The organism is Dolichospermum sp. UHCC 0260, assembly GCF_009711985.1.
Classification (GTDB): Bacteria; Cyanobacteriota; Cyanobacteriia; order Cyanobacteriales; family Nostocaceae; genus Dolichospermum; species Dolichospermum lemmermannii.
Genome location: NZ_VIKZ01000006.1, coordinates 33,312 through 90,982 on the forward strand (window position 1 = coordinate 33,312; position 57,671 = coordinate 90,982).

General features: G+C 38.3%; 58 protein-coding genes, 1 tRNA gene and 1 pseudogene (1 of these 60 only partly in view). 24 read left to right on the forward strand and 36 right to left on the reverse strand.

Annotated features, from left to right (window positions below):
• Positions 1-38 precede the first annotated feature (38 nt).
• The 4 genes from FJR08_RS04050 to FJR08_RS04065 all read right to left on the reverse strand — a co-directional run bounded on the left by FJR08_RS04050 (position 39) and on the right by FJR08_RS04065 (position 5,994).
• On the reverse strand, positions 39-581 hold the full coding sequence (locus FJR08_RS04050) for a hypothetical protein (protein ID WP_168632242.1): 543 nt from the start codon (positions 579-581) through the stop codon (positions 39-41).
• Between the two features lie 184 nt (positions 582-765).
• Positions 766-1,077, reverse strand: a complete 312-nt coding sequence (locus FJR08_RS04055) for a HigA family addiction module antitoxin (RefSeq protein ID WP_168632243.1) — start codon at positions 1,075-1,077, stop codon at positions 766-768.
• Between the two features lie 106 nt (positions 1,078-1,183).
• Positions 1,184-1,828 carry a transposase gene (locus tag FJR08_RS04060; protein WP_168632244.1) on the reverse strand — a complete coding sequence of 215 codons (645 nt, stop codon included), beginning with the start codon at positions 1,826-1,828 and terminating at the stop codon, positions 1,184-1,186.
• A gap of 179 nt (positions 1,829-2,007) precedes the next feature.
• On the reverse strand, positions 2,008-5,994 hold the full coding sequence (locus FJR08_RS04065; protein ID WP_168632245.1) for a magnesium chelatase subunit H: 3,987 nt from the start codon (positions 5,992-5,994) through the stop codon (positions 2,008-2,010).
• A gap of 378 nt (positions 5,995-6,372) precedes the next feature.
• Here FJR08_RS04065 and FJR08_RS04070 point away from each other — a divergent pair, with 378 nt between their 5' ends.
• On the forward strand, positions 6,373-6,774 hold the full coding sequence (locus FJR08_RS04070) for a hypothetical protein (RefSeq protein WP_168632246.1): 402 nt from the start codon (positions 6,373-6,375) through the stop codon (positions 6,772-6,774).
• A 460-nt stretch (positions 6,775-7,234) separates the two neighbouring features.
• Positions 7,235-7,810, forward strand: coding sequence for a Uma2 family endonuclease (locus FJR08_RS04075; protein ID WP_168632247.1), 576 nt, complete (start codon positions 7,235-7,237; stop codon positions 7,808-7,810).
• 21 nt (positions 7,811-7,831) lie between these two features.
• Here FJR08_RS04075 and FJR08_RS04080 read toward each other — a convergent pair whose 3' ends face one another.
• The 3 genes from FJR08_RS04080 to FJR08_RS04090 all read right to left on the reverse strand — a co-directional run bounded on the left by FJR08_RS04080 (position 7,832) and on the right by FJR08_RS04090 (position 9,675).
• Entirely contained in the window at positions 7,832-8,665 is an 834-nt protein-coding gene (locus FJR08_RS04080; protein WP_168632248.1) for a hypothetical protein, read from the reverse strand.
• Between the two features lie 336 nt (positions 8,666-9,001).
• Positions 9,002-9,421, reverse strand: coding sequence for a type II toxin-antitoxin system VapC family toxin (locus FJR08_RS04085; RefSeq protein ID WP_039199932.1), 420 nt, complete (start codon positions 9,419-9,421; stop codon positions 9,002-9,004).
• Positions 9,400-9,675: a hypothetical protein gene (locus FJR08_RS04090; RefSeq protein WP_027402764.1), complete on the reverse strand. Its 276-nt coding sequence runs from the start codon at positions 9,673-9,675 to the stop codon at positions 9,400-9,402. The genes FJR08_RS04085 and FJR08_RS04090 overlap by 22 nt, the downstream gene beginning before the upstream one ends.
• Before the next feature lie 241 nt (positions 9,676-9,916).
• Here FJR08_RS04090 and FJR08_RS04095 point away from each other — a divergent pair, with 241 nt between their 5' ends.
• The 8 genes from FJR08_RS04095 to FJR08_RS04130 all read left to right on the forward strand — a co-directional run bounded on the left by FJR08_RS04095 (position 9,917) and on the right by FJR08_RS04130 (position 13,125).
• On the forward strand, positions 9,917-10,117 hold the full coding sequence (locus tag FJR08_RS04095) for a type II toxin-antitoxin system VapB family antitoxin (RefSeq protein ID WP_168632249.1): 201 nt from the start codon (positions 9,917-9,919) through the stop codon (positions 10,115-10,117).
• Positions 10,114-10,524, forward strand: coding sequence for a PIN domain-containing protein (locus FJR08_RS04100; protein ID WP_168632250.1), 411 nt, complete (start codon positions 10,114-10,116; stop codon positions 10,522-10,524). The genes FJR08_RS04095 and FJR08_RS04100 overlap by 4 nt, the downstream gene beginning before the upstream one ends.
• Before the next feature lie 216 nt (positions 10,525-10,740).
• A complete protein-coding gene (locus FJR08_RS04105) occupies positions 10,741-11,037 on the forward strand; it encodes a hypothetical protein (protein ID WP_168632251.1) in 297 nt (98 codons plus the stop codon).
• Between the two features lie 4 nt (positions 11,038-11,041).
• The gene (locus FJR08_RS04110; RefSeq protein WP_168632252.1) at positions 11,042-11,440 is read left to right on the forward strand and encodes a type II toxin-antitoxin system VapC family toxin; all 399 of its coding nucleotides are present in this window, start codon (positions 11,042-11,044) and stop codon (positions 11,438-11,440) included.
• A gap of 227 nt (positions 11,441-11,667) precedes the next feature.
• Complete coding sequence (locus FJR08_RS04115; RefSeq protein ID WP_174782976.1) at positions 11,668-11,904, forward strand: hypothetical protein; 237 nt, start codon at positions 11,668-11,670, stop codon at positions 11,902-11,904.
• Positions 11,904-12,188, forward strand: coding sequence for a type II toxin-antitoxin system mRNA interferase toxin, RelE/StbE family (locus FJR08_RS04120; protein ID WP_168632253.1), 285 nt, complete (start codon positions 11,904-11,906; stop codon positions 12,186-12,188). Before FJR08_RS04115 ends, FJR08_RS04120 begins: the two co-directional genes overlap by 1 nt.
• A 426-nt stretch (positions 12,189-12,614) precedes the next feature.
• Entirely contained in the window at positions 12,615-12,821 is a 207-nt protein-coding gene (locus tag FJR08_RS04125) for a hypothetical protein (RefSeq protein ID WP_371415538.1), read from the forward strand.
• A 4-nt stretch (positions 12,822-12,825) separates the two neighbouring features.
• Positions 12,826-13,125, forward strand: coding sequence for a hypothetical protein (locus FJR08_RS04130; protein ID WP_174782977.1), 300 nt, complete (start codon positions 12,826-12,828; stop codon positions 13,123-13,125).
• Positions 13,126-13,253: 128 nt separating this feature from the next.
• On the opposite strand, the gene FJR08_RS04135 is transcribed toward FJR08_RS04130, so the two are convergent.
• From FJR08_RS04135 to FJR08_RS04145, 3 genes are all read right to left on the reverse strand, one after another.
• Positions 13,254-14,195, reverse strand: a complete 942-nt coding sequence (locus FJR08_RS04135) for a LysR family transcriptional regulator (protein WP_168632254.1) — start codon at positions 14,193-14,195, stop codon at positions 13,254-13,256.
• A gap of 139 nt (positions 14,196-14,334) precedes the next feature.
• On the reverse strand, positions 14,335-15,117 hold the full coding sequence (locus tag FJR08_RS04140) for an RNA methyltransferase (protein WP_168632255.1): 783 nt from the start codon (positions 15,115-15,117) through the stop codon (positions 14,335-14,337).
• A 55-nt stretch (positions 15,118-15,172) separates the two neighbouring features.
• Positions 15,173-15,256 (reverse strand) — tRNA-Leu (locus FJR08_RS04145).
• A gap of 255 nt (positions 15,257-15,511) precedes the next feature.
• Here FJR08_RS04145 and murA point away from each other — a divergent pair.
• Positions 15,512-16,891 (forward strand): UDP-N-acetylglucosamine 1-carboxyvinyltransferase, encoded by a 1,380-nt coding sequence (gene murA / locus FJR08_RS04150; RefSeq protein WP_168632305.1) that lies wholly within the window; start codon positions 15,512-15,514, stop codon positions 16,889-16,891.
• Positions 16,892-17,324: 433 nt separating this feature from the next.
• Here murA and recN read toward each other — a convergent pair whose 3' ends face one another.
• From recN to FJR08_RS04180, 6 genes are all read right to left on the reverse strand, one after another.
• Complete coding sequence (gene recN, locus FJR08_RS04155; RefSeq protein WP_015078620.1) at positions 17,325-19,055, reverse strand: DNA repair protein RecN; 1,731 nt, start codon at positions 19,053-19,055, stop codon at positions 17,325-17,327.
• Between the two features lie 192 nt (positions 19,056-19,247).
• Positions 19,248-21,344 carry a WD40 repeat domain-containing protein gene (locus tag FJR08_RS04160; protein WP_168632256.1) on the reverse strand — a complete coding sequence of 699 codons (2,097 nt, stop codon included), beginning with the start codon at positions 21,342-21,344 and terminating at the stop codon, positions 19,248-19,250.
• 608 nt (positions 21,345-21,952) lie between these two features.
• On the reverse strand, positions 21,953-23,059 hold the full coding sequence (locus FJR08_RS04165; protein ID WP_015078618.1) for a Gfo/Idh/MocA family protein: 1,107 nt from the start codon (positions 23,057-23,059) through the stop codon (positions 21,953-21,955).
• A gap of 178 nt (positions 23,060-23,237) precedes the next feature.
• Positions 23,238-24,119 carry an ABC transporter permease gene (locus FJR08_RS04170; protein WP_174782979.1) on the reverse strand — a complete coding sequence of 294 codons (882 nt, stop codon included), beginning with the start codon at positions 24,117-24,119 and terminating at the stop codon, positions 23,238-23,240.
• 148 nt (positions 24,120-24,267) lie between these two features.
• Complete coding sequence (locus tag FJR08_RS04175) at positions 24,268-25,350, reverse strand: spermidine/putrescine ABC transporter substrate-binding protein (protein WP_168632258.1); 1,083 nt, start codon at positions 25,348-25,350, stop codon at positions 24,268-24,270.
• Positions 25,351-26,487: an ABC transporter ATP-binding protein gene (locus FJR08_RS04180; RefSeq protein ID WP_015078615.1), complete on the reverse strand. Its 1,137-nt coding sequence runs from the start codon at positions 26,485-26,487 to the stop codon at positions 25,351-25,353.
• Here FJR08_RS04180 and FJR08_RS23935 point away from each other — a divergent pair.
• Positions 26,479-26,613 (forward strand): hypothetical protein, encoded by a 135-nt coding sequence (locus FJR08_RS23935; RefSeq protein ID WP_256369707.1) that lies wholly within the window; start codon positions 26,479-26,481, stop codon positions 26,611-26,613. The two genes, FJR08_RS04180 and FJR08_RS23935, sit on opposite strands and share 9 nt — an antisense overlap.
• 26 nt (positions 26,614-26,639) lie before the next feature.
• Complete coding sequence (gene mrdA, locus FJR08_RS04185; protein ID WP_168632259.1) at positions 26,640-28,418, forward strand: penicillin-binding protein 2; 1,779 nt, start codon at positions 26,640-26,642, stop codon at positions 28,416-28,418.
• A 327-nt stretch (positions 28,419-28,745) separates the two neighbouring features.
• Here the strand turns inward: mrdA and FJR08_RS04190 are convergent, their stop codons facing one another.
• The gene (locus FJR08_RS04190) at positions 28,746-31,364 is read right to left on the reverse strand and encodes a M1 family metallopeptidase (protein ID WP_168632260.1); all 2,619 of its coding nucleotides are present in this window, start codon (positions 31,362-31,364) and stop codon (positions 28,746-28,748) included.
• Positions 31,365-31,977: 613 nt separating this feature from the next.
• Between FJR08_RS04190 and FJR08_RS04195 the strand changes: the two genes are divergently transcribed.
• From FJR08_RS04195 to FJR08_RS04205, 3 genes are all read left to right on the forward strand, one after another.
• A complete protein-coding gene (locus FJR08_RS04195) occupies positions 31,978-33,636 on the forward strand; it encodes a DUF3352 domain-containing protein (RefSeq protein WP_168632261.1) in 1,659 nt (552 codons plus the stop codon).
• A gap of 197 nt (positions 33,637-33,833) precedes the next feature.
• Positions 33,834-34,106 (forward strand): BrnT family toxin, encoded by a 273-nt coding sequence (locus FJR08_RS04200; RefSeq protein ID WP_168495787.1) that lies wholly within the window; start codon positions 33,834-33,836, stop codon positions 34,104-34,106.
• On the forward strand, positions 34,090-34,350 hold the full coding sequence (locus FJR08_RS04205; RefSeq protein ID WP_148761391.1) for a BrnA antitoxin family protein: 261 nt from the start codon (positions 34,090-34,092) through the stop codon (positions 34,348-34,350). Before FJR08_RS04200 ends, FJR08_RS04205 begins: the two co-directional genes overlap by 17 nt.
• Positions 34,351-34,440: 90 nt before the next feature.
• Here FJR08_RS04205 and FJR08_RS04210 read toward each other — a convergent pair whose 3' ends face one another.
• From FJR08_RS04210 to FJR08_RS04220, 3 genes are all read right to left on the reverse strand, one after another.
• Positions 34,441-35,655, reverse strand: a complete 1,215-nt coding sequence (locus FJR08_RS04210; protein WP_168632262.1) for a DUF790 family protein — start codon at positions 35,653-35,655, stop codon at positions 34,441-34,443.
• Positions 35,585-37,141 carry a DEAD/DEAH box helicase gene (locus tag FJR08_RS04215; protein ID WP_168632263.1) on the reverse strand — a complete coding sequence of 519 codons (1,557 nt, stop codon included), beginning with the start codon at positions 37,139-37,141 and terminating at the stop codon, positions 35,585-35,587. The genes FJR08_RS04210 and FJR08_RS04215 overlap by 71 nt, the downstream gene beginning before the upstream one ends.
• A 179-nt stretch (positions 37,142-37,320) precedes the next feature.
• Entirely contained in the window at positions 37,321-38,385 is a 1,065-nt protein-coding gene (locus FJR08_RS04220; RefSeq protein ID WP_168632264.1) for an NADH:flavin oxidoreductase/NADH oxidase, read from the reverse strand.
• 114 nt (positions 38,386-38,499) lie between these two features.
• Here FJR08_RS04220 and FJR08_RS04225 point away from each other — a divergent pair, with 114 nt between their 5' ends.
• Both FJR08_RS04225 and FJR08_RS24170 read left to right on the forward strand, forming a co-directional pair.
• Positions 38,500-38,712, forward strand: coding sequence for an adenylate/guanylate cyclase domain-containing protein (locus tag FJR08_RS04225; protein WP_168632306.1), 213 nt, complete (start codon positions 38,500-38,502; stop codon positions 38,710-38,712).
• A gap of 214 nt (positions 38,713-38,926) precedes the next feature.
• Positions 38,927-39,199 carry a hypothetical protein gene (locus FJR08_RS24170; RefSeq protein WP_371415539.1) on the forward strand — a complete coding sequence of 91 codons (273 nt, stop codon included), beginning with the start codon at positions 38,927-38,929 and terminating at the stop codon, positions 39,197-39,199.
• Positions 39,200-39,269: 70 nt separating this feature from the next.
• Here FJR08_RS24170 and FJR08_RS04230 read toward each other — a convergent pair whose 3' ends face one another.
• Positions 39,270-39,614, reverse strand: a complete 345-nt coding sequence (locus FJR08_RS04230) for a hypothetical protein (RefSeq protein ID WP_168632265.1) — start codon at positions 39,612-39,614, stop codon at positions 39,270-39,272.
• Positions 39,615-39,945: 331 nt separating this feature from the next.
• Between FJR08_RS04230 and FJR08_RS04235 the strand changes: the two genes are divergently transcribed.
• Positions 39,946-41,790 (forward strand): tetratricopeptide repeat protein, encoded by a 1,845-nt coding sequence (locus FJR08_RS04235; RefSeq protein WP_168632266.1) that lies wholly within the window; start codon positions 39,946-39,948, stop codon positions 41,788-41,790.
• A 51-nt stretch (positions 41,791-41,841) separates the two neighbouring features.
• On the opposite strand, the gene FJR08_RS04240 is transcribed toward FJR08_RS04235, so the two are convergent.
• The 5 genes from FJR08_RS04240 to FJR08_RS24175 form a co-directional block, all read right to left on the reverse strand.
• Positions 41,842-42,063 carry a type II toxin-antitoxin system HicA family toxin gene (locus tag FJR08_RS04240; RefSeq protein ID WP_168632267.1) on the reverse strand — a complete coding sequence of 74 codons (222 nt, stop codon included), beginning with the start codon at positions 42,061-42,063 and terminating at the stop codon, positions 41,842-41,844.
• Entirely contained in the window at positions 42,063-42,302 is a 240-nt protein-coding gene (locus FJR08_RS04245; protein ID WP_168632268.1) for a type II toxin-antitoxin system HicB family antitoxin, read from the reverse strand. The genes FJR08_RS04240 and FJR08_RS04245 overlap by 1 nt, the downstream gene beginning before the upstream one ends.
• Positions 42,303-42,487: 185 nt before the next feature.
• Positions 42,488-45,169, reverse strand: coding sequence for an RNA helicase (locus FJR08_RS04250; RefSeq protein ID WP_168632269.1), 2,682 nt, complete (start codon positions 45,167-45,169; stop codon positions 42,488-42,490).
• Positions 45,170-45,329: 160 nt separating this feature from the next.
• Entirely contained in the window at positions 45,330-45,764 is a 435-nt protein-coding gene (locus FJR08_RS04255; protein WP_015078603.1) for a DUF29 domain-containing protein, read from the reverse strand.
• Between the two features lie 37 nt (positions 45,765-45,801).
• Positions 45,802-47,682 (reverse strand): HEPN domain-containing protein, encoded by a 1,881-nt coding sequence (locus tag FJR08_RS24175; RefSeq protein ID WP_217357476.1) that lies wholly within the window; start codon positions 47,680-47,682, stop codon positions 45,802-45,804.
• A 232-nt stretch (positions 47,683-47,914) separates the two neighbouring features.
• Here FJR08_RS24175 and FJR08_RS04265 point away from each other — a divergent pair, with 232 nt between their 5' ends.
• Genes FJR08_RS04265 through FJR08_RS04275 form a run of 3 tightly spaced genes read left to right on the forward strand, consistent with a single transcriptional unit; the run spans position 47,915 to position 48,790 of the window.
• A complete protein-coding gene (locus FJR08_RS04265) occupies positions 47,915-48,157 on the forward strand; it encodes a DUF2281 domain-containing protein (protein WP_323294433.1) in 243 nt (80 codons plus the stop codon).
• 34 nt (positions 48,158-48,191) lie between these two features.
• A complete protein-coding gene (locus tag FJR08_RS04270; RefSeq protein WP_168632270.1) occupies positions 48,192-48,422 on the forward strand; it encodes a DUF433 domain-containing protein in 231 nt (76 codons plus the stop codon).
• Positions 48,419-48,790, forward strand: a complete 372-nt coding sequence (locus tag FJR08_RS04275; protein WP_168632271.1) for a DUF5615 family PIN-like protein — start codon at positions 48,419-48,421, stop codon at positions 48,788-48,790. The genes FJR08_RS04270 and FJR08_RS04275 overlap by 4 nt, the downstream gene beginning before the upstream one ends.
• A gap of 87 nt (positions 48,791-48,877) precedes the next feature.
• Here FJR08_RS04275 and FJR08_RS04280 read toward each other — a convergent pair.
• A pseudogene (locus FJR08_RS04280) lies at positions 48,878-49,099 on the reverse strand (pyrroline-5-carboxylate reductase family protein); the annotation flags it as partial.
• A 159-nt stretch (positions 49,100-49,258) separates the two neighbouring features.
• Here FJR08_RS04280 and FJR08_RS04285 point away from each other — a divergent pair.
• Both FJR08_RS04285 and FJR08_RS04290 read left to right on the forward strand, forming a co-directional pair.
• Positions 49,259-49,510: a hypothetical protein gene (locus FJR08_RS04285; protein ID WP_053540354.1), complete on the forward strand. Its 252-nt coding sequence runs from the start codon at positions 49,259-49,261 to the stop codon at positions 49,508-49,510.
• Positions 49,507-50,166: a Shedu immune nuclease family protein gene (locus FJR08_RS04290; RefSeq protein ID WP_168632272.1), complete on the forward strand. Its 660-nt coding sequence runs from the start codon at positions 49,507-49,509 to the stop codon at positions 50,164-50,166. Before FJR08_RS04285 ends, FJR08_RS04290 begins: the two co-directional genes overlap by 4 nt.
• Positions 50,167-50,231: 65 nt before the next feature.
• Here the strand turns inward: FJR08_RS04290 and FJR08_RS04295 are convergent, their stop codons facing one another.
• From FJR08_RS04295 to FJR08_RS04335, 9 genes are all read right to left on the reverse strand, one after another.
• Positions 50,232-50,462: a UPF0175 family protein gene (locus FJR08_RS04295; protein WP_256369708.1), complete on the reverse strand. Its 231-nt coding sequence runs from the start codon at positions 50,460-50,462 to the stop codon at positions 50,232-50,234.
• Between the two features lie 221 nt (positions 50,463-50,683).
• Positions 50,684-51,499 (reverse strand): pyrroline-5-carboxylate reductase, encoded by an 816-nt coding sequence (gene proC / locus FJR08_RS04300; RefSeq protein ID WP_015078593.1) that lies wholly within the window; start codon positions 51,497-51,499, stop codon positions 50,684-50,686.
• A gap of 57 nt (positions 51,500-51,556) precedes the next feature.
• The gene (locus tag FJR08_RS04305) at positions 51,557-52,159 is read right to left on the reverse strand and encodes a cell division protein SepF (protein ID WP_015078592.1); all 603 of its coding nucleotides are present in this window, start codon (positions 52,157-52,159) and stop codon (positions 51,557-51,559) included.
• 365 nt (positions 52,160-52,524) lie between these two features.
• The gene (locus FJR08_RS04310; protein ID WP_168632274.1) at positions 52,525-53,193 is read right to left on the reverse strand and encodes a YggS family pyridoxal phosphate-dependent enzyme; all 669 of its coding nucleotides are present in this window, start codon (positions 53,191-53,193) and stop codon (positions 52,525-52,527) included.
• Positions 53,190-53,468: a transcriptional coactivator PipX gene (gene pipX, locus FJR08_RS04315; protein ID WP_015078590.1), complete on the reverse strand. Its 279-nt coding sequence runs from the start codon at positions 53,466-53,468 to the stop codon at positions 53,190-53,192. Before pipX ends, FJR08_RS04310 begins: the two co-directional genes overlap by 4 nt.
• 555 nt (positions 53,469-54,023) lie before the next feature.
• Positions 54,024-54,398 carry a hypothetical protein gene (locus tag FJR08_RS04320; protein WP_015078589.1) on the reverse strand — a complete coding sequence of 125 codons (375 nt, stop codon included), beginning with the start codon at positions 54,396-54,398 and terminating at the stop codon, positions 54,024-54,026.
• 117 nt (positions 54,399-54,515) lie between these two features.
• On the reverse strand, positions 54,516-56,375 hold the full coding sequence (locus FJR08_RS04325) for a hypothetical protein (protein WP_168632275.1): 1,860 nt from the start codon (positions 56,373-56,375) through the stop codon (positions 54,516-54,518).
• 140 nt (positions 56,376-56,515) lie between these two features.
• Positions 56,516-56,821 carry a phosphopantetheine-binding protein gene (locus FJR08_RS04330; protein ID WP_168632276.1) on the reverse strand — a complete coding sequence of 102 codons (306 nt, stop codon included), beginning with the start codon at positions 56,819-56,821 and terminating at the stop codon, positions 56,516-56,518.
• Positions 56,822-57,671, reverse strand: the 3' portion of a protein-coding gene (locus FJR08_RS04335; protein WP_168632277.1) for a condensation domain-containing protein. It continues 479 nt past the right edge of the window; the window shows 850 of its 1,329 coding nt (coding positions 480-1,329); its start codon lies beyond the right edge, outside the window — the gene reads right to left on this strand; the stop codon is at positions 56,822-56,824.

Sequence of the window (57,671 nt, forward strand, 5' to 3'; positions counted from 1 at the left end):
TCCCAACATCGCAAACAGCGATACCTTTTGATGATATATTATACTCTGACTATTTCTTGAACTTCATTTAATGGTAATTCTAACATTTCGGCAACTTGTTCAGCCGTTAAACCTATTTTAACTAATTTAGGAATTGTTTGTAATTTTGTCTTTTTTTCAGTTTGTTCAATAATTATTTGATAATCATTTGCGTATAAATTGGTTTTATTGGTTTCTTGAACATCATCATCATCTATAATAGCAGATTCTTCCTTTGACGAATTACCATAAAAGTTAATATTACCTACTTGAATAGGATGTACAAGATGAGATTGTGTATTAGGAATTCCTAATCTTCTAATCGTGACAGAAAAATTTGATCTATTAATATCTTGTCCTAATGTCTTAGATAAAATTTGCCATAATTCATAAGCCTTATCTTTAACATGACCTTTAGTACAATTATAATCTTTAGCTATATCTGGATATTTTTGACCATTTAAAACACCTGTTAAGATAGAAAATTGTAAATTATCAAGATGTTTCCCAGTTTGATTAAAAACTAAATTATCTATATAATCTAATAAATCTTGAGATTCCATAATTGATCACCCTTTAAAGAACTGCTATTTCCGCCATTATAGTTAAAGCATTCATAGTCATACTCTCATGAAATATTAAGGCAATATTTTTAACTATCTCATCTCCCATTATATACCATTAATCTAATTTTTTAGGTTAGGTATTGGTATAATGTATTTAACAAATCTTAAATATTGCTAATTATTAAACCAAAGTCATAACTTGCTCATATTCTTCCTGATGACTTTGCAAAGCATCCCAAACATCAACCTTTTGCTGAAGATTTAACCACAATCTCGGTCTATTTCCCAACGCTTTACCCAAACGAATGGCAATATCTACAGTAATGGATTTTTCACCATTAATAATTTCCTGAATTGTTTGATGAGATACTCCTAAAACTTCTGCAAAATCGTTATAATTAACTTCTAAATCATCTAAAATATCTGCAATTACTTCACCTGGATGTATTGGTTTTGCTAATCTCTCATCAGTTATATTTTGCCAATTATTCATAACTAATACTCCTTTAATTTAATGTAGAGACGTTCCATGGAACGTCTCTACGTTATGTATATCACGTTTCGACATTATGGATATCACATCTTTATAAAATCTGATATCACATCCATAAACCTGATGAATTATTCTTGTCATAATCCCATTTAAGAGGATTATTAATAATATATTCCCTAATCTTATCCACAGATCCATCAGCACGAATAATTTTATCAAAAAATCGCTGTTGCCAAGCAAAATTAGAATAACCATTCATATTACACCAACGGGTAACAGCAGCTTTATATGACCTAATAATTACACTCAATGAACCTGCTTTTGGGGACATTTTCGATAAATTCCTGTAAACATCTGTTTCATCAAAATCATCATCCGATGTTGTAGAATTATCATTCCCATCCGATTTTGTAGAGACGTTCCATGGAACGTCTCTACATTGGGTAACGTCTTTACTTGGGGAAATTTCTTTAGATTCAGGATTATCAATTACAATGATTCCGTGTACATGATTGGGCATAATCACATACGCATCTATATATGTATGTTTAGAATGTTGAGGAATTTCAGCCCAAAATTTTTGTGCTATTTGACCAATTGTTGATAAATGAACTTGACCATTTACAACATCACCAAATAACCATTCACGTTCATAAGTGCATATCGTCACAAAATACCAACCATTTTGTGAATAATCACGATTTGGTAATCTGGTTGATTCAACTCTATATTTATTTTTGAATAATGTCATGGTTTTATTTATATATGTGAAAAATTACGATTAATAAAAATGTGGGTTATGTAATATGAATAAATGACCCACAATATAACGAACAAATTACAAAATGTAAAAACGTTTTACCCAAAATGTAGAGACGTTCCATGGAACGTCTCTACAACATCAAACGTCTCTACATTTATTATCAGAAATTATTCAATCCCTTCAATCCGATTTTCCACCTCCTGATACAACTCACGTAAACGATCTAAATTCTCCTCACTCGTCTCCCAATAACCGCGTCCATTCATTTCCAACAAAGTAGAAACAATCTTGCGGAAAGAATGAGGATTGAGATTCATGAGACGCTTTTGCATTTCCTCATCTTTGATGAAAGTCTCATTCGTGTCCTCATAAATCCAATTATCCACAGCACCAGCAGTCGCACTCCAACCAGTAGTATTAACCAACCGCTTAGAAAGTTCGCGCACACCTTCGTAACCGTGAGACAACATCCCCTCATACCATTTGGGATTTAACAACTTCGTCCGCGCATCTAAACGCACAGTTTCCGATAAAGTTCTCACCTGTGCATTCGCGGTAGTTGTATCTGCAATATAAGACGATGGTTTCTTACCATCTGCACGCAGACTTGCCACTAACTTAGTCGGATCTGAGTCAAAATAGTGGGAAACATCTGTTAAACTGATTTCCGAAGAATCGAGATTCTGGAAAGTTGCATCAGCAGTCTTCAAAGTAGTTTCAAAAATCTCCCTTGACTCATCCATAACCCCAGGATTATCAGAATTGAAAGAGAAAGATTTCCGTTTCAAATACATTTCCTGTAACTCAGCTTCACTATCCCAAGTGCTATTCTCCACCGCTAAGTTAATATTAGAAGAATAAGAACCAGAAGCATTAGAGAAAACGCGAGTTGCAGCTTGACGCAGATTTATTCCCATGTCCTCCGCTTGTTTCAAAGCGTGCTTGCGGACAAAGTTCATTTCCAAGGGTTCATCAGCTTCTGCTGCCATTTTCACACCTTGATCCAGCAAGTTCATTTGGTTAATGAACAAGTCGCGGAATACACCGGAACAATTGATCACTACATCAATTCTAGGACGACCCAATTCTTCCAAAGGTATCAATTCCAACTTGTTCACCCGTCCCAAAGCATCGGGAACTGGACGCACTCCCACCATCCACATAATTTGGGCGAGGGATTCGCCGTAGGTTTTGATGTTATCTGTACCCCAGAGGACACAGGCGATGGTTTCTGGCCAGTTGCCATCATTTTCTGACTTGTTTCGTTCTAGCAGCCTATCCACGACGATTTTCGCCGATTGGACTGCGGCAGATGTGGGGATAGATTGGGGATCTAGTGCGTGGATATTTTTACCTGTGGGTAATACGTCAGGATTACGGATAGGATCACCACCAGGACCGGGGAGAATATACTCACCTTCTAAACCTTGCAATAAGCCACCAAGTTCGTTATCTGCACAAACTTGTTTTAAGCAAAATTCCAAATATTCAAACAGGGGTTTTAACGCAGAATTATCAACTTTGGGATAACCTGATTTGTGCAAAGATTCTACCCAAGGTTCTTTTCTACCCATATTGAAGAAGTTCAACTTGGAAACCGCTATCACTCTACCTTCTGCGTCAATTTGTTCTTGAACTAAGGCTGTAACAGCCGCACGGGTAGCGAGGGTGATATCTTGTAATAGTTGCACATCTGCCAAAATTCCGGCATCATTGTTCTTGTAGATATCCTCAATGTTGCGACCGAGACTTTTGGCAATAATTCCCGGTAAACCTTGAATTTCTTCCTCTTGTCGATCTAAACTAGCTATATTGACCAGAGTAGCGATCGCTTCTTCGGCACTAGGAGGCTTACCAATCACGTGCAGTCCACAAGGTAACAAGCGCGATTCAATCTCCATCAACCGCCGATAAACGCTACCAACAATGTTATCCCGTTCTTCCGAGGACATATCCTTAGAATCGGTTTCTGGTAACTCAATATCCTTGTCTAAGTTGACAATGCGGCATTTATCCATGATGGAATTGACAATGGAAACGCCCCGGCCAGTGTCTTTCAAAGTTTGGTAAGAAGCAATTAACTCGCTGAGTTCTTTCAAACCCTTGTATAAACCAGCATTTTCCGCAGGTGGTGTCAGGTAAGAAATTGTTTCTGCATAACTACGACGTTTAGCAATTGTGGCTTCACTGGGGTTATTAGCTGCGTAATAATACAGGTTAGGAATTGAGCCAATTAGTTGATCTGGGTAACAATCACCAGACATTCCCATTTGCTTACCGGGCATAAATTCCAACGAGCCATGAGTACCAAAGTGTAACACAGCATCAGCGCCCCAAATCCGTTCTAGATAGGTGTAGTAAGCTGCAAAACCGTGGTGGGGACTTGCGGAACGGGAGAATAACAACCGCATGGGGTCGCCTTCATAACCAAATGTCGGCTGGACTCCAATGAAAACATTACCAAATTGTTTCCCATAAATCAACAGATTTTGTCCGTCGCTGTTGAGGTTTCCGGGAGGTGGTCCCCAGTTCTCTTCTAAGCGGTGGGAGTAGGGTGTCAGTGCTTCATATTCTGGCACAGACATTTTGTAAGCAACGTTGAGTTCGGGGCTGTTGTATTGTGCTTGTGCGTCGTGGATGACTTGTTCTAGCAATTCTTGGGCGTTTGCAGGAATGTCTTGCACGTCGTAACCGTTGTTTCTGAGTCCTTGTAAAACCTCGAAGATAGAACCGAATACGTCTAAATATGCGGCTGTACCCACGTTACCTTTGTCGGGAGGGAAGCTGAAAACGGTGATGGCAACTTTCTTGTCTAATTTGGGTTTGCGGCGCAGATTTGCCCATTTTAAGGCGCGTTGGGCAACTATTTCTACTCGGTCTTGTAAAGCGATCGCTTTCCCAGTTGCTCCATCTTTACCTGATAAGATAATCGGCTCAATTGCGCCGTCTAGTTCGGGTATAGCAATCTGTAAAGCCACTTGAATGGGATGTAACCCCAAATCGCTATCTAGCCATTCTTCGGTGGTTTGGAAGACCAAAGGCAAGGCAACCATGTAAGGACGATTTAACCTTTTTAATGCTTCAATGGCTTTAGGATGATCCTGTCTAGCGGGTCCACCCACCAAAGCGAAACCAGTTAAAGATACCACCGCATCTATTAACTGCATTTTTGTAATTGGTTCATAGAAGTAAGCTTCTATTGGTTTAGAGAAATCCAAACCACCAGCAAAAACAGGGAGAACTCTTGCCCCTAAAGATTCCAATTCCTGCACAATTGCCACATAATGGGCATCATCGCCGGTAACGAGGTGAGTCCGTTGTAAAACCAAACCTACACAGGGTGCAAGGGGGTCTTTCAGGTCTTGGGAAATGTCCTTGCGGGCAGAATACCAGTTCAGATATTCTCGCACATCCTCAAACATAGTCGGCGCTAAAGGATGCCAAATCCCCATGTCGGGATAAACAACTGGTGCTTCATACTTAGCAGCAGCAAAGCTTTCTTTTTCCGCGCCTTTCAATACGTATTTATCAGCCAGCATCAGCAAGAAGTTTTCCAGATTTTCGGCTGAACCACCTAGCCAATACTGAAAACTGAGCATGAAGTTTCTCGCGTCTTGTGCTTTTTCCATGGGGAGGAATTTCAGCACTTGGGGGAGAGTCCGCAATAACTTCAACATTCCGTCTTGGAAACCAGCGCCAGATTTTTCTTTGCGCTTTTTCATGAAGTTAGCGATCACGCTCTTGGATTGTCCTAACTGCGCCAAAGAGAAGCTACCCATTTTATTGAGGCGCATAACTTCGGGCATGGAGGGGAAGACAACGGATACATCTAGGTTATCACGATGGGGTTCGACTGCGGCAACTACTTTTTGTGCTAAGTCTTCTATAAAAATTAGAGAAGCAATGAATATATTAGCACTGGCTATATCGCGTTTCAACTCCTCATAGTTTTCAGAGTTGCGTAGTTCTTCAATCAAGTATCCACTGATTTCTATGGCTACGCTAGGATGATTAGCGTTAATTTCCCGTACCGCTTGCGATAATGCACTTTGGTATTGGGATTCTAGCACGACATAGACAACCTTGATTAATTTACGTCCCCGTAAATCGTCAGGTGCAATATGCCTAATAGTGGACTTGACTTGGGTAAACATTCAAATAAGCTCCTTTAAGGCGTGTTTTTGTGGAGTTCATCACGGTTGATATGGCCGTTTGTAACTGCAATTATTTTCGGCAATAAGAGTTTTTTAGCAGAAAACTCGGATTCTGTGGGGGTTTTGTCCTATATCTGACACAAAATGATATAGAAAACAACATATTTATTCATGAATCTTAACAAAGAATGCAGGTTCTCTCACTTGTTTTTAAATTTTGTTTACAATAGTTATGGTGTTATGTAACAAAACGTTAGTGCTGACAGTATTGTGATATTCTGGTTTTGAGTTGGGAGCGATCGAGTACCCTGTCGGAAACAAACTACGCGGTAGCGGCTCAACCTCACCTTTATACCTAACCAATAAAAGGTAGTTTTTATGATTCGTCAACTTTTGAGTATTTCCATGTTGGCTACAGTTCTTATGGTGGTAATGAATATACAAACTCCTGTTCAAGCCAAACCAAAAACTTACAAGTGTGAAAGTTATAAAACAATAGATGGTCAATGGCGATATCGTATTTCTCCTTCACTTCAGGGAAGTTTTGGCAATACTCCAAATAGTCAAAATTTTATGAATTGTTTTATTCCAGTTTCTAACAAAAAGTGTAGATACGATAACAATACTGGAGATGGCTGGCATGAATGCGGTAAATGTAAAAAAGCTCCAAATGATCCCTTCAATTTTTGTCTAAGAGAAGGCTACGGTGAAATCATTGAAGTTCCTAACAGAGGTCGTTATCGTGCCTTTCGGACAGGAACTAATATTGTTTTAGATTAGGATAATTTGAAGGTTAAGCATAATAAAACCTGTATTTCCGACTGGACAGCAAAGTCGGCACTCCAGTGCAATTAATATTCTCAAGTGCGATCGCTGTTTGAGGATGTTGGGGTGCGATTATGATTTTTTGTCAGAATCAGGATAACCAGGATTAAAGGATTCACAGGATGTTATTTAATAATTGTTGGTGAAAATTTGGGGATGATTTTGTTTATTCTGATATGGCTAACGCCACGCTACGCTATCAGACAATTACAACATTAACCACCAACAAACAAATGAGCAATTACATCCTGTACATCCTCAAATCCTGGACATCCTGATTCAGACAAAAAATCCGCGTTTATCTGCGTTCAACCCTTAATCAAGAAAAATAGGCGATCGCTTATATTATAGATTCAATGGTATATAATATGATATAGTTAAAATTACAGCCTTATTTTTCAATGAGGATATGACAATGAATGCTTTAACTGTCAATTTAGATTCAGTAATAAAAATGACTGATGAGCAGTTTTTTCAGTTATGTCAAAACAACCGCGAATTGAGATTTGAAAGAAATGCAAATGGAGAGTTAATAATTATGCCACCAACGGGAGGAGAAACGGGAAATCGTAATGGTAGATTAAATCAACAGTTATTTAACTGGACTGATGCTGATGGTACTGGCATTGCTTTTGATTCTTCTACTTGTTTTAAGTTACCAAATGGTGCAGATCGTTCTCCTGATGCTTCTTGGATTAAGTTAGAAAGATGGGATGCTTTAACTGATGAGGAAAAACAAAAGTTTCCTCCTATTTGTCCTGATTTTGTGATTGAGTTACTTTCTCCTAGTGATAGTTTGAAGACTACACAGGAAAAGATGAAGGAATATATAGATAATGGTGTACGTTTGGGTATATTAATTAATCGTAAATCTCGTCAAGTGGAGATTTATAGATCAGGTAAGGAGGTTGAGGTTTTGGATTCTCCTCCTACGGTTTCGGGGGAAGATGTTTTAAAGGGTTTTGTTTTGAATTTGGGGATGATTTGGTAAAATCATACAGTTATGAAATAGTTATGAAGTTGTTATTTTGTTATATATACAATTAACAATATCTTTTAAATAGACTGACTTTTCAGTGTCTAACTTTCCAACTTCCTCTTCTGATATCCATATATCAAATTCTTCATTAAAAGCCATCAATAGCTCCTGGGCATCACAACTATCACCATCACAAGTTCCCCACACCCATCTATAACGTCTCTCGTCTTCATAACGATAATTTGAAACTGGAATAAAAGTCTTAGCGTCACACAAGGTATGTGCAAATATTTTAGTTTCCAGAATTTTCATAAATAATTCTGTATTGAAAATTTTCTCCTCATCTAATTCATCAAAAGCATAATAATCGTAATGTTCACAACATAGTTTATGGATTATTATAAAAATATCTAGTTTGGTTGTATCAAAATTTAACTCTTTTGGTAAACTGTCAATAAAATTAGTAATTTTACGTTTTTTTTCTAATCTAATTTTTTCCTGATGAGCTTTTTCTTCTTCATCTTCATCTGTAATTCTGATTATTTCTTGATAAGCCTTTTCCTGTTCAGCTTTAATTTTCATCATTTTTCGATAAGCAATCATTTCTTGATGAGCTTTTTCTTCATCTTTTTTAAGTTGCTCTTTCATATCTTTAATTCTCTGATCAACTATATCTCTAGCAAAAGACATAGTAACTTTATATCCACTTTGATTATAAATCGCACTGACTATATCCCAAACAATTTCATCTTTATTAGCTTCAAGTCTTTGTAGATTTTCCTGAGATTTTTGTAAATTTTTATCTAAATATTTATTGATCGCAATTTTTAAAATATTGGACTCATAAACTTGTTCGGAATTATCCATGATAATAATTTTACCTCAAAAAATCAACAATATCTATTGTAAAACAACATAGTCAATAGCGATCGCTGTTTGGGGATAAGTTGGGAGAGCGATAGCGAAGCGCGACCTAGGAATCGCACTTTAGGAATAAGTTGGAATTGCGATAGCGAAGCGCGACCTAGGAATCGCTTAAAATTAGGGGGTTGTGAGCGATCGCGTTCGCGGTAGCGTCTCGTTCGCATAGCGTTCCGAAGGAATAGAGATAGCGCGACCTAGGAATCGCTGTTTGGGGATGTTGGGGTGCGATAGCGAAGCGCTCCGCAGGAATCGCGCTTATATATTAACTATATATTTCTTTCAAGGCAAAATCTCAAAACAATCACAATGCTGAGGTCGAAATAATCTAAAATCTCGCTGATCTAAAGTCAATATTCTTTTAATATCAAAACGTTCAGCTATAGCCATAACACTTGCATCTACAAAATCAATCCGACTATCTGCATATTCATCCAAAATTTCCGCAACACGCACCAAATCTTGATCTGTCAAAGCTACTAAAATAAATCTACTTGCAGATAGTCCTTTTAAGAAAGCGACTAATGTTGCTGAACCTGCATTACGTCCTACTAAATAAGCCACTTCTGCTAATACTGTTTGTGGCAATAAAATTTGTTTTTGTTGTGTGTATACTGGTGTTACACTATTGTGCATTGTGTCCAAACGATTCAACAATGCGACAACAAAGCCAGTATCAGCTACTGCTGGGGTTCTTTCCATGTCCAACCTGATTTCTCTGTCACTTCATTTTGAAGAATATCTTCGGAATTAATAGCTAAATCAGGTGTGGCTGCAAATAAGCCAATTAATGGATCAGATACAGCATCATTAACTGTTTCTAGTGATTGGATTTCCAGGTATGATCTGACAGCTTCACTAATAATTGATTCCGGTGATTGACCACGGTTACTAGCCAGATTGATCAGTTTTTCGAGTAAAGTCTGTTCTGGATTCCAGTTAAATGTAGATTTCACAAGATAATTTCTCTCTTATTAACCACAAATAATATTATAACAAATAAGTGCAATTTTATTAACTAATTATTTGCTTAGTGTCTTAATGAAGAAGCGCGACCTAGGAATCGCCGAAAATTAGGGTATTTGTGAGCGATAGCGAAGCGCTGCTGCAAGCAGTTCGTTTAAAATTAGGGGGTTGTGAGCGATCGCCTAGAGTGAGCTACCATTTATTTAGTCATTGTTAGGATCAGAATTGATTATGACTACATCTCTCAACATCAACGAAGCCTTACTAAATGAGGCGTTGGCACTTGACAATCAGGTGAACATTGATTCTTTAGTAGAAACAGCGCTGCGCGAATATATTCAACGTCGTAAGCGGCTCAAAGTATTAGACCTCTTTGGGACTATCGAGTATGACGAAGGCTATAACTATAAGCAGCAACGTCATCAAGCATGAGCATTATTGTTGATACTTCCGTTTGGTCACTGGCTCTACGTCGGAAAACACCACCTGATTCTTCCCCAGCAGTCACAATATTGCAGAATTTAATCACTAATGACCAAGTTGCTTTACTAGGCGCGATTCGCCAGGAAATTCTTTCTGGAATCCGCAATTTTGAACAGTTTACCCGTCTGCGAGATTACCTTCGAGCTTTCCCTGATTTAGAACTCATGCCAGAAGACTACGAACTTGCCTCTGAGTTTTTTAATACCTGCCGCAGTAAAGGCATTCAGGGTTCAAATACTGATTTTTTGATTTGTGCAGCTGCTCATCGTCGCAGCTACAGCATCCTCTCCACTGACAATGATTTTCAGAATTTTCTAGTACATATTCCTATTATTTTATTACCTGTTGAGGGTTAATGCGACCTAGTAATCGCCATTTAGGCATAAGTTGGGAGTGCGATAGCGAAGCGCGACCTAGGAATCACTGTTTAGGATGTTGGTGGGAGTTGTGAGCGTAAGCGTTGCACGACCTAGGAATCGCTGTTTGGGAATGAGTATTAAAAAATTAATTTATTGAACGATATAATATAAATAAGAATTAGATTTTTCCAAAGCACAAACAGAGTAAACATCATGCAAGAAAAATTAACCGACTATCAACAAGAACTAACAGAACGCATTTCTCATGTTGTAGATAAACTATTTCGTGGTAGTAGTTTCTACATGGTGAAATTAGATCAACATGAAATGACTGAAATGTTGATAGAATTATTTAGCAGATTTTCCCCAGAAGAAATGAGAGCAATTAAAGAACATGATTTAACCAGAAGAATTGATAAAATTCTTGTGTTAGAAGCTGTTGCTGGGACATTAAACGATTTAACACCAGAAGAAATAGCGATTTTTGATGCAGCAGTAGCAGGAAAATAAAACCGTGAATTATTTACTAGATTCAAATATCGTTAGTTACATTTTAAAAAAGAATGCCATTGTAGATAATAAACTCCGAGAAGTCAATATTCAGGGAAGAATGGTATTTATTAGCTGCATTACTTATTATGAAATCAAGAGAGGACTTTTATCTATTAATGCTGTCAAGCAATTGTCCGAATTTCATATCTTTTTTCAAAAATATCAAACATTGTTTTTAGATGATTTAGAAATTATTGAAAAATCCTGTGAAATTCATGCCAAATTAAAAGTCAAAGGTACTCCTATCCAAGATGCTGACATTTTAATAGCAGCTACAGCAATTGTCCGCGATTTAATTCTCGTTTCTAATGATTCTGATTTATTAAGAATTGAAGGACTTAAATTAGAAAATTGGTTGTGATAAAAATTTAGGAATAAGTTGGGAGAGCGATAGCGAACGCGAGTGCGTCCCGGAGGGAACTAGCGCTTCTGCAAGCAGTTCGCGTAAAATTGGGGTAGTGCGATAGTGAAGCGCGACCTAGGAATCGCTGTTGTGGGGATGTGTGGGAGTGCGATATTTTATTTTATTATTAGCAAAGCTACAAGAGAAATACTAAAATAAATAAAGTAATTCAGTTGAGAGCATTTATGCAACAAATTAACACATTTGAAGAAGTTCTCAATCTAGTGACTGATCTACCACTTGATCAACAAGAACTACTAATTAATATCCTACAACGTCGAATAGCTGATATGCGACGAAAAGAATTAGCAAATTCATCACAGGAAGCACTAGCTGAATTTAGAACTGGTAATCTTAAACCTCAAACCGCAATTGAAGCGATCGCTGAGTTGAGAACTTACTTAAATACTAATGAAACATAATGAGAAAACTGGTTCTTACTTCTCGCTTCAAGCGATCTTTGCGAAAATTCATCAGACATGATCAGAATTTACAAGCACGTATTGAGGAAACATTACAGCAAATGGAAACAGATTTATTTGCTTCTAACCTTGCTACTCATCAGTTAAAAGGTGAGTTTGATGGTTTACGTGCTTGTTCCTGTGGATATGACTGTCGGATTATTTTCTCTATGGAAAAAGATGATGAAACTGGTGAAGAAGTATTGGTTCTTTTAAATATAGGTTCTCATGATGATGTCTACTAAAAGAGATTGATCGCTGTTTAGGATGTTGGTTGGGAGAGAGATCGTTTAAAATTAGGGGGTTGTGTGCGATCGCGAAGCGCGACCTAGGAATCGCTGTTTGGGGATGTTGGGGTGCGATAGCGAACGCGAGTGCGTCCCGGAGGAAACTAGCGCTGCTGCAAGCAGTTCGTTTAAAATTAGGGATTTATGAGCGATAGCGTTCGCGGTAGTGTCCCGGAGGGAACTAGCGCGACCGAGGAATCGCTGTTTGGGGATGAATATTAAAAAATTAATTTATTGAACGATATAATATAAATAAGAATTAGATTTTTCCAAAGCACAAACAGAGTAAACATCATGCAAGAACAATTAACCGACTATCAACAAGAACTAACAGAACCCATTTCTCATGTTGTAGATAAACTATTTCGGGGTAGTAGTTTCTAGATGGTGAAATTAGATCAATATGAAATGACTGAAATGTTGATAAAATTATTTAGCAGATTTTCCCCAGAAGCAATGAGAGCAATTAAAGAACATGATTTAACCAGAAGGATTGGTAAAATCTTAACATTAGAAGCTGTTGCTGGGACATTAAACGATTTAACACCAGAAGAAATAGCGATTTTTGATGCAGCAGTAGCAAGAAAATAAAACCATGATTTTTTTACTTGATTCAAATATCGTTAGCTATGCGTTAAAGAAAAATACAACCATAAATAATAAATTGAGAGAGTTAAGCTTTCTTGGTTCAGAAATATTTATTAGTTGTATAACCTACTATGAAATTAAAAGAGGTTTGATATCTCTCAATGCTACTAAACAATTAGTAGATTTTCATGGATTTTGTAATGATTATCCTGTATTATTGTTAGATGATTTAGAAATTATTGAAAAATCCTGTGAAATTCATGCCAAATTAAATTTTAAAAACATCTTTTTTTTGACTGAGCTTTAAACGTTTCTTATCTGTTCCCTGTTCCCTTCTTTTGTTTTTTTTATACATCAATTTATCTGTATTTACGTTTAGATATTGGTGATTTTTAGATACATAGCCAAGTGATTATGTATCTACAGCAGCTTGATCTAAAGATTAGTTTCCACCAAATTATGATCTAAGATTAAACCACCTTGCTCAGTAATTCTTTTCGCTGCATCTAAAAGATACTCATAATAGGTATGAGCAATAATGGATAATTGCTTACCAGCAGGATAAACCATATACCAAGTGCGTTTAATGGGAAAGTGCTGGACATCTAAAATGCTAAATTCCGCAGTGTCCGTGAGTAAAGTATGACGGGATAATACGGATATACCTAGACCACCAGCGATCGCTTGCTTAATCGCTTCATTACTCCCCAATTCCAACTTCACCTTCACTTTTACCCCATGTTCCTCAAATAGACTTTGGACAGCGCTGCGAGTTCCTGAACCCGGTTCACGCATAATAAACGGTTCATCACCTAAACGTTCAATAGGAATATTTTTTTCCTTCGCTAAGGGATGATTAGCTGGTGCAAAAACTACTAAAGGATTTTCTAAAAATGGCTGAAAACTGACATCGAAATGATCGGGAATCTGACTCATAATATACAAGTCATCTAAATTACTCATCATCCGATCTAAAATCAGTTCATGATTTGTGACTTGGAGAGAAATATCAATCCCAGGGTAAAGCTGACAAAAAGGCCCCAACAATCTGGGAATAATATACTTTGCTGTGGTAATTGCTGCCAGCCTTAATTGTCCTTGCTTTAGTCCTTTTAAATCTGCAATCGTCATTTGAAACTTGTCCATAGTCTCAAAAATTTGCCGACAAGTAGCAAATAATTCCCGTCCTGCTTGTGTCAAATATAAACGCTTTCCTACCTGTTCAAATAATGGCAAACCTACGGATTTCGTCAACTGTTTAATTTGCATGGATATGGTAGGTTGAGTCAAAAACAACTCTTCCGCAGCGCGTGTAAAACTACCATGCCGGGCAGCAGCCTCGAACACCTTCAACTGGTGCAATGTCGCTTGGTTCAAGCCGATTCTCCTCTGATAACAATTTTTATATATAGTATAGTATTCTGTAACACTAATAAAATTTTGAGTGTTATTTATACAAAGTTCTCAAGTCCAATATTAAATCTCTCACATAAAAACAAAAATCTATAACTGAAGATTATCCAGAAATTTTCTGTCTTTGGGCTTCATATAACATTAAAGCAGCAGTGATTCCTACATTCAAGGATTCCACCCCAGGATTAAGAGGAATTTTTACTTGAATATCTGCCAACGCGGCTAAATCCGCTGATAATCCTGCCCCTTCGTTACCCAATAATATTAAACTAGGTTTACACCAATCTACCTGCCAATAAGTTAAATCGGCATGAGGTAAGGTAGCTACTACCTGCATTCCTGCTTGCTGACTTTGTTGAACTGTGGCTTTCAAATCTCCACTTACAGCCATATTCAAACGAAACCATTGCCCAGCAGAAGCGCGTAAAACCTTGGGATTATCTAAGTCTACACTATCTTCACTTAACCACAAACCTGATGCACTTGCCGCTGCGGCTGTGCGAATCATCGTCCCCAAATTACCAGGATCTTGGACAGTTTCCAAAGCCAGAACTAAACCAGTAAACGGAATTTGTCTTGCTTGTGCTTCTCGTTGAGCTATCGCCACTATACCATCAGGATTGACAGTTGTTGCCATTGCTGCTAAAACTTCTGGACTAACAATTTCAACACGATAGCATTGACCACAAATAATTTTCCACAATTGGGGATGGGTTTCCTGCCATTGAGGAGTACAACATACCGCATCTAAAGGATAGCTAACCGCACAAGCTTCTTCTAATAAATGCGTTCCTTCCAATAAAAAAAGCTGTTGCTTATTTCTCTCCTTGGTGGAGTGCAACTTGCGGATTTGTTTAACTAGGGAATTTTGTAAACTTGTTAACACAATCTTAGATTTGAAATTTCGGATTTGAGATCAATCCAAAATTGATATACTGATATGCGGAACCCGGGACTTGAACCCGGAAGCCCGTGAAGGCACTAGAACCTGAATCTAGCGCGTCTGCCAATTCCGCCAGTTCCGCTGGAATTGAATCTTATTTACAATTTATCATTATGTCCTAATCATTTTCATTTGTCAAGAAAAAATTTGCCAGAATAGACATCTAGCTAATCCCCATTTTTCCAATTAAGCTGACATACTGCATGATAGAATTTAACGACTTTATGGCATTTGACAACTTCAAGAAAAATCTTCCGGCTTTTAGCTAGATGATTGTCGAGATAGAATCAAAACCAACATCAAACATTTATAATTACTTACTTTTGGAGGTAGGCTTATTAATTCTTCTAGCAGCTTACCAGATGCCAAATCTTCACTAGAAGCAGACTCCTCAGTCTTGCAAATCAGTGGAGGGCATTCTTTGGGCGGTCATGTAAACATTAGCGGGGCTAAGAATTCCGCACTGGTAATCATGGCGGGAACGTTCCTCTGTTCTGGCGATTGTCGCATTCGCAACGTTCCTTTATTGGCGGATGTAGCGCGAATGGGACAAGTTCTATCAGCTTTAGGATTACGTTTAAATAGAGAAGGGGACATTTTAGATGTTGATGCGCGGGAAATTACCACATCTAAAGCCCCTTATGAACTCGTTACCCAACTGCGAGCCAGTTTTTTTGCCATTGGTCCAATTTTAGCCCGACTAGGAGTTGCACAAATGCCCTTGCCGGGTGGTTGTGCCATAGGGGCTAGACCGGTAGATTTGCACGTCAGAGGACTGCAAGCAATGGGCGCAGAGGTGCAAATTGAACATGGTATTTGTAATGCTTATGTTCCCGGAAATAATGGTAGGTTAAGAGGCGCGAAAATCTACTTAGATACTCCCAGTGTCGGTGCGACGGAAACCTTGATGATGGCTGCTACTTTAGCAGATGGAGAAACCATCCTTGATAATGCTGCCAGAGAGCCAGAAGTAGTTGATTTAGCTAACTTCTGCAACTCAATGGGAGCAAAAATTCAAGGTGCGGGAACAAGTACAATTACTATAGTTGGCGTACCTAAATTACACTCAACCGACTATACTATTATTCCTGATCGCATTGAAGCAGGGACTTTGTTAATCGCTGGAGCAATTACCCGCTCTGAAATTCTTCTATCCCCAATTGTACCGGATCATTTAATCCCAGTTATTGCTAAATTGCAAGAGATTGGCGTGTCAATTATTGAGGAAGGAAAAGATTGCTTACGGATTTTACCAGCGAAAACTCTCAAGGCTATAAATATTGATACCTTGCCTCATCCTGGGTTTCCCACGGATATGCAAGCACCTTTTATGGCTTTACTAGCTGTAGCAGAAGGTGACAGTATCATTAATGAATCAGTCTTTGAAAATCGCTTGCGTCATGCTTCCGAATTGAATCGTTTGGGTGCAGATATCCGTGTTAAAGGTAATACTGCTTTTGTGCGGGGAGTGCCAATGTTATCAGGCGCACCAGTTATAGGTACAGATTTAAGAGCTTCCGCAGCCTTAGTTATCGCCGGATTAGCAGCATCTGGAACAACAACAGTGCAAGGATTACACCATTTAGATCGGGGTTATGATCGTCTGGATCTGAAGTTGCAGCAATTAGGAGCAAAAATTATTCGTGTAAATGAAGCGTCAAAAGATGCAGATTTACTTGTTAATAACATTAATCCCCCAGCCTCAGTTTCTATCTAAGGTTTGAGTATTTTGTTGTTGTAAACTTAATGGCGATCGCTCTCCGTATTGTGCGAAGTGCGATCGCTTTTGGCTATTGATTAAATTTGACAAAGTTGCTAAAATCCTGGACATCCTGATCCGGCTTGCACCACACTAGTACCGCAGGGCGGAAGTCAAAAGTCAAAAGTCAAAAGTCAAAACTAATATACAGTAGGCTTTTTGGCGATTGAATATGGTTGCTTTATTTACGCCGCAGTGTGCTAGGCTATCAGAGGTTGTTTGAAAAGTATTATATCAAACCAGTAATCTCCAAAAACCTAACCCCCCTACCCCCCTTCCCTGCAAGGGAATGGGGGTTTTAAAGCCTCTCCCCTTGCAGGGGAGAGGTTTGGAGAGGGGTCAGTCTATACATTCAAAACTTTTCAAACACCCTCTCAGACAATTTCACCATCTATTTCCCCCTTTCCCGATGATTAGCAGCTTGTAATAATAAAGATTCAGCAAAAGAAATTGCCTCATTTGCCGATTTACCACCAGCTAACTGAGCCAATTCTTCCCGACGAGTAGTTAAATTATCCAAACTTGTCACCCTCACCACAGTCCGCTGTTCATCATTACTATTTCTGGCTTTATTAATAACTAATTTATCAACGCGAAAATGACGATCTGCCATTGCGGCAACTAGAGGCTGATGAGTTACACATAATACTTGATGTCCTTGACTAAGTTGGTGCAATTTTTCCGCTATAGCTTGGGCAACTCTACCAGAAACTCCCACATCAATTTCATCAAATATCATTGTTCCCACTTCATTTCCTTGATGGAAACAAGCTTTTAAAGCTAGTAAAAAACGGCTCATTTCTCCACCAGAAGCAATTTCTGTTAATGGTTGAATAGGTTCACCGGGGTTAGGACTAAACATAAAAGTAATTTTATCTGCACCTGTAGCTGCGGGAGAAATGGGGACAATTTCTACTTTAAATTTCACCTTATCCATCGCTAACGGCTTGAGTTCAGCTAATAACCGAGATTCTAAATTAGCCGCAGTTTGCCGCCGTAATTGGCTTAATTGGTGACTAATTTGTTGGAGTTCTTGTAAAGATAATTGTTCTTGTTGTTCTAAAGTTTCGATAGATTGTTCACTATTATTTAATTCAGCTAATTCAGTTTGAATACGTTCATAATAAGAAATAGCTTCCGTCAGAGTCGGTCCATATTTGCGACAAATTTGTTTTAATTCCCGTATCCGTTCATCCACCTCTTCCAACCGTTGCGGATCTGCTTCTAACCCTTCTCCATAAATACTAATTTGTCTCCCCACTTCCATTACCGCTGCAACGGCATCTCGCACCAATTCCAACAAAGATTGTAATTGAGAATCATACTCCACCATGTGAGTTAATGTCATCTCTCCATCGGCTAATAAATCAGCAGCAGTCCGAGTTTCCTGATCATCTTGATACAAAGCCTGATAAACTTTGTAACTCATTTGTTGTAAATCCACAACATGATTCAGGCGTTCCCGTTCTTGATTTAATTGTTCCATTTCCTGGGCATCATCAAGATTAGCAGCGCCCAATTCTTGGACTTGATATGTTAATAAATCCAATTGTTGCAGCCGTTCCCGTTCCGATGTCCGGCGTTTTTCCAGCGCTTGCCGGGCTTGTTGATATACAATGAAAGCAGCAGCGACATTTTGGCGTTTGTGCAACAAAGCATCACCACCATATAAATCTAACCAATCTCGAACTTGGGCAGATTGTCCCACTTGTACCGTTTGCCCTTGTGCCGTAATTTCTACCAAGTTATCCCGTAATCCTGCCATTAAGGGGCGATTCACCAGTACCCCATTCACCCGTGACCGACTGCGGATATTACTGGTAGTAGTGGCAATTTCTCGACTAATGATCACAGCATGATCATCGGTTAAATCAATTTCTTGTTCACTCAACCAAGCTGCTAGGGGCGGAGTAACGCTAAAAGTCGCCTCCACTATAGCGCGATTTGTGCCAGTTCTAATCACCCGACTAGAGACTTTACCACCTAAAACCGCATCAATAGCATCTAATATAATTGATTTTCCTGCGCCGGTTTCTCCCGTCAACACATTCAAACCCGCACCAAAATCCAATTCCAAATGATCAATTAAGGCGAAATTTTCAATTCTTAAATATAGCAGCATTTAAATAATCCTTACTATTGCAGATTTACCCGGTTTCAAATTATGTTTCGCGCAAAGGCACAAAGAAGCAAAGGCGCAAAGGTGAAGATTTTTAATTTTCCTTTTTTCTACTTCAATATGGCTATTAGCAACGCTCAAAACTTAGAGGTGTAAGGGTTTAGTTCAGGCTTTACCCTACCTGTAGAATCAAACTTAGGCTATGGGAAACATAGTAATGGTTGTATCTCCACTCCCAGCCGCTAATATTTTACCATCTGGACTAAAAGCAATTGAGTAAATTACAGAATCGGTACATTTTACGCTGGAAATTTCTTCTCCACTAGCGACTGACCATAATTTCACTGTTTTATCTTTACTAGCGCTCGCTAAAATTTGTCCATTGGGACTATATGCAACGGAACAAATATGATCAGAATGTCCTGATAAGGTTTTAATTTCTTGACTAGTTTCTAGATTCCAAAGTTTAATAGTTTTGTCTTGACTACCACTAATTAAAGTTTTTCCGTCGGGACTAAATGCTAGAGAAGTAATCCCTCCAAACCAATCAGAATGTCCTGTTAATGTTTTCACTTTATTTTCAGCTAATTGTAAAATCCTGATAGTTTTATCATTACCACCTGCACTACTAGCTAATAGTTTACCGTCGGGACTAAAAGTTACAGATAAAACATCATCGGTATGACTTTTGAAAGAGTAAACTTCTTTTCCTGTTTCTAATGACCACAGTTTAACTGTTTTGTCTTTACTCCCACTTGCTAAAATTTTTCCCAAGGGACTAAATGAGACAGCATTAACTCTTTCTTGATGTCCTGTAAAAGTGAAAATTTCTATTCCTAAATTTACATCCCACAATTTAATAGTTTTGTCATCACTTCCACTGACTAAGAATTTACCATCTGGACTAAAATCTAGGGAATTAATCCCTCTAGACCAAGAATATTCTCCATGTCCTGCAAAGGTGCGATGTTGCTGAGTTGCTAAATCCCACAATTTAATTATTGTATCATCACTACCACTTGCTAAAAATCTACCATCTGGACTAAAAGCGACAGAGAGAACTTTATGTTTATGTCCTTTGAGATTACTGAAAAATACTAATTTTCCTGTTTTGTCATCTGTTATAGATGTGGTAGGAATTACTTCTAGTGTTTCTTGATAATTATCTGATTCTTTTATACTTGATTCATTTCCTAACTGTGACGGGTTAAACCAAGTATTTAATTCCGTTAATACATCTAATGTTTTTAACGATTCGTTAATAGAATTTCCAATAGAATCTAAGTTATTAATTCTATTAATTTCTTCTCTTTCTTGACTTGCTGTTTCTGGTATTGGATTTGTTTGCGAATTTGATTTATTTTCAACCTGTAACGGTTGTACCAAAGCTGTAAATAAACTATCTAATTCTGTTAATCCATCTGTCAACCGTTGGTTAATAGAATCAAGGATATCATTATTTTTGGAAATTTCACTTTCTTGCTTTTCTTTAATTTCACCTATTGATTGGTTTTGTTCTAAAATTGTCTGATGTAATTTTTGTGTTGAATTATCAATTTCTGCAAATCGAGAATTAACAACTTCGATTTGTTGATGAATTTGGGTAAATTTCTGACTTTGATTATCCCGTAATTCTGCTAATTGTTGCTGACTGCTTTCATTGCCATTTTTGATAGAAGGTTCAATTTCTGCAAATCGAGAACTAAAGACTTGTAGCTGTTGATTAATTTGTGATAATTCAGTTTGCAATTCTGCAATATTTCTCAAATATTCATCTTTATCAACAGTAGAACCTAAACTTTCTAAAGAAATATCTAATTGCTGTACCCGATTATTGATAACTTGCATTTGTTGATGAACTGCATTAAATTCTGTACTTAATTTTTGCATTGATATTTGAATTTTCTGGTCAACAATCTGACTAATTTCCTGTTTGTACACTTCAAGTTTTCCCAAACGTTCATTAATAGCACTTTCAATAGTTTGGTCAATAATTTGGCTGAGTTGTTGTCTCCAAGCTTCGATTTGTTCCAAACGTTGATTAGAGGTATTCATGGTTTTTTCTACTTGGTGAAATTCTTCAGTGATATTTTGCAAACTTGTTTGTAATTGCTCAATTTGTGATTGGGAATAATTAAACTTAGGACGATTAACTAAATTTAAAGCTACACTTAAACTCAGGGGAATAACTGCATAAACCACCTGTTGCGTCGCTGTCGCTACTATTGTTCCTAATACTGATAACCCCAAACATACATACTCGCTAAATTCTAGCAACTGACGATTATTCATGTTAACTGGTATTACTTGTCAAGTCGTGATTACTATATCACAAAACATAGTCAATAAAATTCAGCAAATAAAACTTTATACTCTTTGCGCCTCTGCGTCTCTGCGTGCAAAAAGTTCTTTCCTTCCGCAACGCTAATTTTTAGATATGAAAACTTCCAGATTGTATATCTTGACAATAGCATAAAATTTCCAGATGTCAATACCCTAGTAAAATCCTTAGCTTATTGATTACATGAGATTCTAAGTAGAGAAAAGACACAAGAGCCGCTATGAATTACCAAAAATGGTATTAAAATCCATTATCAGGAACAAGCGGAAGGTGGGTTTTATTAAGGTAGCATTAGTATTATAATGTATCAGTTACACTAAGACATAAGACCAAGTTCTCATTAAGAGGGAACTAGTAGTCTGTCAATCCAAAAATGACGGGTAAAGGCAAGCAGGGGGAGAAGAGGAGGGAAAAACAGAAGTTTTTTCCGATCATTACCCGTCAAAATAAATTTGACGAACTACTAGCGCGACCTAGGACATAGGAATCGCTATTAATTTGGATAAAACTTAAAACTTATATACATCAATGGTTCTGGATATATAAAAGGGATATTTAATCACAAGGGGAGCGGTAGAACCAACTCTTCCAAACTTGGCACATTTACCCAACTTCCTGTTTCATGAGATTCATGGGATAAATCCATTAACAATTGCGAATAAACCCCTTCTTTTAAAGAAGGTGTAATTTCTTGATGATTAGTAATTCCTTTTACCCATTCATCAACAACACGAAGAAAAGCACAAATTCGCCCATCATGATAATGTTGAGGAAAGAGAAATTGTTGGGGAATTGCTATTTCTGTTAAAGATTCTCCCGGTTGAGAACCCCAAACCCGAAAACCATGAATATAGTCTTTTTGATTCTTGCTACCTAAAACTAATGTTCCCTTATCACCATAAACTTCTATCCAATGAGTTCTAGCTGCATGAACAACCGCACTAATAGCAACTTGGCAAGGTGTACCATTTGCCAATTCTAGAGATAATAAACAAGTATCATCAGTATCAACTGCTTGTAATTCTCCAGTTACTGGATTAACTCTTTCCGAAATAGCAGTAATTAAATGAGCGTTTAATTTGTGAACTGGACCAAATAACCAATTAATATAATCAAAAGCATGAGAACCTAAAGAACCTAAAGCACCACCACCTTTTTCTTGAGTAGAATACCAATTCCAAGGACGAGAAGTATCAGCGCGAGAAGAACCCAACCAATCAATTTTAATTAATCGGATATTCCCCACATAATTTTCAGCAAGAAGTTGAGCAAAAAATTGCCATTCTGGAACAAACCGAAATTCAAAATCTACAGTGGCAATTACACCTTGATTTTTGGCTAATTGATATAATTCTTGAGATTCATTGACATTTAAAGTTATAGGTTTTTCTAACAAAAGATGTTTACCAGCTTGCAAAACCTGTTTAGCCATTTCATAGTGTAAAAATGGCGGTGTGGAAATGCTGACAGCTTCAACTGTCGGTAAAGCTAGAATTTCGGCTAAATTATCGCTTGCATAAGGGATATTATGAGTTTCTGCAATAGTTTTTGCTTTATTGACATCTCGATGATAAACAGCGACAATCTTAGTATTATGATGTGCTTGAAATGCGGGAATATGGACTTTTTGACCAAATCCCGTGCCAATAACTGCTACCCCAATCATGTTTAGTCTTTGCTAAGTTTACTTAAAAGAATGCAGAATTTAGAATTTAGAATTTAGAATTACGTTTTGCAACGGGGATTTTACCCCGACGCAAAACCCGCTGCTTGTAGAAGCAGGGGACTTTAACCCCCAAAGGTAAGTTAAAAATAATTGTACCTTTGTGAAGATAGAAAATCAATTATTTAGTTTGATCAAATTTAATCACGAAAGCAATTGCAATACTCACCATCAAAATCAAGGTCATACTCAATGCTGAACCAAACCCCCAATTTTGACTAGCACCTAGAAACTGATTATAAACTAACCGCGCAGCAGTCATACTCGAAGCACCACCCAGTAATTCTGGGTCTATAAAATCTCCTAACCCAGTAATAAAAACTAGTAGCGAACCAGCCGCAATTCCTGGTAAAACTTGAGGTACAGTCACTTTCCAAAAGGTTTGCATGGGATTTGCACCCAAATCAGCAGCAGCTTCTAACAATTGTTTATCTAACTTTTCTAAGGAAGCATATAAAATTAATACCATGTAGGGTAACAGGCTGTAACTCATGCCAATTAATACCGCTAAGTTACTGTTCAAAATATTGATAGCGGGTAAACCAAAACTGGCTAATATACTATTTAATAATCCAGTGGGACGTAAAATTGTAATCCATGCGTAAGAACGCAATAAAGAAGAAGTCCATAAAGGTAAAACAAAAGCTAATACTAATAAAGTTTGCCACCGCTTCGGTGCTATTAAAGCAATCCAATAAGCAACGGGAAAACCTAAAATTAAAGTAATAATAGTAGTACCAAATGCCAAAAGAAGTGAGTTGAATATCACCTTTAAATAAATCGGTTCAAAAATGCGAAGATAGTTACCTAAACCGCTGGGATTTACTAAATCTCCTGGTCGAATATCCGGGACTAAACTTAACTCAAAAATTATTAATGTTGGCAAAACTAGCAACATTAATAACCAAATACCAGATGGTGCTAGTAAGCCCAAAGGAGATAACCAATTTTTCCCAGCAGGTTGTAATTTCTCTATTTTGTTCAGGTCGCTAGAAGATTCCATTTGCAAATTAGTGATTGTATAGCGGTATGCACTTGAATGAGATATTAATATTTACGGTAAAAGCCATAGGACAAAATATTTTCCTCCTTCTTTCTTTCCTCCTTTCCTCCTTCTTTCTCCTGACTCCTGACTCCTGACTCCTGACTCCTTAAGTTAGTAATTGAGTCCAATAACGTTCATAAATCTCTTCAAATTTTCCTAAAGGAGTTAGACGTTCACACTTTGCTAAAAGTGATTGAGGAGGAAATAAATTAGTATTCTCTTGAATTGCTTTTGGTAAATTTTCAAATCCTGCCCGATTAGGAGTAGAAATATATAAACGTTCGGAAATTTTCGCTGCTACTTCTGGTTGCAAAATTAAGTTAATCCAGGCATAAGCACCAGCTATATTCGGATTAGATTTGGGAATGACGATGGTATCAGTCCATAATGAAGAACCACTACGAGGAATTACAAATTTGAGTTTGGGATTTTCCTGGCAAATTTTGACGGCATCAGCAGAATAACACATAGCGACCGCTAAATCTCCCGCCAGAATTTTATTTTGCCAAGCATCTGTATCAAAAGCCGCAATAGCAGGTTTTAATATCTGCAATTTCTGATATGCTTGTCTAACCTCAGTTTCATTTTGGGAATTATAGGAATAACCTAACATCCGTAATGTTGCACCCATTACCTCTCGCACATCATTGAGTAAGGTAAAGCGTTTATTTAGTTGATCTTGATTTTGCCAAAGATATTCCCAATCTTCAGGGGCATTTGTGAGTTTTTCTGAATTATATAATAAACCCGTTGTTCCCCAATTAAAAGGAAGACTATAACGGTTATTCGGGTCATAAGTGGGATTATGAAATTGGGAAAATAAATTATCTAAGCCAATTAAACGGCTATGATCTATTTCTATTAATAACCCTTTTTCCGCCATCTTTTGTACCATATAGTCAGATGGGTAAATGATGCTATAAGTACCACCACCTCCAGCTTGCAACTTAGCCAACATCACATCATTGGATTCATATACATCTGCTATTACTTTCACACCTGTTTGGGTCGTGAAGGTAGTTATTAATTCTTTATCTGTATATTGAGTCCAGGTATAAATATATAGTTTGTCACTTTGATTAGAGCTAATATAGTTTGACCCCACATTAGCTAGTCGCCAACCACAACTACCTAAAGATAAGGTAGAAAATGCCGCCATCTTTTTGAGAAAATTCCGTCTGTTAGTCATCTAATTTACATCTTGACTAATAGCTAAACAGTCAAATTTTTCCCACCAAGCATAAATGGGTGTATTTCTATCTGGTAAGCTACCATAAGTATTGGGTTGTAAAACATTGAGGTTCACACCATTGATTAATTCCACAACATAATTAACATGAGTTCCTAAATACATGACATTAATTAGTCGTCCCTCGAAACAATTTGTGGGTATATTAGGTTGATAAAGGGAAAGTTGAATTTTTTCAGGACGCACACTAACAACAACACTTTGAGCTATTTTTAGAGGAGTTTGTTCATTACGACCAACAATTATGGTTAATCCGGTTTTAGTAGAAATTGTCACAGATTCTGCATCTACTTCCACAATTTCACCGCTAAATAGATTAGTATCACCAATAAAGTCAGCCACAAAAGGTGTTTGCGGACTTTCGTAAATTTGGCTAGGAGTACCAATTTGTTCTATTTTGCCTTGATTCATCACCGCAATGCGATCAGATAAGCATAGTGCTTCTTCCTGATCATGTGTCACCATCACAAAAGTTAACCCTAAATCCTTGTGAAGATTAGATAACTCAACCTGCATCTCCTTGCGAAGTTTTAAGTCTAATGCTCCCAAAGGTTCATCGAGGAGAATAACTGCGGGACGATTAACCAAAGCCCTTGCTAAGGCTACCCGCTGTTGTTGACCACCGGAGAGTTGACTAGGAACACGCGATCGCAAACTTTCCATTTTTACTAGTTTCAAAGCATCTGTAACGCGACTAGCAATTTCCGATTTGGATATTTTTTTTAATCGCAATCCAAAAGCAATGTTTTCCCACACATTCAAGTGATTAAATAAAGCATAACTTTGAAATACAGTATTCACAGGTCGCAGATAAGGAGGAACATCAGTCATTAACTGACCTTGAATGAGTAACTTCCCAGCATCCACCCTTTCAAATCCAGCAATTAAGCGGAGTGTCGTTGTTTTTCCACAACCAGATGGACCTAAAATACTAAAGAACTCTCCCTGCCTAACATCCAAATCCACTCCGTGGACTGCGGGTTCTTGGTTGAAAAACTTAAATACATTACGCAATTCAACATCAAGTGGCTGTAATGTTTTTGAACCTCTTTGATTCTGTATCGCAGTTTGAGCCATAATCTTGTCAGTTGTCAGTTGTCAGTAGGGGCGAAGCATTTGGAAGATAAATTATCGGTCATTGCCAAAAATAGTTCTCCAAATGCTTCGCCCGTACAGTTGTTCGTTGTCAGTTCCAGTCCCTAGTCCCCACTCCCCACTCCCCAATTCCTATGGCTATCTTATCATCATTATTTAGTATAAAAAAAAATACACGCACAGTTGGACGTGGTGTCCAATCCACATTTGTAATTTTATTCACATTATTAATGTTATCTGGTATCGGCGCTAGATTAATATATTTACAAATTATCGAAGGAAAAAACCACCGCATCCGCGCAGAATCTAATCGGATTCGGATTATTTCCAAACAACCAGAAAGAGGTAATATTTTTGACCGAAATGGTAAATTATTAGCCAGCACCCGTTATCCCCGATCTGTATATTTGTGGCCAATGGCACATACCAAACCCTCCTGGCCGGTAGTTGGTCCACGTCTAGCCAAAATTCTCGACACCTCCCCAGAAGAGATCGAGAAAACACTTGAACAATCTGCTGTTAATCATTCTTCACTAATTCGCATCGCTCGCAATTTAAACGAAGCACAGGTAACAGCCTTAAAAGAGTATGAAAATGAACTACCAGGAGTAGAAATAAATACTGAAGCGGTGCGTTATTATCCTCATGGTCAAGAGTTGGCTCATATACTTGGCTACACCCGTGAAGTTACCGCTAAACAGTTGGAAAAAAAGAAAGCTGAAGGCTACAGATTAGGAGATGTCATGGGTCAAATGGGAGTAGAAAAAGCGTATGAAAAATTGTTAAGAGGTGAATGGGGAGGGCAGCAAATAGAAGTAGATGGTAGCGGTAGACCTCTACGAATATTGGGAAGCAAACAAGCGAAAGCTGGTAATGATCTGCACTTGACCATAGATTTAGATATACAAATGGCAGCAGAAAAAGCTTTAGGTAAACGCAATGGCGCAATAGTCGCCATTGACCCTAAAAATGGGGCTATCTTAGCCATGGTATCTCATCCCACCTTTGACCCCAATATCTTTTCTAAACAAAAACTTTCTCAAAAAGATTGGGAAACTGTCCAAGGTTCTGAACATCCTTTAGTCAATCGTGCCATTAGTGTCTTTCCTCCAGCCAGTACCTTTAAAATCGTCACCACAACCGCTGCACTAGAATCAGGTAAATTTTCTCCTGATACGGTATTACAAACCTACGGTTCTTTAACTATTGGTGGGACTACCTTTGGTGAATGGAATCATGCTGGTTTTGGACCATTGGGTTTTGTAGGAGCGATGCAGTGGAGTAGCGATACCTTCTTTTATCAAATTGGTAAGCGAGTCGGTGGACCAACATTGATCGAATGGACTCGTAAATATGGATTTGGTCAAAAAACCGGCTTTGAATTTACTACAGAAGAGTCCAAGGGTTTAGTTCCCGATGAAAATTGGAAACAGAAAACATGGAAGATACCTTGGAGTGTCGGTGACACTGTGAATATGTCCATTGGCCAAGGGGCTTTACAAGCTACACCTTTACAAGTCGCAGTCATGTTTGCTGTCCCGGCTAATGGTGGTTATCGCGTCCAACCCCATGTGTTGAAAGATAATGAAGAAGCTAGAAGCTGGAGAGAATCATTAAATCTCAAGCCCACAACTGTCAAAATTTTGCGTGAAGGATTACGAAAGGTGGTTAGTGAAGGTACAGGTAAGGTCTTAAATGTCCCCTCTCTTCCCCCGGTAGCCGGTAAGAGTGGGACGGCTGAAGCTTGGAAGAAAAGAGTTAAAGAAAATCACGCTTGGTTTGGGGCTTATGCACCTGCGGATAAGCCAGAAATTTTAGTGGTGGCCTTTGCTGAACATTCCGGTGGTGGTGGTGGTAGTGTTGCAGCACCCATGATTTTAGAAGTAATGGAAAAACATTTTGCTCGAAAATAGGTGATTGTTAAAAACACAAAAAAATACCCTGAAATTATCTCCAGGGTACATATACGTTTTTCAGGCATTAATGAATTTAAGACTACTCAACCTCAAAAAATATTTCTACTACCTAAAGTAGAGTTATCAGAAAATAGGCTGAAAACCCCGGAATTGACACCTAAAAATCCAAAAAGTTTTTAGGCATCCTTGATGATTAGCGGGCAAGATGCCCGCACTACCAAAAACTCGTCAAAATAAATTTGACAGACTAAGTAGGTGAACGGAAAAAACCGTAGACGCGGAGCGGCTTCTCGAAGAGTAATATGTAACGAAAAGTAAAGTTGCTCAAAACCTCTTATCTGTTTCCCGTTCCCCGTTCCCCGTTGCCTCTGAATTTGATTTTGCTTCCAAATTTTCCAGCCGGCTTTTCAATTCCTGATTTTGCTGTTTAATTTGATTAAGTTCCTCACGTAATTGCTTCAAGGTTTTGTCTGTGCCAATATTCTTTTGCACTTTACTCACTTCCTCTTCAGCATAGCGACGAACACGGCCATCTGCGGTTTGATTGGCTAAAGATTGCAAAATACCAATGGCTTTGGGAGTTTCCATTTGTCCCAAGGCTGTTAAAACCGCTACCTGAGTTAAAAAGAAAGTCTCTCTAGCAATTTCCGCTAATCGGTCTAAAATTCGTTCGATATTAGCGGGAGTTTGACCAGTGGAAATTTTGCCAACAGCGCGAATTGCACCAAGACGTAATGGTTGCGGTATCCCAGCTTTCGTGTATTCCAGTAATAAACTTAAAGCTGCTTCTGAGGATTTGAATTCAGCTAAACCAGCCACAGCCCCACTGCGGACAACTTCATTCCAACCAGCCCGTTCTTCTAAAACAGATTTGAGTAACTTGATTACCTTGTCTTCATGGGGTTTATCTTCCAAATGTGCCGCTGCTATAGCCGCAATAGTCCGACAAGCCGCAGCTTCTACATAGTAGCTGGCATCCCCATGTTGGACAACACTCTTTACAGCTTTATAACTATTATGAGTTTTAATTCGCGCTAAAGAACTAATCACAGCCTGCCGCACAAAGGGACTAGGATCATCTAATCCAGCTACTAAACCATCAAAAGCTTGATCTAATTGAATTTCTGCCAATTCCTTAGCAACTTCGACCCGCACACCCCAAAAAGGCTCATTTTTCAAAGCTGAGGATAGGGCTAAAGTCGCTTCCAATCCGCCTTTTTTCGCTAAAGCTTCCGCAGCATAAATGCGAGAAATGGGATGAGGATCAAATTCTAATTGGGCTTTTAATTCGGAAATTGGAAATTCTAACTTGACTGTTTTTAAGTAATTATTGCCCACATCAAAGCTAATAAAATCAGGCTTTTGTGTTAGTGGAAAGTAAAAACTTTGTTCTTTTTCATGTACCCGAACTGTAAAAGTTGTGAGTTGGGAATTTTCTTTATATCCAAAACCAATGGGAATCCTGAGATTAAATAAATCCTTACTATCGGCTGTGGCTTGGGTTTGGGTGACTGTCACCTTCGCTAAATTTGCGTCACCATCCCAGGCATAAGCTACTTTAAAATCAGGATGACCACCACGATAGACATATTGATCAAACAGGAAAGCCAAATTTCGTCCTGTGGCTTTTTCAATTGCTCTTAATAAGTCTATGGTTTCGACAGTGTTGTGGGCGTTGTCTTGAACAAATGTTTGGACTGCTTGCCAAAATAATTCATCGCCCAATTCTGCCCGAATCATGTGATAAACACAAGATCCTTTTTCATAAATGTGGCGGTCATAAAGTTCAATTGCTTCCCGGTAAACATGAGTTACCATGGGTCTGCGGTAGCGACTGCTATCTTCACTTAAATAACTACACGCTTCCTTTAACCGATAATATGCGGCTTCTTGGTCGCCATATTCCCGTTGGGTCCACATTACCTCTGAATAGGAAGCCATGCCTTCCTTAATCCAAGCATGGGACCAATGTTTAATTACCACCAAATCCCCAAACCATTGGTGTGCAAGTTCGTGGACAACTAAACTTTCGGTATTACGATTATCTAATATTGCTCGTTCGTCTAGTAAACATCGGTCACTTAATAGAGTTGTGGAAGTATTTTCCATGCCTCCAAAAATAAAGTCATCTACGCAAACTTGAGCATATTTGGGGAAAGCGTAAGGATAACCATACTTTTCACTGAGAAATTCAATCATTTGGGGAGTTTTGCCCATGCTGCGTTGAGCATCTGCTTCTCGTCCCTTTTCGACGTAGTAGGTAACGGGTTTATCATGCCACTCGTCCCGAATTTCCGCAAAATCACCAACGGCTAAGGTCATCAAGTAGGTAGGATGAACTTGTTGTTGTGACCAATGGTAGGTTTTGTATTTTGCCTCCTCTACGGTGTCAATTAGTTCACCGTTGGAGATAGCTACTAAGGGATTGGGAACACGAACGCGAATTTCTGAAGTTGATAATTGTCCAGGGTAGTCGAAACAGGGAAACCAGTAGCGAGAATCTTCGTCTTCTCCTTGTGTCCAGACTTGGGTCGGTTTGTGGGGGTAGTGTTTGTTTGGTTGAATAAAGTAAATGCCCCGTTGGGGTTTTTCGGCGGCGTAGGCGATCGCAATTAACAAGCGATGACCAATTTCAGTGGGTTGTGACAGGTAGATACCAAGTTTTTCGCCATCATATTCAAATTTTTGCTCAACTGCGTTTACTTGTACAGCGGTGATCTTCAGATTTACCGCATCCAAAGTCAATCTATCAATCCCATTCCGCACTGGTAATAGGCGAATACTACAAGTTCCGTAGCAACTTTGGTTAGGGATATCCAAACTCAGATCCAGAAAAATATGTTCTACCTGTCCAGGTCGGTCAGGGTTATAGTGTGGTTTTGCCCCTGGTAACTCAAAACGTTTGTGTCCGGTTTTTTCGGTATCAAAATAAAACTGCAACATTTATTATTTCTAGCCTTCTAATTCTAAAAGATTTAATGGGATGTAAATCATACAAGTAAAGAAGTGTAGCGTAGTATGACATTTTTTGATCAGCAAACTCTTCCCTACCTTGATTCAAGAGAATCTTGATCCGTGATCATTTGTTATTGAGTACAAATACTACTAATTTTCCATATAGATTAGTTTTAGAATAACTTGGAGATGAGAAATTGACTATTGTTTTCACAGGAATAAGATATCATTTGCGGATTCAGCCTTAACCATAATGGAGTATTATTTAGACCCAATTACAACTTTTTGGTGAGCATAAACCGTTAATTATATCAGTAATTACCGTAAAATTAGCGGAAATTAGGGATAAAAAAAGGATTTAAACATCAAAATCTCTGGGAATTATGTTTTTTCACCACTTGATTGTAAACTGTCTCTAACCGCGAGGTATTTTCACCCTTTTATACTCAATATGCGATATTTACTGATATCAACTCAGTTGACAAAATCCCCAAAATATACTTGTTTTTCATGGGTTCTCCATTAGATAAAATCCTCTGTCTACCAATGATCATTGCGTAGATTCTGCAATAAAATTTACAACAACAAGGAGCATTTACCAATGTCTGAAAAGAAATCATCATTTTTAATCCCTATAATCGGTACTGCTGTAATTATAGCAGGAGGCATAGCAGCTTATATGTATCTAAAGGGTGGTGGTGATAGTTCTAGTCCTTTAGGTAGTGCTAAATTAGTACCTGCAACTGCTCTAATGGCAACTTATATTGACACTAATCCTGAATCCTGGCATAAGTTACAGCAGTTTGGTACACCGGAAGCGCAGAAATTACTGGCCAAAGAATTCCAGAGTTTCAACCAACAAATGTTGAATGATCATAAAATTTCTTACGAAGCAGATATCAAACCTTGGGTTGGTGGGGTGATGATTGCGGTACTACCACCAGATGCAAAAAAAGTATCCGAGAATAACTTTCCCACCTCCGAAGCCCCAAATTATTTGTTAGTGGTAGGGATTAAAGATAAAATAGCTGCTTTGAAATTTGCCAATAAGTTGAAAGACCAAAAAAACGTCAAAATTCAGGAATCGGACTACAAAGGTCAAAAAATTATCGAATCTACTGGTCAAGGTCAACCGACTTATGTAACAGTTTTGAATAATGACCATTTGCTGTTTACATCCAATAAACAATCTGTAGAAAAAGCGATTGATACCTATAAAGGCGAACCTTCTTTTGCAAGTAAAGAAGGGGCAAATGATATTCTTAGCAAAGGTGTGGATGTTAAAAACAGTTTAGCGCAAATTTATGTTCCTGATTATGCCAATATGGTAAAACAATTAACTGCTTTCAATCCTCAATCTAAACAATTACCTCCACAAACCCTCGCGCAAATTAAGCAAGTCAAATCACTGACAGCAGGTGTGGGCATAGATGATGGCGGATTAAGATTAAAAGCAATTGTGAATTTAGATCCCCAACTGAATAAATTTGAATATCAAACTACTCCCGCCAAAATTGTGGGACAATTCCCCAGTGAAACTTTGGCTTTAGCTAGTGGACAAGGTATTAGTAAAAGTTGGCAAACTTTTGTGGAACAATCTAAAGATTATCCGGAATTAAATCAAGGAATTCAACAAGCGCGGACTCAACTAAAAGTCCTGCAAATTGATTTAGATAAAGATATTTTTGGCTGGATGAATGGAGAGTTTGGTTTAGGTGCAATTCAATCTAATCAAGGTTTATTAGCTAATACCGGTTTTGGAGGTGCGCTAGTATTAGATACGAGCGATCGCAAAACTGCTGAAGCCACTTTCACTAAACTCGATAATTTTGCCAAACAGCAACGGCTGAATGTCGCTCAAAGAACCATTGGCGGTAAAAATGTCACAGAATGGCAAATTCCCCAACAAGGCGCTCTAGTGGCACATGGTTGGCTTAATGATAATACGGCATTTCTGGCTATTGGTGGACCCGTTGCGGAAACACTAGCAGATCGCAAAGGTGCAGCACTTGATCAAAGTGATACTTTTAAAACTGTTACAGGTTCTTTACAAAAACCCAATGGTGGTTATTTCTATTTAGATATGGAAAAAACCAAAACCATAATTGAGCGTTTATCCGCTCAAAGTCAACCTTTACCTGCGGACGCTACTGCTATTCTCGATTCTCTTCGTGGTATTGGTGTGACTGTTAATAGTCCTAGTAAATCTCTGACTCAAATGGAGATGTTGTTATCTCTTAAATCTGGTAAAGGGAAATAATATTCTTTTTTGAATTTTTTTCACGCAGAGACGCACAAGGCACAGAGAGTAGTTTGTAGGGTGCGTCAGACCCGATAATTTGGTAAAAAACAGATATCTTCTCTCTGACGCACCTTATTTACTGGAATCAGATTTCTAGTCAAAATAGACTTTACGATTCCTTAGACATAATTCTCACAAATACATATAATATATGTATGCAAGTTGAATGGAATCCTGAAAAAGCTAAAAGCAATTTACAAAAACACGGAGTCAGTTTTTCTGATGCTGAGGCCGTCTTGTTCGATCCTTATGCACTTTCTTTTGAAGATCAATCAGCACAAGGTGAACAACGATTTATTATTATGGGGATGGATCACCTTTGGCGGTTGCTAGTAGTAGTCTATACCTATCGAGGTGATAACATTCGCTTAATTTCTGCCCGTCCTGCTACTCCTAAGGAGAGACGTGAATATGAAACCGGAATATGATTTTGATCAAGCTAAACGGGGTGCGATTATCCCACAACAAGGTAAAACTCGTATTACCATCTATATTGATGATGATATTTTGGAAGCGTTTAGACAAAAAGGAGACGCTGAAGGGAAAGGTTATCAAACAATGATGAACCAAGCGTTACGAGAATATCTTGATCAAGCCAAACCCCCCTTAGATGAAGATACACTACGCCGAGTCTTTCAAGAAGAACTGCGGGCTGTAACTGTTGTTAGTTAAGTTTATTATTAATTGAACGCGGATAAATGCAGATAAACGCAGATAAACGCAGATTTTTATGATTCTGTACAGTTTCATATAAAATTGTGATTATTCCATGACGGCTAATACAGATTTTGGTAAGAGTTTTTCTTTAAACCAAATTATTCTTGCGGGAACGTTATCTAGTTTGACTCCGGCTTTTTCTAGGTTCAATCTTTCGGAAATTGCTAAGATCAAATTATCACAATTTGCCTTTCTTACTTGAGCAAATTTCTTTTGTAAATATTCTGGTCGCCAATAACCGACAATTTCTAAGATAAACACCCGTCCGTCTGGATGAACTAGCCGAAAATCGGGAATCATCACACTACCAGGAATGGGAATTAAATCTACTTCTCGTTCTAAGATCCAACCACTTTTTAAGGCATCCCATTTACTCGCAAAGGATTCTTCTAACATACTATCATAGGGTTTACCTGGGGGATAATGGGATACTAATCCACATTCTGAATTGAGGGTGAATCGTCCGGTTTTCCATTCGTTTGTATAAGAATCACGGGTTTTTAAGGTTGCTGATAAACTCCATTTGGTGACATGAAGTAAAGCCGGAATTAGTTTGGCTATGGCTAAACCGTAGCGGGTGCTGGGAGTAAATAAACTGGTAGGACCATCCACACTAATTGTAAAACCATGATCAGCATCACCTTCAATATAAGCCATTAGTTGAAATAGCTTTAAATAACGAAATAAGAGTTTATATTCTCCGGGAACATTGCGATGTGCATTTAATACTAATTGACTAGCTTTATAAAAAACTCCTTGGACTTGAGATAAATTATAACGATGTAAAACTTCTTCTGGTTTAGGTGCATCAAAAGCAGTTAAAATTTTATTTTCTGATAAATCAGCATAAAGTCCATTTTTTATTTGAGCAGGTAAAACTTCTTGGTTGAGTTCTTGACTTAAATCATCAGCAATTTTATTTAAAATAATATCAGTTGATTCTCGACTAGCAACGGATTTTGCTGCTAATGCAAATACTTTTGCTCTTAACATGGGAGGTTCGAGGGGACTAACTACTTCAAATGTACAAAAACCACTTTTCAGAATATAAGCTAAACCCCGTTTCATGCGGTAATCTGTGGTATCTCCTTCAAAGTCTGCTAACTGACGTTCTAATAATCCTTGAGTTTTTCCGACTGCTTCCTGAAAAAAGCTAATTAATTCAGTTGCTAGATTCAAATGTTTTTGATCAAGTTTCAGTCTTTTTGGGATAATTTCTTCGCCGTTTTGGCGGTGTATCAGTAGGTCTGTTGGTAACATCTTTCTTTTCGGTTGAATAATTAATTTCTAACTGTTCTGCTGCTTTTAAATCGCTTTTCTTTTCACTACTATAAACAACTTGTAAATTTGCTCTTTGCGGTTTTTCTTCCTGACTATTATTTTCTCCTCTGCGTCTGGCTGAAGTTCCTTCTTCGCTGGTATCTTCGGCTATGACTTCATATAAAATTGCCTGTTTATTTTCTATATTACCTTTGCGTAAAATCCTCCCTAAACGTTGAATATATTCCCTGGTTGAACCTGTTCCTGATAAAATAATGGCAATACTAGCTGCGGGGACATCTACACCTTCATTTAAGACATTAGAAGCAACTAAAGTATTATATTCACCTGATTTAAATTTAGTTAGGATTTCATGTCTTTCTTTGACTGGTGTTTGATGAGTAATCGCGGGAATTAATAAGTCTTGAGAAATGCGGTAAACTGTGGCATTGTCAGCGGTAAAAATTAAAATTCTTTCGGGATAATGGGTGGCTAATAAGTCTACAAGTACCCGGATTTTACCATCTGTGCCTAAAGCGATTTCTTTGGCTTGACGATGTGATAACATTGCCCTACGTCCAGGTTGAGAACGCGCACTCATTTGCACAAACATTTGCCAACCTTGGAGACTTCCTAAAGATATTTTTGATTGCTTTAAAAAATCATTGCGAGTTTGAATTAACTGATTATATTTTTCCCGTTCTAATTGGGATAATTTAACCTTAATTTGCACAATTTCATGAGCAGCTAAAGCTTTTCCTGCTAAATCTTCAGCGCATTTGCGATAAACTTCTTTACCAATGAGGATATCTAAATCAGCGTGTTTACCATCTGTGCGTTCTGGGGTTGCGGACAGTCCTAGCCGATAGGGAGCGATCGCATATTCCGCAATAACTCTGTTAAAATCTGTAGGTAAATGGTGACATTCATCAAAAATTATTAAGGCATATTTATTACCCAAACTTTCTGCGTGAATAGCCGCACTATCATAGGTAGCAACTAAAATTGCGGTTCTATCCCGCGAACCACCCCCCAGTAAACCTACTTCCCCGTCAGGAAAAGCCGCTACTAAGTGAGCATACCACTGGTGCATTAAGTCCAAGGTGGGGACGACAATTAACGTGGTGCGCGGTGTGGCTTGCATCGCCATTTGGGCTAAATAGGTCTTACCCGCTGCTGTCGGTAGCACAACTACCCCCTGTCGTCCTGCGAGTTTCCAAGCCGCTAACGCCTCATTTTGGTGAGGATAGGGAGTCATTTCTAAACTGGCAACCAACTCTAAGGGATAAAAAGCCTTGGCTTGATCAATAAAATCTGTGCCTTCAGCTTGGAGTGCTTCAACTAAGGAACGGTATCTAATTGCCGGAATACGGAATTTTTCAATTCTATCATCCCAAATTGCATAATCTATCCAAGTTTTACTGCGTGGTGGTGGGTGTAAAATTAACGTGCCACGATCAAAAGTTAAAGTCGGGTGACGAGCCATTTATTTTCTCTCAATCCAGTTACACTGATGTAACTACTCATAACGCAAAACGGGGATTGAGAGACTGCACAGAATAATAATCATCCATATTTATCTGCGTTTATCTGCGTTTATCTGCGGTCAATTATTCTTGATATTGTATTCTATGCAGCTTCATATTAATTTGGTTTTAGATGTTCTTAATGCCAGGCGCGATCATACTGCTTGGGGACTGATACAGGTTGGCGTATTTGCTTTGCAGCCCGCCTTGCCCAGTAAGGATCACGTAACATTTCTCGACCGATTAACACCATGTCTGCTTGTCCAGTGCGAAGGATCTGATCGGCTTGTGCCGGTTCTGTAATCATGCCCACTGCTCCGGTAGCGATTTTAGCTTCGCGGCGAAGGCGATCGCTAAAGGCAGTTTGATAACCAGCACCAAGGACAAATTTCTCTCCAGGTACAATTCCCCCTGATGAGCAATCTATTAAATCAACACCCAGGGATTTTAAAATATGACAGAGGGTAATACTTTGCTCAATATCCCAACCATCACTAATCCAATCAATGGCAGAAATCCGCACCCACAGCGGCATCTGATCTGGTAAAATGTTTCGCACGGCTTGAACTACTTCACATAAAAACCGAATCCGATTTTCAAAACTGCCACCGTATTCATCTGTCCGCTGATTGCTCAGTGGAGACATAAATTCATGCAACAAGTAACCATGAGCCGCGTGAATTTCAATTAAGTTAAATCCGGCTGCTAGGGAACGTTGAGCCGCATTTACAAATGATGCAATCAGTTCTTTAATATCTTCAATACTCAATGCTTTGGGAGCAGGACTTTCTAACCTAAAGGGAATAGCACTGGGAGCGATTGGAGTCCATCCTCCTTCAGATTCAGAAAGCTCTCCACCTCCATCCCAAGGTGCTGTGGTACTAGCTTTTCGACCGGCATGAGCAAGCTGAATCCCAGCTACAGCCCCATGATGATGTAGTGACTCGACAATTTTCGCCAGCATTTCAATGTGGGCATCTTGCCAAATTCCCAAATCTTGCGGTGTAATCCGTCCTTGTGGCTCAATTGCCGCTGCTTCCGTCATAATCAGCCCTGCACCTCCCACAGCACGACTGACAAGGTGAACGAGATGCCAGTCATTTGCAAAGCCATTTTCGCTGGAATACTGGCACATGGGTGACACCGCAATGCGATTGGGAAAGTTAACACTGCGTTGATTTAATGGCTCAAATAAATGCGGCATAATTGAATGTCCTGCGGATACCTGTAAAAGATTATTATAGGGTGACTCGATCCGGTTAAAATAACTGTTAGAACGTTTATTATTAAATATTTTACCTGCGGTAATTGCTAAACAATTAAAACATCAACCTACAACTATTGCTTGTCGGGTGATACGGTGAATACAGCCAGTAGAATGGAATCTCACGGTATACCTGATCATATCCAGATTTGTGAAGCTACCTATCAGATATTAAAAGATAAGTATTTGTTGGAAAAAAGGGGTTTAATTAAAATTAAATGTAAAGGGGAAATGATGACTTATTTATTACATGGAAGGAAGATATAATCCAGCAGAAGTCAGGAGTAAAAGTTTTTGTGCCTCTAATACTGACAATAGAAGTATTTTTACAGTATATTTGTTATTGAGGATGTTACTAACAACGTTACCACAGGTGAAAGGTTGATTCGATGGTGAATTTAGACTCCAGCACTATTAATGAATTAGTGGAAATACTCAGACCGTTTTTAGAATCTGAGAGAGAACGTCAATCTTTCTTAAAATTACTCACGGTTGGCAATTTAATGACGAACAACAAGAAAAGCTAGAAAAATATCACTACGCAAGTAGTTTACTAGTACATTGCCTAAAAAGTGCTAATGTTACCTCAGAATTCAAGAAGGAAATTGAAGAAGCTATGTTAGTACCTATCAATGAAATTGAAAAATGTAAACTTGAAATAATATGGAACAATTTGCAAGTTAGCAAAACGCAAAGCAGAAAATCAAAATATCCTGATTTTCCTGTCTCCTTGCTTTTAACTTCTGACTCCTGAATTTTTTTAAAGACTATTCATTATCTATATTATTTGGCAAAAACTTATTAATCAAAACTTGCAAATTAATTCAACGAATTTGAGCTAATTGAATCAATGCTTCTGCACGTTCCGCATCTTGTTTTTCAATCAGTTCAACATAAATTAATAACTCTTGATGCTCTGTTTCTGTAATTTCTTCAGTTTCATTTTGCTGACGCAAATAATTTAATCTATCTTGTTGTTCAGAAGAAAACCGACGTTGAATAATTTGAATTAATTCCGTTTCCCTAGCTTCAGATGTCTTTGTTTCTGATACCTGTAAAGCTTGATGAGAAAGAGATTCTAAAAATTCAACAGCCTTTATTAAAGATTCTCCCGGTAATTGTTCCAGAAGTGCAATTGCCCTTTGACGAATTTCTGTAGGTGCAGTCATACTCAATCTGACCTCATTTATATATAGCTTAGATTATAAATCTGGCTCTAAACTAAAATTTATCACCTAATTTCAATAGAACACAATACCCATGACCGTACAAATATCACAAATAGACTGCCAACGCCTTACCTATATAATCCAAAATTTACCATATTTTGTCAATGTGCGCGATCGCTGTTGTAATTTAGATGCCAAATTGTGATTATTTTAGATTCTATCATTCAGTCATCAAACTTATGTTTATGGGAATTTAATCACAGTCAATTCCCAATCTCTCAACCTGCAACAGCTACAATGAGAATTGTTGTGATGTTCCCTATTAGCTAAAGTGTCAGACTCTTTACCATTACGCGAGCATTATCTCGCTTTAATTAACGATATTATCGAAACCACTCTCAAGGGTAAGATTAGCTCTGTAGAGCAGGTTTATCAAATGTTGCTCAAAGGTATCACTTCCGGGACTGGGGAGGTGTTTGAGTTAGTTTTGAGCGATCGCCTGAATACGATACAATCTCAGGTAGACTCGGAAACCGACGAACTGAAAAAAGCCAAAGCCACCCGCAGCTTACGCGCTGCCAAAACCATCCAAACTCAATGGCAACGGTGGCAAGAACAAAATAAAGCCACTGAAGCGATATCTCTATCTATGCGGGAAATTACCACAGCCACCGCAGATGAGCGATTAACGGCTTTGCTACGAGCTACTGATCCCAATTTGAAGTATCCCTTAAATTTGTCTCAACTTCAACAGTTAGCCAAATCTTTACAACAATTTGCCGGTGCTAATCAAGATTTTCAGCAAATTGCTGACGGGATTAATCATGGTATCGCTTCTTGGCAAAGAATCCAAGCAAATTTACTGAATTGGATGTATGAACGCAAAAATTCATTAGGATTTGGAGGTGTACCTGGAGAAAATAGTCCTTGGGCAAGTTGGGCTAAAGTAGTTAATAGTGAAGTTCCCCAAATCTTTTTTCATACCTTAGCAGTAGAACAATCAGCTTTAGAATTTGCCGAAAAACAACAGACAATAAGTTTAAGTAATTGGGTAGAATTAACAATAATTTTACAGCTTTTACAAAGGGGTTTAATTAATTGGTTTGACCAACAAGCTTATGATATTCAAGCAGGACCCAAATTATCTATTTCCACATTTTTAACATTTGCCGTCATTTGGAGTCAATTAGCCAGTGGTTTTCAAAATCAGGCTCTAATATATAGTAACGGTGCATCGCAAATCATGCTGCAAATTTTGCGAACCTTTGCCCAACGTCCTTATTTTCCTCTTTATGGGGGGATTTTCGCCTCATTTTCTGGTAGTTATTTACGAGATGCTTTGGATTATTTAGATGCCCCTTTACGTTCCGCTGAAGGTACTCAGGAAAAAGCCCGAATTTTGACATTATTGGGGTATTCCCAGCGCGGTTTAGGCAGATATGATCGCTCCCTTGATTTTCATCAACAAGCCGTAGAAATAGCCAGAACTGCCGGAGATAAAATCTGTGAAATCGCCAATCTTAACCATCTGAGTCGGACTTATGTGCAACAACAAAATTATGGTGAAGCCATTAATTATAGTCAACGGGCATTAATTTTTAGTAGACAAACCGGGGACAAAACTGGAGAAGCTAACGCTTTAGTAAATCTAGGTTATAGCGAAGTCATGCAAGCCAAGCAAACAGAAATTAGTGAACCAGAAGTTTATGAATTTGCAATTAACTATCTGGAACAAGGATTAAAACTAGCAGAAAAATTAAATGATTTACAAAGTCAAGCTTTATGTTTTAGTAGTTTAGGAATTGCTTATTTAGTTACCGCACAATATCCAACAGCAATTAAATATTTAGAAAATGCCTTTAAAACCGCCCAAATTTCCGGAGATTTGTATTTACAAGGCAGAGATTTAGCATATTTAGCTGAAGCTAATTATCTTATGGCTAATTATGAAAAAGCAGTTTATACTGGTAGTTTAGGAATGTATCTTTTAGATCAAATTGCTTCTGATGAATGGCGACAACCTGCTGGTTTATTGACTATTATTAGGGGACAAATTGGTACAGACAAATTCCAATTATTACTCCAACAAAATCGCCCCAAAATGATTGCCATTATTGGTGTTGATGGCTATGATTATATTCCCACATTGTTAGTAAAATATCAAGAAGATATGTAATTGACAGCTACATCTATAAAATGTCTATTTTATTTTTGTTAGCTCTAATCACTAAATATCCAGAAAAATATCAACATCAACTTGAGCTTGTTTTAAAATACTTCTCAGTGTTCCCTCCTTAATCTCTCGATGATGAGGAATAGTTGTTTTTTGATTTGTTTCTGGATTAAACCAAATTTCATGATCTCCCTTTGCTGCACGGTAAAACTCAAAACCTAGTTTTCCTAACTTCCTAATTACTTCTCGATAAGAAAACCCTGCTAATCTTCCCATCACACCTCCATAATTAGCGGATATTCAAATTGGGAAGGTAAATCTTGGAGATAAAAATTCTGATTTTTCTCTCTCTCTAAATCTAATAATACCTTAGCTACATCTTCAGCAATTTCTATAGCTTCTTGTACTGTTTTTCCTTCTGTAACTAAACCCTGTAAATCCTCACTTGTAGCCACAAAATATTCTTGCCCATCTTCAATAAATCTTTCAATTTTGAGTCTAATTAGCGTTTGCATTTACTTAACCTTTTTACTCAAAAACAGCGTTAATGATTTTTCAACAGATTAAGAATAACTACTTAAATTTACCTGATGATTGTCAGCAATAGCATATTCAAATTACACAACTCGGACAGGCAAGATGCCCGTCCCACAATGGTTTTATTTAAATATGGTCTGTAAATTAGAGATTTTTTAACTGATTACTCCATTGCTTCATTCACAGGGAATCTATCAATTAACTGCATCGCCCGTTGAGCATTTCGCCGCAACATATCTGGTAAATTAGGAACATGAGGAATCTGAGATAATAAATCCAGAGTGCGGCGTAAAATTCGCACTACGTCTCCTTCATCTAAAGTGGTTTTTTCACATAATACTTTCCACTCTACCCCTAATGCCCACTGTTCCACCAAAGAGATTAAGCTGATAAAACGAGTTTCCAAACCCACCGGTAAGGCTACCCCATGACGATACTGCACCTTTAATACAGAACGACGAATGGGTTGCAATGTTAACCAAGCTGCGTCCGCTTCTGGAGATAGATTAAAGTCAACTTTTGTATCTGGACGGGGGCTTTCAGTCACCAAAGCGGCTATTACTGCTGCTAAGTTATGGGGACCAATATTATCTAACTCTCCACTGGACAGAACTAAACCTAACCATAATTCATTTTCACCGCGAATAGCCGCAGCAATTTGTCCTAATTTTGTGGGGACTAAATTATCTAAACATTCAAAGGATTGCAAGATTTCAATTAAACAGAGAAACTCTTCCCAATATCGTTGGGATTGTAATGATACTTGCTCTTGTAAATGTTCAAGTTCTGCTTCTAGTTCCACACAACGCGCTCTATTTTTAAATATTTTGGCAATATTCCCCGATTTATAAATGGGATGGGTTTCTAACTGTTCTTGAACCGCAGTTAAGCGACTGAGTTGCTCCTGTACCTCTGTCGGTAGATGATTAAATTCTTCAGGATTGGGTATACTTTGAGCGATCGCTATCGTGCTTTCATCACCACGGATTGATTGTCCTCGTTTCAAGCTCAATTCTGAAGGTGGTATTAGCTGCGCTGGAACTTCTACCCGTGGTATTTCCGCATACATATCTAATATATCTGCTGAAGTTGCTACATACCAACGGTTATTTTGCCCTAAGCAGACAAAGTAAGATGTTTCACCCACACTCACGGCTTTGTCAACCAACACTACTGTTATCGGTAGGGGTGACATGGCGTTTCTGTCGTTGAGACTCAACATAGTTCCAGATATGGCAAAATCTAGCATCATTGCCAATTGTGCCTGTCTATCTTCCTGTGCTTGTTCTTGCAAGGTTTTGAAAATTTGCCGTTCTACTTTCAGCCGTTGACGCAATTTTTCATATTGCATCAATTCATTTTCATCAATAGCTGCCAATTGTGACTGAATTTGCGATAATTCGCCTTGAACTTGCGCCAGTTCTTCAAAATCTGGTTGCAAATGCAAGTTGGACATATATTGTCCAAAACTTCGTTCTATCAGTTCTCTGGCTTTTTCTATGGTGTGAGTTTGCAGCAGGTTCAATACCATGCCGTAACTGGGTGTAAACTGACTAACTAAGGGATCAGCCTTAGATGTAGCTAAATAGGATGCTTCTTTTGCTCCTTCAAAGGGTGTCTGCAATGTCACTACATAGCCTTGGAGATCCATACCCCGACGACCAGCGCGACCTGCCATTTGCAGAAATTCCGAAGCATTGAGTAAGCGGTGTCCATTATCAGTCCGCTTAGACAAAGTAGAAATTACTGTTGTCCGGGCGGGCATATTAATTCCCGCTGCTAAGGTTTCCGTAGCGAATACAACTTTAATTAATCCCTGTTGAAACAGTTCTTCGACAAATCCTTTCCAGGCTGGTAAAATCCCGGCATGATGGGCAGCTATGCCTCGATACAGTGGGGCAACTTGTCCAGCCCTGCCAGCATCGGGGTTTTTGCGTAAAAATTCATCAATTTGTTGCCGCAGGATTTGGGACTCATCATTATTAACTAACCATAAATCACCAACTTCTTCGACAGCTTTATCACAGCCCCGACGACTGAAAATAAAATAAATTGCAGGGAGCATATCCCGTTCTTGCAGTTGGCTGAGGGTATAAATAATACCGGGCGGTTCTGGTCTACCAGCTTTGCCTTTTTCCCAATATCCTTTTTTAGCCTTTTTGACTAAGCGGGGATTAATTTTGGTATTGGTTTCATTTAATAACGGAAATAATCCTTTGGGATTACAAAAGTTAAATTCTAGGGGAACGGGGCGAAAATCGGAGTAAATCAGGTCTGTTGGCCCATGAACATGATTTAACCAACTGGTAAGTTGATCACTGTTGGCAACGGTGGCAGAAAGGGCTACAAGTTGGACGCTGCGGGGACAGTAGATAATTGATTCTTCCCACACTGTACCGCGTTGGCGATCGTTCATGTAGTGGCACTCATCTAGCACTACAGCCTCAACGTCTGTCAAGGAGATGCCAACTTGTCCTATGGGTGTACCATAGAGCATATTGCGGAAAATTTCTGTGGTCATGACCAAAATTGGTGCATCCCTGTGAATGGAAGCGTCTCCGGTGAGGAGTCCAACTTGATCAAAGCCAAATTTTTCGCGGAAGTCTCGAAGTTTTTGATTAGATAATGCCTTTAAGGGAGTGGTGTAAAATACCCGTTTCCCGCGAGATAAGGCACGATAGATAGCATATTCCCCGATGAGGGTCTTTCCTGAGCCTGTGGGCGCACAGACGACTACTGAACGGTCAGCATTGAGGGAGGCGATCGCTTCTTTCTGGAATTGATCTAATTCAAAGGGGAAGATTGACCCAAGGTCAAGTTCATTAGCGAAGTCGGAATAATTCACTCAATCATAATTTACAAGCAGACTATCCACTATCATAACGTGATTCGTGGTTTGCTACGTTGACAGGAAAAGCGCAAGTTGTGAAGGTATTACTGAGCTTTTTTTAATCATTTTACTATTTCAGCAATTTTGCGGAGACCTCGACAGGCAATTACACTGACTACTTCCGCCAAGAAGTTTGTTGCAAAATTTGATCTATTTCTTGAGGAAAAGGACAATCATCAGGAAAAGAAAAAGATTGATAATCAGAGTTCTCTCGCAGAGTCGTTAATGCGCTGATATAACATTCTATAAATATTTCATCCCAATACGGTCTTAAGCTGGGAGAGTCTTCCAATAAGCCTTTCAATTCTCGCTGACTACGCTTAATTGTTTCTGTCCAACCACGATAGTCTTGAACGTAGTCTGAATAACAAAGTTTAAGACAATGTTCTAACATTGTGATGAGCCGATTTCGCAATTCTCGCTTTTGACTCCTTCCCAAACTTTCAATCTCCTCAATTAAGTCTTCCCAGTCAACACTATGATAATTTTGCTCTTTCAATAGATTAATTGTCTCTTCAATCCAGAGGGCGTAATCTGTTTGGGTTAGCATAGTATTTTTCCTCTTTCCCTAATTTTACACTTTTTTATCATTTTACTATTTCGGCAATTTTGTACAGAACTCGACAGGCAGATTCTAATTCGTTTTGGGTAGACAATGGGGCAAATACTCGTGATATGGCATAGTGTTGATTTTCTAGTTTGACAAACACAATATCGTCGCCATTGGTTAACATTCCAAAGTTAGGTAGATTAGTGTTGGGACTAGCCATTAAGTAAGTCAGGGTTTGTGGCAATGCTGACCACACTGATAACATGGTTTTTTTGGATTCTAAAACAATTACCCATAAGCGGTCTTGTAATACCAGTAAATCTATTCGACCCTGGAGGGTTTCTTCACTATCAGCTATTGTTATTTGTACAGATTCTTCTGCTTTGATGCGAAAAGGTGGATCATATAAACCTGCAATGGTCAGCAATGGAGAAACGAGTAATAGCATTACTGTACTTTCTAATAAATGCCCACCTGAACGATGATAAAGATAACGTTTCCAGAGAATTTCTAGGTTTGTGCGGTCATTGGGATTAATTTCAGGTAATTGATTATGCCATTCTGTAAAAAAATCCTGAGATTCATTGCGACTCAAGCCAAATCGTTTTTCTGCTTCAGCGATGGTGGTGATAGTTTCAGTCACAAAAAGATGTTCAAAAACTTGGTTACTGAAGTAGACCCTTAATGCAGTCATAGCAGCAGTTTGTATATCTTTCATAGGATGGGACTTAAAACGCTGTCGATAATTATCTAAACCATCCCACTTTTTAATACTACTTATCCCACCGTGTACAAGTTCGTTCCGAAGTTTAAAAAGTTCATCTATACGCTTCTCCCAGTCGTTTTGATCAGGAAATGTTTTTCTGATACCTTCTTTAAGATTTTTACGAACTTTATTGTGTTCACAAAAAAGAGCATCTAAGGCAATGAAGAAGTGAATAAAACGCTCTGTACTATCATAAACAATTCCATAGTTAATAAAATGGGCAGCCGTAGTCGCTCGTTGTTCAGCCAAGTTTGAAGCATTAGACTTTAATTCATACCAACTTTGTATTTCAGATAATATATCTGATGATATATGAAGACAATTGTTAACCAATAAAGGTGGAAATAGATTGCCTATTCTTGCGGTTATAGAACCGCATTCTGCTTTACTTGCATCATCTGGAAATTGAATTGAATAGGTAGTTGGATCTGCACCACTCTTAGTCAGAAGGTTAGGTATTTGATCATCTAAACAAGAGCAAAGAATAGCAATGAAAGTACGCATACTGTCCCCTGCAATACTTCTAGCACCAGAGGCTGTCCCTGATGCTTCACAAATCAACCAAGTTGGTGAAAATAAGAAGTCCTTATTGCTATGGTCACTTATTCCATTTGCCCAAGTTCCAATGCTAGGCATCCAGTCTTGTGATTCATCGTAATTTTCAGAAAGTTTTTTCCATTGATCTTGATCATTAGCCCTAAGAAGAGTTAAACCATCAAATCCAAGAATAAATGAATCAGTTCTGACTAAACGCAGTGGGTACATAATTAGCCATTGAACTAGCGAATTAGCTAAATTGCGATGGATTTCATTCCACAAATGAGATGCAAATTCGTCCGGATTTTTAATTGCTCTGGCTTCAAAAAGTGTACTGGCTCTTCTTAAAAAAAGACTGTCAAAGGTAAAAAGATTTGGGTTAATTGCATTTTCTCGCATTGCATTTTCTCGCAATGTTTCTCTAATTATCTTTGAAAAAGACTCTTTGTCACCTCCTTCAAGCTGAGGATCAAAACGTATAGCTATATCTGCAATATCTTCACAACATTCAAACACACCACGATTTATCCACCACTTCATTCCAAATGATGAACCCAGATGTTTCCCAGTCATAAATGATTCTAATAATCCAGAACCATCTTCTGGCTCGTTCAAATAAATCTGTTTTGTCAAATGAATAAGCTTCTTGATAAGCTTCTTGATAAGAGCATTATTGGCTTTCATTATTTCGATAGATTTTATAAAATCCTTTTTATTATAGCTGTTATCCTTTGGATGCAATACAATAGAGGGCGGGGAAACCCTAATCCTAAAGATTTTACAACTCACAGACTTTTTCACAAACTGGAGAACCGTTAGACAGCAATTTCAGTCAGAATAGAATAGTGTGTTTGAAGTAAGCCGCATTCCTTTAAATCAATATATGGATACTTTAACCAAAAACCGAGAGCAAATTATTGAGTCAATTAAGACATTACCAGAGGATTCCCTCACTGAACTCATCAATTTTGTTGATTACCTGCGCTATAAAGCAACTCAAAAACAATCCCAAAAAACCAGTAAAAACTTTTTGCTTTCAATTGCAGCCTTGGGAAGTTCAGTCAAAAAGAGTGATAATGGAAAATATTAACGCAGCCATTTCTGGTTTCCCAATCTAATCAGCTATGCAAAACCTCACCAGAATTACCCGCAACCCTGAAGTAATGGGCGGCAAACCCTGCATCCGGGGAATGCGTATCACAGTTGGTACTATCGTTGGCTTAATGGCATCTGGACACAGTACAAATGATATTCTCAAGGCTTATCCATACCTTGAAGAAGTAGATATCTATGAAGCTCTTGCCTATGCTGCATGGCGGGCTGAAGAAATTGAAGTCCCGTTGATAAGTGCATGAAAATTTTGATTGATATGAATCTTTCCCCCGATTGGGTAGCGGTTTTTGGGAGGTATAATATTATCGCTGTCCATTGGTCTACCGTTGGCGATACCCGTGAGAAAGATTCGGTAATTATGGAGTGGGCAAGAACTAATGGATATATCGTCTTTACCCACGATTTAGACTTCGGTTCTCTGTTAGCTGCCACAGGTGCAAATACTCCCAGCGTTATTCAGGTTCGGACTCAGGATATTTTGCCTAGTAGCATTGAAAATATAGTAATTTCAGCCCTGAACCAGTTTGAATCTTCTCTTTTTTCCGGTGCGTTGCTAACAGTTGACAAAGCCCAATCTAGGGTGCGTATTTTACCCATTAAACGTGGTTAAGAGGGAGTGGATATTTCTGGGTTTTCAACCATAAACCGCTGTATTTTGTAATTTCCCGTGCTGCATATCATAAAAAAACTTCACTTATCACCCTTTCCCCAATTCTTGAGCGCGTTCTTTCGAGGCTTTCACAGCTTCAATGATAGCAGAACGAAAACCGGCTTTTTCTAAGGCACTGACACCGGCAATAGTTGTCCCCCCAGGACTGGTAACTCTATCCTTGAGTTCCGCTGGGTGGATTTTTGTTTCTTGTAACAGTGTGGCTGTTCCTAAGACCGTTTGTACAGCTAGTTGTTGAGCGATCGCTCTCCCAGACCAATTTAATGAAATTGAGGATAGCGATTCCTACGGAGCGTTTCGCTATCGCACTATATTTTAGGGTACGTTAATGAAGCGATTAAATAAGGCTATGATATAGGGGTAAACCTTTGATTTCTTCCCCTGCTGCTAGTTTATGGAGATATAAATATGACTGTGCAATTTAGAGAAAAAGCTTTGATGGCTTATGAAACCATGCCATCAAGTCAGAAGAATAGGGTTTCTAAAGTAATAAAGCAGCTAGATGTTGATAAATCACAGCGATTAAAGTCTGATAAACTTGAGGATACAGATACGTGGGTAGTCAAAGTAGATCCCACAGTACGGCTACTATTTAAAAAAACAGATCAGGGTTTTTTGATAATTGATATTATTGACCGCAAAAAGGAAGATTATTCGTGATCACACTTTTTCCTTATAAGTTTGATATCAACAAATGTGATCAACAGATTCAAGAACTGCAACATTTTCTAACAGCTAATTTAGCAATTTCAGAAAGTGGAGAAAATGGACTACAGAAATTTTTCTCAGAGCGACCAAACTTAATTCTTTTACTTGGATATTGGCATTTTGGGCTAGAACCGGCTTTTTATAAGCCCGAAGTAAGTTTATTTAGTAACGAGTTTAGAGCAGATTTTGTTATTGCTGATCGACAGAAAAAGAAGTTTGTTTTTATTGAATTTGAGGACGCAACAGAAAATAGCATTTTTAAGCTTAAATCAAAAAGTTCTGATTCAGCGAATACTAGTTATGAGTGGTCTTCGAGATATGAACATGGGGTAAGTCAAGTCATAGACTGGTATTACCGAATGGATGATTATGAGAGAACTTATAAATTTGAAGAATATTTTGGTCATCGTGAAATCAGCTATACTGGGTTGCTTGTGATTGGCAGGGATAAATTTATCCAGCAATCTGGCTTAATGCAAAGATTTCGATGGAGATCAAGTAAAACTATCATCAATAGTAAGCCTCTTCACTGCATAACTTTTGATCAATTGCTTCAGGAGTCAATAGAAAAACTATCTACTCTAAAAGCGAGTGATGAGCTTGAATAAAGCCACTGAAAAAAATCCCAAAAAACCAGTAAGGTTATTAATTGGAGATGTATCGTTGACAATGATCACAACCTACCCATCTCCCGTAGATTCTTAATATCTTGTTCAAAATCTTCTACATCATAATGCACCGGGATTTGACGACTTGCTAATAGATGTTGAAAAGCAATCCGGTTCATCCCTGCAAATCGGCTTGCTTGAGCCAGAGTAAGTTTGTCCTTCTGAAACAGCAAAACGGCAATTTCTTGCTTCATTTCCCCTTCATTCATTCGAGTCGCGGTTAAGCTGTTACGCAGCTAGATCCAATAATCCTGATATTGTTATTTCTTGTAGTGCGGGCATCTTGCCCGCAAGAATTATACAAATTAAATGCACAACAGCTTAGAAGTTCATCAGAGATGATAATACTCATAACTAAAGTCCTCTTCAATATTTTTAATTCTAAACATTTATCTCTTTCAAAGTGAATAAAAACTTTAGTGAAAAAAGATTTTTGAGTCACCTTGAAAAGTTATTATCACCCCTTCCCCAATTCCTGAGCGCGTTCTTTTGAGGCTTTGACGGCTTCAATGATAGCAGAACGAAAACCGGCTTTTTCCAAGGCGCTGACACCGGCAATGGTTGTCCCACCAGGACTGGTAACTCTATCCTTGAGTTCAGCAGGATGGATTTTTGTTTCTTGTATCAGTGTAGCTGTTCCTAAGACCGTTTGTACAGCTAGTTGTTGAGCGATCGCTCTTGGTAAACCCACAGCCACACCTCCATCAGCCAACGCTTCAATCATCAATGCCACATAAGCCGGTCCACTACCAGATAATCCTGTCACCGCATCCATGAGGCTTTCCGGGACTTCGACGACTTCCCCCACAGCGGTAAAAATCTGCTGTGCTGTTTGTTGGTGATGGGGATGAGTATATGCACCTAAAGAAATTGCCGTTACCCCTGCACCTACTGTAGCGGGAGTATTAGGCATAGCCCGAATTATGGGAACTTGGGGAAAGGCTGCTTCCAATTGTTTTAAAGTTACACCCGCGAGGATAGAAATGATCAGGGGTGAATGTTCTGTGGGCAGGATATCTGCTAATTCTTGAGCCACAGCCGTAAATATTTGGGGTTTGATTGCCAACATCACCGCTGTTTTCGCTTCCCCTAACACCAAGCTATTATCCGTAGTTACAACCACCCCATATTGCTGCTCTAAATAGCTACCGCGTTCAGCCTGGGGTTCACTGACGATGATTTCTGAGCCTTGATAAATACCACTGACAATAAGGCGGGATAATAGAGCTTCTCCCATTACCCCACCGCCAATTAAGCCAAATTTTATATTCATTTTCATTAGTCACTAGTTAGTGGTCAATTAATTATCAGAACTAATGACTAATTTACCTTACTGTGCCATCCGAGTGGGTTCATTTCCCCAAGCGGTCGTTGCTGCTGTCGCTGCGGGACGAGCGGGACGAGCTTGGCTGATAGGCACTTCATGTATTAAACCACCTTGAGTGCTAACTTGCACGCAACTGGGAGTAAACAAGAAGATGCTTTCACCAATTCGTTCTTGATGTCCGTCTAAGGCATAAGTACCACCGGCAACAAAGTCAACTGCACGTTGAGCTTGGTCGGGGTCCATAATGGTCAAATTTAATACTACTGATTTGCGTTCGCGCAATGCTTGAATCGCTTGGGGCATTTCTTCAAATGTGCGAGGTTCGAGGACTAGAACTTCAGAGATTCCATTAATTGCGCCTGGCATACCAATAACATTACTCATAGGTTTGGATACTGTTGTTGCTACTTCTTCAGTAGTGGTAGGTGGATTTTCCCGCCAACGCCGATTGGCAGGAGTAGTTTCCTGTGGCGCTGGTTGAGGATTTTCTTGCTGATAGATGTTTTGATAGTTATTGGCTGTATCAGCTTCTTCTTCGTAGTATTCGTATTCTACCTGCTCATTTAAGCCAACAAAGTCCCTGAGTTTGGAAAATATATTACTCATGTTGTACGCTCCCGGATTAAAATTCCCCTAATTTTCCTGGCTATAAGTTACATTAAAGTTACTTTTAGGCAGTAGTCGTAACTATAGTAGATGTTGGACGTAGCAATTGTACTACTGATTTTACTCTTTAGTACAAATTCTCAATTATCAACAGATACTCATGTTAATGCCTGCACATTAACGAATCTGTAACATTGAGTTAAAATTGTAGCCTAATGATCATTAAAAATAAAGGGGGTCTGACCACCTTTGCAATTAAGAATTACTTATGAGAATATTATATTTTTTGACAATTATCAATACTTGGTAGTAAATTCGCAACCGAGTGTTAATCATGCCGTCTCGAAGTATGACTACAGCTATGTCTAGGCTCGTTCACCAAACAAAATTGTACCTAATCGCACCATTGTTGCCCCTGCTTGCACTGCCAATTGGTAATCCCCAGACATACCCATTGATAATTGCTGCATTGTAATATTTGGCCAATTTTGTGATTTGATGGTTTGTGCTAATTTGTATGTACTATTAAATAGTGTTAAAATTTCTGCATCCGCCAAACCTTGCGGCGGAATTGTCATCAAACCTTGAATTTGTAAATTTTGACATTGGTTGAGTGCTGCCAAGTCAGCTAATAATTCTGGAACCATCCAACCAGATTTATTCGCGTCGGGGAGAAGTTTGACTTGTAAGCATACGTTAGGATTCACTCCCAGTTCTTGCGCTAGAGTATTTAAGCGTTGTGCCAGCGGCAAGTTATCAACGGAGTGAATCCATTGAAATAGTTCTAAGGCTTTTCTGGCCTTGTTCGTTTGCAGATGTCCAATTAAGTGCCAGGTAATATCCGATAGATCTTGCAATTCGGCTTGTTTACTGGCAGCTTCTTGGATGCGACTTTCGGCAAAATCACGAACTCCTGCGGTGTATGCTTCCCGCATTAATTCGGTAGATACTCTTTTTGTAACAGCAATCAACCTCACTGTAGATGGGAGTGAGGCGCGAATTTGAGTAAGGCGATCGCTAAGTGAACTACTCATTGGAATGTGCGCTGAAATACACCTTGAAGTTGCTCGTACTCTTGAGAATTACCACTGCGGCGCAAAGTCCGTAGGCGATTTTCCAGCATCATTCTGGCTTCAGTCCGGCCAATTGGCTGAAATTTCAGGGCTTTAAGCTCAGTTGTTACCAGAAAAAATAAGCGTTGGGCGTAGAGTGTGGTAAACAGATCCTGGTTCTCATCAACCATACAGATCCTATAGAGTAAACCCCAAGTTGGATGATTTATGTAAGTTTCTGAGTTTTCTGGATTCATTTCCTAGTCAGGGTGGGGAGTATATGTAGCCGGGAACGGGGAACAGGCTGAAAAGTTTGATGATAACTGGATGTTTTCATGCAACTGACAACCGCTATAGCTTGTTCTGCAATTTACTAACATTCAGAGGATAGTATATCCCTTCCGCCAAATTTTTCGTTGACAGTGCGAAACTAACAATCTTCTTGACGGTTTCTGAAGCAAAACAACACCCTTTTAAGTCTGTGATGTTGCACAGGCTTCTTTCTATCCTGCCACAATTCTCACCCAACGGCGCAAAAATGGACATTTATCCAGCCGGCATATAGTAGGAGTCAGGAGTCAGGAGATTAAGGAGTCAGGAAGAAAGAAGAAAGAAGAAAGAAGAAAATTTTTTCTCGTTCCCATACTCTGTATGGGAATGAATTCTCAAGGCTCTGCCTTGAATAACAATAGAGGCAGAGCCTCTAGATAGTATTCCCAGTCCGAGACTGGGAACGAGATGAAAAATGTCATATTAGAATTGAGGGCTTCTGTCTCTCGACGGATGAAAACACCTAAATTCATTGCTTAAATCTAGAATACCGGGAATTCATGCGCCAATTTACCAACGAGGAGAAGCAACCCTGCTGCTTTTGCCGCAAGCATTAATAATTCCTTTTCCTTTTTGCAGAGGTGAAGTTCCTCTGTTGTCATTTCATCGTAGTCGAGTTCCTCCTCAATGAGATCAATGATCTCTCGAGCTAGTTTCATTGTAACGAAAAGCACTGTGCGCTCGTCTTCGCAGAACGCTACAGGTGCCATATCCCAGGCTTTCGTAAACGTGAGTATATAACCCGCCTTACTGGGACAGAAAAACTTTAACTCAAACCCAATCTCCTTTAGATCCGATATTTTAAGCGACTTCCTGTTCTCGTAAGTGATCGGAACGTCTGTTCTTAGGAATTTCATGTCTTTAGTCTTTCTGCTTTATGTATATTATGTATATTATGTATATATTGTAAGATAAATGCGTTGCTTATTTACCAGAGTCAGATCCCCGACTTCTTGAAGAAGTCGGGGATCTTGTTACCGATTTTTCAGAGAAGGAAAATTTTTCCCACCTAGTTCAATTTGTCCAGTTACGCACCCAGCTTTTAACCTATTTACTAAATATTCTAAATCACTGGCAATAAAATTTGTGCCATGATCTGGTTCTACTAAGCTAATTAAATTCACATCATTGATTATTTGATCACCTAAATTAGCAATTCCTAGAAAATTGAAAACCCCTGATTCATAAGTTCCACAAGGTACAGAAGGATTATTCATTCCTACACAATATTCATTTTCTTGAAACCAATCAAAATCAGGATAGCCATGAAAGTGAACTATGGGCGCACCATTGGCAATTAATTCTGGTGTATATAAAGCCGCAGCTAAACTAATAGCTAACATGACATAGATATCATAGGAAGGTTTGATATCTGTTTTTTTTGAATTACTTCCTAATGGTAATTGCAGATGTAATTTATCTTGTAAACCAATCCGCAGAATATCAGAATCAATGTTTAAATCCGTTTTATTTGCCCCGGAACGAGAACTAACTAACCAAATATCAGGTATTTGCTTAAATCTATTTTCGGCGTTGATATTTAGTTTAATAAAACGTCTACCTTGTTCATTTTGGCGAAGTTCATAACTACTAAATCCGGCTACAGGTAATAAATTCTCCCATTCATCAATAGTGATTTCTGGCTTACCGACATAATGAGGAGGTTCAGCATAAGCCACAAAACCATAAGATACTCCTGTTCTGCCATTAACGATAACATTAACAATGTCTCTATGGGATTTTCTTTTAATAACTTCATCTAATTTAAATCCGGCGGGAAATAAACCTGTAGATGCTAATTCTTGCCCTAATTTTACCAGCTTTCCGGCATAGTTTGATAGATGAGGATTATATTCTCCTAGTTCAAAGCGACTAATTAATAATGGAGTAATGGGGACAAATACTTTAGGAATAAGTGATTTTAAAGCAAAATTTTCAATTTCATGGGGAGCGAATTTAGAATCAGAAAGATTCATATTCAAAATAGAAAATTTTTCATCAGATACACCAATAACAATTTCTGAAAAGGTTTTAACTAGTGTATTGATACCAATGCGAATTTTTTCTGAATAAGGTGTGAGTGGATTAACAAATTCAGCATCTATATCAGTGAGAATTATTACTTGTGTATTTGTCGGATCTTCCACATATTTGGCAGCATGATCTTCAGCCCAACTACTTAATTTAGCAATTTCTATAACGGACATTTGCTGTTTTTCTTTCAACCATGTATAAGATAACTTATACCAAGCCTCAGCTATAAATATTCCTAATTTTCTTAACCATGAGTTTGGTCTTTCTACGTCTATTACAGCATCAATATCTGCTCTGACACTCTGCATTTTTAAAGATTTCTGCCAGTTAATAATGGGGATTTTAATGGTATGTTTTAATTCGGTTGTGGCTTCTTTCCAGGGAATTACTTTCACACCATGCTTTTGCAGATAGAAAATTAATTGTTGGCGAAATCTGACAATAAATTGATGATGATAATTATCGGGTAAAGGTCTAAAAGTAACTTTTAAGTTTTCAGCCATGAATTGAGGATTAATAATTGGTGCTTGATATCCTGTGGGTGATTCTCCAGAAAAGCCACCAATTAATTTACCAATAGTTTGTAAACTAATACCTTGAGTTAAAGGTTCATGGGCATAGTTATTTGTAACATTCATTTCCTGGATTAATGCTAAAATATCTTCTTTATATGTAGCTATTTCTATTTGTATTTCTGGAGTAATTACACCCTTGGGAGAACGAATATTTAGCTTGCTATTTTCTGACCAGAATAAGACACCTTGTTGAGTGAGTTTTGCTAAAATTTCTGCTGCGTTCATAACAAAATTTCCTGTATTTAAAAATAGGAAGTTAGAAAAGAGGACACCTGGCTGAATTAGGCTATCCTAATCTAGCGAAGTGTCCCAATAATCAAGGAGGAAAAACTGGTTTATCAGTAATTAAACAGAATTTGTAGAGGTTATATCTGGATAATTTCTGACTGAGAATTTTCTAATTCTTCAGATAATCTGAGAGAAAGTTCTTCAATTGTGGGATAATACCAAAGGTGGATAAGTGATAATTTAAATCCCAAAAACTTTTCGGCTTTACTAGCGATAATTATAGTTTGTGCTGAGTCTAAACCGTAACTATCTAAAGGTTCACGAATATTTATTTCTTCTGGATTAACTCCCAGTAAAGAGGAAATTTCTGCAACTAACCAAGTTTGAATTTTAGTGGCGTTATCTTGGTTTTCGGGTAGAGAATGAGAGAGATTGTTATTCATTTATGTACCTCCTGGTATTAAGTAATGAGATGATATCTTCATGATATAATCAATGCAATTATCAACCAGTTTTTCTATGGTTTGGCGATTAAGTGCAGGTTGAGAAAAAACAAAATTTAAAGTCATTTTTTCTTGAAAAGTAGCAGCGTGAACAATAAACATTCCTGCATATAAAGCATGAGAACCAACAAAACTGATTTCTTCTAGTTCTAATTCACCATAGCTATGGGGAATATTAACTTTACCAACGTTAGAAACTGAAACTGTAGCAGATACTTGATTCGGGAATAGCAAAGAAAAATTTATCAATTGTTTAGCGAGAAATATCATTTGAATAATTTCTCCTTGGCTAATTTTTTTATTAAGAGTATGTTTTGCTTTTCGCGCTAATTCCCAAAAAGATATATTATTAGTAATTCGATAAAATCCCATGATAGAGGCGGCTAAAACCGTCATATTTTCTTGACTAATTTCTGGTTGTAACCGTCTTCTTAAATCAAGATATGATAAACAACTAACTCGAATATTATCTTCATGGCTTTTAGTCAGTTGTTTGGAGACTGTTAACATTAATGCCGCACATAAAGCACTTTGTACTGTAGTTTTTTCTTGTCTGCATTGCTGAATAAACTGTTGTGTTGATTCTTCGCTAAGTTGTCTATGAATGATTTCGCAACGCCGTTGAGAAATGGGAACATATTTTTCTACTCCTAATGTTTTTGGTTGATTCCAATATTTTTGCAGTGCGAGATTTAATAATAAAGCAATTCTCCCTAGTTTGCCTTTAAAACTATTTGTCCATGGAGGTAATAGTTTTTCAATGGGTGGAAGTGGTTCTAACGTAGTAACT

Excerpts from the sequence above, each read along its gene's own strand:
- FJR08_RS04060 (WP_168632244.1), bottom strand. The coding sequence starts at position 1,828 with ATGACATTATTCAAAAATAAATATAGAGTTGAATCAACCAGATTACCA.
- FJR08_RS04130 (WP_174782977.1), top strand. The coding sequence starts at position 12,826 with ATGATTTTTTTACTTGATTCAAATATCGTTAGCTATGCGTTAAAGAAA.
- FJR08_RS04175 (WP_168632258.1), bottom strand. The coding sequence starts at position 25,350 with ATGACTAACAGACGGAATTTTCTCAAAAAGATGGCGGCATTTTCTACC.
- FJR08_RS04200 (WP_168495787.1), top strand. The coding sequence starts at position 33,834 with ATGCAAGTTGAATGGAATCCTGAAAAAGCTAAAAGCAATTTACAAAAA.
- mrdA (WP_168632259.1), top strand. The coding sequence starts at position 26,640 with ATGGCTATCTTATCATCATTATTTAGTATAAAAAAAAATACACGCACA.
- FJR08_RS04120 (WP_168632253.1), top strand. The coding sequence starts at position 11,904 with ATGAGAAAACTGGTTCTTACTTCTCGCTTCAAGCGATCTTTGCGAAAA.
- FJR08_RS04160 (WP_168632256.1), bottom strand. The coding sequence starts at position 21,344 with ATGAATAATCGTCAGTTGCTAGAATTTAGCGAGTATGTATGTTTGGGG.
- FJR08_RS04095 (WP_168632249.1), top strand. The coding sequence starts at position 9,917 with ATGACTACATCTCTCAACATCAACGAAGCCTTACTAAATGAGGCGTTG.
- FJR08_RS04105 (WP_168632251.1), top strand. The coding sequence starts at position 10,741 with ATGCAAGAAAAATTAACCGACTATCAACAAGAACTAACAGAACGCATT.
- FJR08_RS04305 (WP_015078592.1), bottom strand. The coding sequence starts at position 52,159 with ATGAGTAATATATTTTCCAAACTCAGGGACTTTGTTGGCTTAAATGAG.
- FJR08_RS04285 (WP_053540354.1), top strand. The coding sequence starts at position 49,259 with ATGACTGTGCAATTTAGAGAAAAAGCTTTGATGGCTTATGAAACCATG.
- FJR08_RS04320 (WP_015078589.1), bottom strand. The coding sequence starts at position 54,398 with ATGAAATTCCTAAGAACAGACGTTCCGATCACTTACGAGAACAGGAAG.
- FJR08_RS04065 (WP_168632245.1), bottom strand. The coding sequence starts at position 5,994 with ATGTTTACCCAAGTCAAGTCCACTATTAGGCATATTGCACCTGACGAT.
- FJR08_RS04125 (WP_371415538.1), top strand. The coding sequence starts at position 12,615 with ATGGTGAAATTAGATCAATATGAAATGACTGAAATGTTGATAAAATTA.
- FJR08_RS04085 (WP_039199932.1), bottom strand. The coding sequence starts at position 9,421 with ATGGAAAGAACCCCAGCAGTAGCTGATACTGGCTTTGTTGTCGCATTG.
- FJR08_RS04270 (WP_168632270.1), top strand. The coding sequence starts at position 48,192 with ATGCAAAACCTCACCAGAATTACCCGCAACCCTGAAGTAATGGGCGGC.
- FJR08_RS04075 (WP_168632247.1), top strand. The coding sequence starts at position 7,235 with ATGAATGCTTTAACTGTCAATTTAGATTCAGTAATAAAAATGACTGAT.
- FJR08_RS04180 (WP_015078615.1), bottom strand. The coding sequence starts at position 26,487 with ATGGCTCAAACTGCGATACAGAATCAAAGAGGTTCAAAAACATTACAG.
- FJR08_RS04275 (WP_168632271.1), top strand. The coding sequence starts at position 48,419 with ATGAAAATTTTGATTGATATGAATCTTTCCCCCGATTGGGTAGCGGTT.
- FJR08_RS04230 (WP_168632265.1), bottom strand. The coding sequence starts at position 39,614 with ATGACTGCACCTACAGAAATTCGTCAAAGGGCAATTGCACTTCTGGAA.
- FJR08_RS04330 (WP_168632276.1), bottom strand. The coding sequence starts at position 56,821 with ATGAATAACAATCTCTCTCATTCTCTACCCGAAAACCAAGATAACGCC.
- FJR08_RS04080 (WP_168632248.1), bottom strand. The coding sequence starts at position 8,665 with ATGGATAATTCCGAACAAGTTTATGAGTCCAATATTTTAAAAATTGCG.
- FJR08_RS04240 (WP_168632267.1), bottom strand. The coding sequence starts at position 42,063 with ATGGGAAGATTAGCAGGGTTTTCTTATCGAGAAGTAATTAGGAAGTTA.
- FJR08_RS04255 (WP_015078603.1), bottom strand. The coding sequence starts at position 45,764 with ATGCTAACCCAAACAGATTACGCCCTCTGGATTGAAGAGACAATTAAT.
- FJR08_RS04070 (WP_168632246.1), top strand. The coding sequence starts at position 6,373 with ATGATTCGTCAACTTTTGAGTATTTCCATGTTGGCTACAGTTCTTATG.
- FJR08_RS04050 (WP_168632242.1), bottom strand. The coding sequence starts at position 581 with ATGGAATCTCAAGATTTATTAGATTATATAGATAATTTAGTTTTTAAT.
- recN (WP_015078620.1), bottom strand. The coding sequence starts at position 19,055 with ATGCTGCTATATTTAAGAATTGAAAATTTCGCCTTAATTGATCATTTG.
- FJR08_RS04325 (WP_168632275.1), bottom strand. The coding sequence starts at position 56,375 with ATGAACGCAGCAGAAATTTTAGCAAAACTCACTCAACAAGGTGTCTTA.
- FJR08_RS04220 (WP_168632264.1), bottom strand. The coding sequence starts at position 38,385 with ATGCCGCATTTATTTGAGCCATTAAATCAACGCAGTGTTAACTTTCCC.
- FJR08_RS04100 (WP_168632250.1), top strand. The coding sequence starts at position 10,114 with ATGAGCATTATTGTTGATACTTCCGTTTGGTCACTGGCTCTACGTCGG.
- FJR08_RS04170 (WP_174782979.1), bottom strand. The coding sequence starts at position 24,119 with ATGGAATCTTCTAGCGACCTGAACAAAATAGAGAAATTACAACCTGCT.
- FJR08_RS04055 (WP_168632243.1), bottom strand. The coding sequence starts at position 1,077 with ATGAATAATTGGCAAAATATAACTGATGAGAGATTAGCAAAACCAATA.
- FJR08_RS04190 (WP_168632260.1), bottom strand. The coding sequence starts at position 31,364 with ATGTTGCAGTTTTATTTTGATACCGAAAAAACCGGACACAAACGTTTT.
- FJR08_RS04310 (WP_168632274.1), bottom strand. The coding sequence starts at position 53,193 with ATGAGTAGTTCACTTAGCGATCGCCTTACTCAAATTCGCGCCTCACTC.
- FJR08_RS04205 (WP_148761391.1), top strand. The coding sequence starts at position 34,090 with ATGAAACCGGAATATGATTTTGATCAAGCTAAACGGGGTGCGATTATC.
- FJR08_RS04210 (WP_168632262.1), bottom strand. The coding sequence starts at position 35,655 with ATGTTACCAACAGACCTACTGATACACCGCCAAAACGGCGAAGAAATT.
- FJR08_RS04115 (WP_174782976.1), top strand. The coding sequence starts at position 11,668 with ATGCAACAAATTAACACATTTGAAGAAGTTCTCAATCTAGTGACTGAT.
- FJR08_RS04215 (WP_168632263.1), bottom strand. The coding sequence starts at position 37,141 with ATGGCTCGTCACCCGACTTTAACTTTTGATCGTGGCACGTTAATTTTA.
- FJR08_RS04165 (WP_015078618.1), bottom strand. The coding sequence starts at position 23,059 with ATGATTGGGGTAGCAGTTATTGGCACGGGATTTGGTCAAAAAGTCCAT.
- proC (WP_015078593.1), bottom strand. The coding sequence starts at position 51,499 with ATGAATATAAAATTTGGCTTAATTGGCGGTGGGGTAATGGGAGAAGCT.
- FJR08_RS04195 (WP_168632261.1), top strand. The coding sequence starts at position 31,978 with ATGTCTGAAAAGAAATCATCATTTTTAATCCCTATAATCGGTACTGCT.
- pipX (WP_015078590.1), bottom strand. The coding sequence starts at position 53,468 with ATGAATCCAGAAAACTCAGAAACTTACATAAATCATCCAACTTGGGGT.
- FJR08_RS04245 (WP_168632268.1), bottom strand. The coding sequence starts at position 42,302 with ATGCAAACGCTAATTAGACTCAAAATTGAAAGATTTATTGAAGATGGG.